The organism is Streptomyces sp. NPDC007917 (assembly GCF_042959105.1).
Classification (GTDB): Bacteria; Actinomycetota; Actinomycetes; order Streptomycetales; family Streptomycetaceae; genus Streptomyces.
Map to the genome: position 1 here is coordinate 1 of NZ_JBIBKK010000032.1, position 57,671 is coordinate 57,671.

General features: G+C 70.9%; 47 protein-coding genes, 1 tRNA gene and 2 pseudogenes (1 of these 50 running past the window's edge). 26 read left to right on the forward strand and 24 right to left on the reverse strand.

What is annotated here, in order from left to right; genetic code table 11:
- Positions 1 to 575: 575 nt before the first annotated feature.
- Positions 576 to 1,412 carry an SDR family NAD(P)-dependent oxidoreductase gene (locus ACFZDL_RS39760; protein WP_353590204.1) on the reverse strand — a complete coding sequence of 279 codons (837 nt, stop codon included), beginning with the start codon at positions 1,410 to 1,412 and terminating at the stop codon, positions 576 to 578.
- 157 nt (positions 1,413 to 1,569) lie between these two features.
- Here ACFZDL_RS39760 and ACFZDL_RS39765 point away from each other — a divergent pair, with 157 nt between their 5' ends.
- Complete coding sequence (locus tag ACFZDL_RS39765; RefSeq protein ID WP_353590203.1) at positions 1,570 to 2,208, forward strand: helix-turn-helix domain-containing protein; 639 nt, start codon at positions 1,570 to 1,572, stop codon at positions 2,206 to 2,208.
- Positions 2,209 to 2,538: 330 nt separating this feature from the next.
- On the opposite strand, the gene ACFZDL_RS39770 is transcribed toward ACFZDL_RS39765, so the two are convergent.
- The 5 genes from ACFZDL_RS39770 to ACFZDL_RS39790 form a co-directional block, all read right to left on the reverse strand.
- Positions 2,539 to 3,051, reverse strand: a complete 513-nt coding sequence (locus tag ACFZDL_RS39770) for a DUF3291 domain-containing protein (protein ID WP_353590202.1) — start codon at positions 3,049 to 3,051, stop codon at positions 2,539 to 2,541.
- 32 nt (positions 3,052 to 3,083) lie between these two features.
- Entirely contained in the window at positions 3,084 to 3,773 is a 690-nt protein-coding gene (locus ACFZDL_RS39775; protein WP_353590201.1) for a helix-turn-helix domain-containing protein, read from the reverse strand.
- Between the two features lie 126 nt (positions 3,774 to 3,899).
- Positions 3,900 to 4,055 (reverse strand): hypothetical protein, encoded by a 156-nt coding sequence (locus ACFZDL_RS39780; protein WP_353590200.1) that lies wholly within the window; start codon positions 4,053 to 4,055, stop codon positions 3,900 to 3,902.
- 486 nt (positions 4,056 to 4,541) lie between these two features.
- Positions 4,542 to 4,628: transfer RNA gene (locus tag ACFZDL_RS39785), tRNA-Ser, on the reverse strand.
- Positions 4,629 to 4,673: 45 nt separating this feature from the next.
- Positions 4,674 to 6,266, reverse strand: a complete 1,593-nt coding sequence (locus tag ACFZDL_RS39790; protein WP_353590199.1) for a trypsin-like peptidase domain-containing protein — start codon at positions 6,264 to 6,266, stop codon at positions 4,674 to 4,676.
- Between the two features lie 217 nt (positions 6,267 to 6,483).
- Here ACFZDL_RS39790 and ACFZDL_RS39795 point away from each other — a divergent pair, with 217 nt between their 5' ends.
- The 3 genes from ACFZDL_RS39795 to ACFZDL_RS39805 all read left to right on the forward strand — a co-directional run bounded on the left by ACFZDL_RS39795 (position 6,484) and on the right by ACFZDL_RS39805 (position 9,163).
- Complete coding sequence (locus tag ACFZDL_RS39795; protein ID WP_353590198.1) at positions 6,484 to 7,317, forward strand: glycerophosphodiester phosphodiesterase; 834 nt, start codon at positions 6,484 to 6,486, stop codon at positions 7,315 to 7,317.
- A gap of 140 nt (positions 7,318 to 7,457) precedes the next feature.
- The gene (locus ACFZDL_RS39800) at positions 7,458 to 8,027 is read left to right on the forward strand and encodes an ATP-binding protein (protein ID WP_353590197.1); all 570 of its coding nucleotides are present in this window, start codon (positions 7,458 to 7,460) and stop codon (positions 8,025 to 8,027) included.
- A gap of 167 nt (positions 8,028 to 8,194) precedes the next feature.
- Entirely contained in the window at positions 8,195 to 9,163 is a 969-nt protein-coding gene (locus tag ACFZDL_RS39805; RefSeq protein WP_353590196.1) for a DUF5926 family protein, read from the forward strand.
- Between the two features lie 630 nt (positions 9,164 to 9,793).
- Here the strand turns inward: ACFZDL_RS39805 and ACFZDL_RS39810 are convergent.
- Entirely contained in the window at positions 9,794 to 10,468 is a 675-nt protein-coding gene (locus ACFZDL_RS39810) for a bifunctional DNA primase/polymerase (RefSeq protein WP_353590195.1), read from the reverse strand.
- Positions 10,469 to 11,052: 584 nt separating this feature from the next.
- Here ACFZDL_RS39810 and ACFZDL_RS39815 point away from each other — a divergent pair.
- The 3 genes from ACFZDL_RS39815 (at position 11,053) to ACFZDL_RS39825 (ending at position 15,887) form a co-directional block, all read left to right on the forward strand.
- On the forward strand, positions 11,053 to 12,552 hold the full coding sequence (locus ACFZDL_RS39815) for a PP2C family protein-serine/threonine phosphatase (protein ID WP_353590194.1): 1,500 nt from the start codon (positions 11,053 to 11,055) through the stop codon (positions 12,550 to 12,552).
- Between the two features lie 142 nt (positions 12,553 to 12,694).
- Positions 12,695 to 14,200, forward strand: coding sequence for an aminopeptidase P family protein (locus ACFZDL_RS39820; protein ID WP_353590193.1), 1,506 nt, complete (start codon positions 12,695 to 12,697; stop codon positions 14,198 to 14,200).
- A gap of 169 nt (positions 14,201 to 14,369) precedes the next feature.
- The gene (locus ACFZDL_RS39825) at positions 14,370 to 15,887 is read left to right on the forward strand and encodes a PLP-dependent aminotransferase family protein (protein WP_353590192.1); all 1,518 of its coding nucleotides are present in this window, start codon (positions 14,370 to 14,372) and stop codon (positions 15,885 to 15,887) included.
- On the opposite strand, the gene ACFZDL_RS39830 is transcribed toward ACFZDL_RS39825, so the two are convergent.
- Positions 15,853 to 16,341, reverse strand: coding sequence for an ATP-binding protein (locus ACFZDL_RS39830; protein ID WP_353590191.1), 489 nt, complete (start codon positions 16,339 to 16,341; stop codon positions 15,853 to 15,855). The two genes, ACFZDL_RS39825 and ACFZDL_RS39830, sit on opposite strands and share 35 nt — an antisense overlap.
- Positions 16,342 to 16,542: 201 nt before the next feature.
- Here ACFZDL_RS39830 and ACFZDL_RS39835 point away from each other — a divergent pair, with 201 nt between their 5' ends.
- The 9 genes from ACFZDL_RS39835 to ACFZDL_RS39875 all read left to right on the forward strand — a co-directional run bounded on the left by ACFZDL_RS39835 (position 16,543) and on the right by ACFZDL_RS39875 (position 26,389).
- A complete protein-coding gene (locus ACFZDL_RS39835) occupies positions 16,543 to 17,355 on the forward strand; it encodes a hypothetical protein (RefSeq protein ID WP_353590190.1) in 813 nt (270 codons plus the stop codon).
- A gap of 100 nt (positions 17,356 to 17,455) precedes the next feature.
- Positions 17,456 to 18,226 carry a YcnI family protein gene (locus ACFZDL_RS39840; RefSeq protein WP_353590189.1) on the forward strand — a complete coding sequence of 257 codons (771 nt, stop codon included), beginning with the start codon at positions 17,456 to 17,458 and terminating at the stop codon, positions 18,224 to 18,226.
- Positions 18,227 to 18,316: 90 nt separating this feature from the next.
- A complete protein-coding gene (locus ACFZDL_RS39845; RefSeq protein WP_353590188.1) occupies positions 18,317 to 18,979 on the forward strand; it encodes an SCO family protein in 663 nt (220 codons plus the stop codon).
- A complete protein-coding gene (locus ACFZDL_RS39850; RefSeq protein WP_353590187.1) occupies positions 18,976 to 19,464 on the forward strand; it encodes a copper chaperone PCu(A)C in 489 nt (162 codons plus the stop codon). Before ACFZDL_RS39845 ends, ACFZDL_RS39850 begins: the two co-directional genes overlap by 4 nt.
- A gap of 6 nt (positions 19,465 to 19,470) precedes the next feature.
- On the forward strand, positions 19,471 to 21,408 hold the full coding sequence (locus ACFZDL_RS39855) for a copper resistance protein CopC (RefSeq protein ID WP_353590186.1): 1,938 nt from the start codon (positions 19,471 to 19,473) through the stop codon (positions 21,406 to 21,408).
- A complete protein-coding gene (efeB, locus tag ACFZDL_RS39860) occupies positions 21,405 to 22,712 on the forward strand; it encodes an iron uptake transporter deferrochelatase/peroxidase subunit (RefSeq protein WP_353590185.1) in 1,308 nt (435 codons plus the stop codon). The genes ACFZDL_RS39855 and efeB overlap by 4 nt, the downstream gene beginning before the upstream one ends.
- Before the next feature lie 68 nt (positions 22,713 to 22,780).
- Positions 22,781 to 23,716, forward strand: coding sequence for a prephenate dehydratase (gene pheA / locus ACFZDL_RS39865; RefSeq protein ID WP_353590184.1), 936 nt, complete (start codon positions 22,781 to 22,783; stop codon positions 23,714 to 23,716).
- Between the two features lie 571 nt (positions 23,717 to 24,287).
- The gene (gene serS, locus ACFZDL_RS39870) at positions 24,288 to 25,565 is read left to right on the forward strand and encodes a serine--tRNA ligase (RefSeq protein ID WP_353590183.1); all 1,278 of its coding nucleotides are present in this window, start codon (positions 24,288 to 24,290) and stop codon (positions 25,563 to 25,565) included.
- Positions 25,562 to 26,389, forward strand: a complete 828-nt coding sequence (locus ACFZDL_RS39875; RefSeq protein ID WP_353590182.1) for an HAD family hydrolase — start codon at positions 25,562 to 25,564, stop codon at positions 26,387 to 26,389. Before serS ends, ACFZDL_RS39875 begins: the two co-directional genes overlap by 4 nt.
- Here ACFZDL_RS39875 and ACFZDL_RS39880 read toward each other — a convergent pair.
- On the reverse strand, positions 26,373 to 26,822 hold the full coding sequence (locus ACFZDL_RS39880; protein ID WP_353590181.1) for a phospholipase: 450 nt from the start codon (positions 26,820 to 26,822) through the stop codon (positions 26,373 to 26,375). The genes ACFZDL_RS39875 and ACFZDL_RS39880 overlap by 17 nt on opposite strands.
- 215 nt (positions 26,823 to 27,037) lie before the next feature.
- Entirely contained in the window at positions 27,038 to 28,036 is a 999-nt protein-coding gene (locus tag ACFZDL_RS39885) for an Lrp/AsnC family transcriptional regulator (protein ID WP_353590180.1), read from the reverse strand.
- Positions 28,037 to 28,175: 139 nt separating this feature from the next.
- On the opposite strand from ACFZDL_RS39885, the gene ACFZDL_RS39890 reads away from it, so the two are divergent.
- Positions 28,176 to 29,726 carry an MFS transporter gene (locus ACFZDL_RS39890; RefSeq protein WP_353590179.1) on the forward strand — a complete coding sequence of 517 codons (1,551 nt, stop codon included), beginning with the start codon at positions 28,176 to 28,178 and terminating at the stop codon, positions 29,724 to 29,726.
- A 157-nt stretch (positions 29,727 to 29,883) separates the two neighbouring features.
- On the opposite strand, the gene ACFZDL_RS39895 is transcribed toward ACFZDL_RS39890, so the two are convergent.
- From ACFZDL_RS39895 to ACFZDL_RS39910, 4 genes are read right to left on the reverse strand one after another with little or no spacing between them, the layout of a single operon-like run.
- On the reverse strand, positions 29,884 to 30,618 hold the full coding sequence (locus tag ACFZDL_RS39895) for an ABC transporter permease subunit (RefSeq protein ID WP_391193748.1): 735 nt from the start codon (positions 30,616 to 30,618) through the stop codon (positions 29,884 to 29,886).
- Between the two features lie 25 nt (positions 30,619 to 30,643).
- Positions 30,644 to 31,570: an ABC transporter ATP-binding protein gene (locus tag ACFZDL_RS39900; RefSeq protein WP_353590178.1), complete on the reverse strand. Its 927-nt coding sequence runs from the start codon at positions 31,568 to 31,570 to the stop codon at positions 30,644 to 30,646.
- Positions 31,567 to 32,466 (reverse strand): ABC transporter permease, encoded by a 900-nt coding sequence (locus ACFZDL_RS39905; RefSeq protein WP_353590177.1) that lies wholly within the window; start codon positions 32,464 to 32,466, stop codon positions 31,567 to 31,569. Before ACFZDL_RS39905 ends, ACFZDL_RS39900 begins: the two co-directional genes overlap by 4 nt.
- A complete protein-coding gene (locus ACFZDL_RS39910) occupies positions 32,456 to 33,505 on the reverse strand; it encodes an ABC transporter ATP-binding protein (protein ID WP_353590176.1) in 1,050 nt (349 codons plus the stop codon). The genes ACFZDL_RS39905 and ACFZDL_RS39910 overlap by 11 nt, the downstream gene beginning before the upstream one ends.
- A 267-nt stretch (positions 33,506 to 33,772) precedes the next feature.
- Between ACFZDL_RS39910 and ACFZDL_RS39915 the strand changes: the two genes are divergently transcribed.
- The 6 genes from ACFZDL_RS39915 to ACFZDL_RS39940 all read left to right on the forward strand — a co-directional run bounded on the left by ACFZDL_RS39915 (position 33,773) and on the right by ACFZDL_RS39940 (position 42,109).
- A complete protein-coding gene (locus ACFZDL_RS39915) occupies positions 33,773 to 34,147 on the forward strand; it encodes an SseB family protein (RefSeq protein ID WP_353590175.1) in 375 nt (124 codons plus the stop codon).
- Positions 34,134 to 34,655 (forward strand): hypothetical protein, encoded by a 522-nt coding sequence (locus tag ACFZDL_RS39920; RefSeq protein ID WP_353590174.1) that lies wholly within the window; start codon positions 34,134 to 34,136, stop codon positions 34,653 to 34,655. The genes ACFZDL_RS39915 and ACFZDL_RS39920 overlap by 14 nt, the downstream gene beginning before the upstream one ends.
- Positions 34,655 to 39,157, forward strand: a complete 4,503-nt coding sequence (locus ACFZDL_RS39925; RefSeq protein WP_353590173.1) for a putative T7SS-secreted protein — start codon at positions 34,655 to 34,657, stop codon at positions 39,155 to 39,157. Before ACFZDL_RS39920 ends, ACFZDL_RS39925 begins: the two co-directional genes overlap by 1 nt.
- A 7-nt stretch (positions 39,158 to 39,164) precedes the next feature.
- The gene (locus tag ACFZDL_RS39930; protein WP_353590172.1) at positions 39,165 to 39,488 is read left to right on the forward strand and encodes a hypothetical protein; all 324 of its coding nucleotides are present in this window, start codon (positions 39,165 to 39,167) and stop codon (positions 39,486 to 39,488) included.
- Between the two features lie 1,581 nt (positions 39,489 to 41,069).
- Entirely contained in the window at positions 41,070 to 41,900 is an 831-nt protein-coding gene (locus ACFZDL_RS39935; RefSeq protein WP_353590171.1) for a helix-turn-helix transcriptional regulator, read from the forward strand.
- The gene (locus ACFZDL_RS39940) at positions 41,897 to 42,109 is read left to right on the forward strand and encodes a DUF397 domain-containing protein (protein ID WP_353590170.1); all 213 of its coding nucleotides are present in this window, start codon (positions 41,897 to 41,899) and stop codon (positions 42,107 to 42,109) included. Before ACFZDL_RS39935 ends, ACFZDL_RS39940 begins: the two co-directional genes overlap by 4 nt.
- A 27-nt stretch (positions 42,110 to 42,136) precedes the next feature.
- On the opposite strand, the pseudogene ACFZDL_RS39945 reads toward ACFZDL_RS39940, so the two are convergent.
- Together ACFZDL_RS39945 and ACFZDL_RS39950 are read right to left on the reverse strand one after the other, a co-directional pair.
- Positions 42,137 to 42,546 (reverse strand): annotated as a pseudogene (locus ACFZDL_RS39945) (hypothetical protein); the annotation flags it as partial.
- A gap of 299 nt (positions 42,547 to 42,845) precedes the next feature.
- Positions 42,846 to 43,463 (reverse strand): hypothetical protein, encoded by a 618-nt coding sequence (locus ACFZDL_RS39950; RefSeq protein WP_353590169.1) that lies wholly within the window; start codon positions 43,461 to 43,463, stop codon positions 42,846 to 42,848.
- A 403-nt stretch (positions 43,464 to 43,866) separates the two neighbouring features.
- Between ACFZDL_RS39950 and ACFZDL_RS39955 the strand changes: the two are divergent.
- Positions 43,867 to 44,108, forward strand: a pseudogene (locus ACFZDL_RS39955) (transposase); the annotation flags it as partial.
- A 61-nt stretch (positions 44,109 to 44,169) separates the two neighbouring features.
- On the opposite strand, the gene ACFZDL_RS39960 reads toward ACFZDL_RS39955, so the two are convergent.
- From ACFZDL_RS39960 to ACFZDL_RS39970, 3 genes are all read right to left on the reverse strand, one after another.
- Positions 44,170 to 44,760 (reverse strand): hypothetical protein, encoded by a 591-nt coding sequence (locus ACFZDL_RS39960; RefSeq protein ID WP_353590168.1) that lies wholly within the window; start codon positions 44,758 to 44,760, stop codon positions 44,170 to 44,172.
- A 6-nt stretch (positions 44,761 to 44,766) separates the two neighbouring features.
- Positions 44,767 to 45,678, reverse strand: a complete 912-nt coding sequence (htpX, locus tag ACFZDL_RS39965; RefSeq protein ID WP_353590167.1) for a zinc metalloprotease HtpX — start codon at positions 45,676 to 45,678, stop codon at positions 44,767 to 44,769.
- Between the two features lie 174 nt (positions 45,679 to 45,852).
- On the reverse strand, positions 45,853 to 46,761 hold the full coding sequence (locus ACFZDL_RS39970) for an LLM class flavin-dependent oxidoreductase (RefSeq protein ID WP_353590166.1): 909 nt from the start codon (positions 46,759 to 46,761) through the stop codon (positions 45,853 to 45,855).
- Between the two features lie 53 nt (positions 46,762 to 46,814).
- Here ACFZDL_RS39970 and ACFZDL_RS39975 point away from each other — a divergent pair, with 53 nt between their 5' ends.
- Positions 46,815 to 47,708: a Cof-type HAD-IIB family hydrolase gene (locus ACFZDL_RS39975; RefSeq protein ID WP_353590165.1), complete on the forward strand. Its 894-nt coding sequence runs from the start codon at positions 46,815 to 46,817 to the stop codon at positions 47,706 to 47,708.
- A gap of 94 nt (positions 47,709 to 47,802) precedes the next feature.
- On the opposite strand, the gene ACFZDL_RS39980 is transcribed toward ACFZDL_RS39975, so the two are convergent.
- The 5 genes from ACFZDL_RS39980 to hisC form a co-directional block, all read right to left on the reverse strand.
- The gene (locus tag ACFZDL_RS39980) at positions 47,803 to 48,558 is read right to left on the reverse strand and encodes a hypothetical protein (RefSeq protein ID WP_353590164.1); all 756 of its coding nucleotides are present in this window, start codon (positions 48,556 to 48,558) and stop codon (positions 47,803 to 47,805) included.
- A 313-nt stretch (positions 48,559 to 48,871) separates the two neighbouring features.
- A complete protein-coding gene (gene cydD, locus ACFZDL_RS39985) occupies positions 48,872 to 52,519 on the reverse strand; it encodes a thiol reductant ABC exporter subunit CydD (RefSeq protein WP_391193759.1) in 3,648 nt (1,215 codons plus the stop codon).
- Between the two features lie 22 nt (positions 52,520 to 52,541).
- Positions 52,542 to 53,549, reverse strand: a complete 1,008-nt coding sequence (cydB, locus tag ACFZDL_RS39990) for a cytochrome d ubiquinol oxidase subunit II (protein WP_353590458.1) — start codon at positions 53,547 to 53,549, stop codon at positions 52,542 to 52,544.
- A 19-nt stretch (positions 53,550 to 53,568) separates the two neighbouring features.
- A complete protein-coding gene (locus ACFZDL_RS39995) occupies positions 53,569 to 55,173 on the reverse strand; it encodes a cytochrome ubiquinol oxidase subunit I (RefSeq protein WP_353590162.1) in 1,605 nt (534 codons plus the stop codon).
- Positions 55,174 to 55,385: 212 nt separating this feature from the next.
- Positions 55,386 to 56,465 (reverse strand): histidinol-phosphate transaminase, encoded by a 1,080-nt coding sequence (gene hisC / locus ACFZDL_RS40000; protein WP_353590161.1) that lies wholly within the window; start codon positions 56,463 to 56,465, stop codon positions 55,386 to 55,388.
- Positions 56,466 to 56,980: 515 nt separating this feature from the next.
- On the opposite strand from hisC, the gene ACFZDL_RS40005 reads away from it, so the two are divergent.
- Positions 56,981 to 57,671, forward strand: partial view of a LacI family DNA-binding transcriptional regulator gene (locus ACFZDL_RS40005; protein WP_353590160.1) — the 5' portion only. Its footprint extends 410 nt past the window's final position; the window shows 691 of its 1,101 coding nt (coding positions 1–691); the start codon lies at positions 56,981 to 56,983; its stop codon lies off the right edge, out of view.

The following is a 57,671-nucleotide window of genomic DNA, read 5'->3' on the forward strand; positions in this document are numbered from 1 at the left end:
CTCCCACACGCCTGCCCCTAGTATTGCTTCCTCCCCACACTATAACGCGCGGCTTCCAGGGGGGGGGCGCGGCCCCCGCCGCGGCGGCCCCCAAAGCCCGCCCCCCCCCACGACGCATGACCTCAACCGTCCCCTGAAATCAATGAATCACTTCCTCCGTGATCGCCGGGAGTTGGAGACACCCGCAATCAGAGTTGCCCAGCCGATCACCGGCGAACCGCACAACCCGGCTCATTACCACGCAAGCATGATTGAGGCGCGCGGGCGCGGTGTGCGAAGTGAGGGCGCACGGAGCGTTTGAAAGGGCTCGCCCGTCCTGCGCTCAGGCGACAGCGCTGACCGAGCGCGACTGCGAGCTCCTTGAACCAAGGCTGGCGTAGATCTTGGTGGAGGTCGACCGGCGGGCGGGGCACAGCATCGCGGTGCTCTGGAAGTTCCGCGCCAAGCCGCTGCATGGGCAGCGGCAACCCGCCATCAAGCCCCAACCATCAGTCTCCGCAGCAGCCCGGAGCAGCCTTGGACGCCCCCCGGCGGCGGGCCGGCGGCAGCCTTCGAGCTTCCGTGAGCCCGCGTCCTCACACCGCGTCAATCAGGTCGTGCGTGAGGTGGTGCAGGCGCAACGCGTTGGCCTGGTCAAACTCCGGGCCCTTCAAGGGCAGCTGGCGCGTGGCGCGGTAGGCGGTGAAGCGTTCGCCTGGTGGTTCGTCCAGGAGACAGGCCATCGGCTTGACAGCCTTCGTCACCGAAGCGGCGAACAGGGTGAAGGACGCCTTGGTGAGGGCGCGGAGCGGTTGTGGCAGGTGGCCGGGCATGCCGGTCGACACCACGCCCGGGTTGTAGCCGACATAGCGAATCGGGGTCTCGGCATACAGGGCGGCAAAGGCCACGCCGAGCAGGTCGTTGGCACGGAAGGACTGCAGCGTGGCCTTGAAGCCGCTGTAGCGGCGCGCTAGTTGCAGATCGTCCCAGTGGATCCGGCCCAAGGGGACACCGGGAGTTGCCACGTTCATAATGACAGGCTGTGGCGCGGACTCCAGCACCTTGCGCAGGCCGTGACTGAGGGCGTAGCGGCTCAGATAGGCGAGGGCGAAACTGTGTTCGAAGCCCTCGGGGGTAACAGTGCGGGAGCCGAAGAGCCGGTACCGCTGGGCGCACAGGATGAGTTTGTCCACCGAGGAATAGGTGCTCTCGACCGTGGCGACCAGGTCCTTGGCCGCCGCGACCGACGTCAGATCGGCTTGCAGGAAGATCGCGCGGCCAACGGATGAGACCGTCGCCGCCTGGGCCAACAGGGCCTCACCCTTGGCGGGTGTGCTCCCCACGGCGATCACGCGCGCTCCTTGGCGCAGGTAGTGCAGTGCGAGCCCCTTTCCAAGCCCGTCGGTTCCTCCGGTGATGACCACAGTCTGCATCCCTGGCTCTCCTTCCCTCCGAGCAGTGCGACGACGGGCGGCGAGTCGCCCCCAACCACTATCCGGATACCCGATATCCGGTTCTGTCAGGACCGTAGCATGAAGCGGATATGATGTATCCAGTTACGGATCGTTCGCGTCACCGGAGGGGCAGTCCATGGACAGACAGAGGGGGGACGAGGAGCCTGCTGCGGCAGGGGCACGTCCGCTGAGGCGGGATGCCGAACTCAATCGCCAACGCATCCTCCAAGCCGGACGCGAGGTCTTCGCCGCACGCGGACTGCAGGCCACGCTCAACGACGTCGCACACCACGCCGGGCTCGGAGTGGGCACCGTCTACCGGAAATTCCCCGACAAGCAGGCGCTCGCGGAGGCCGTCTTCACCGAAGAGCTCGACGAGATCGCGGCAATGGCGCAAAAAGCCCGGGCCGAGGGCGACGCCTTCACCGCTCTTGCCGGCTTCCTTGAGGAAGCCCTGGGGCGGGCCGCGCACAACCGCGGGCTGCGCGAGTTGATGCGTCACGGCGCTGTCGAGGGTACTGGCCTCGCCCGAGCGCGGCGGGAGATCACATCGCACTGCGAGGCTCTCGTGGCACGGGCCCGCACTCAAGGTGTGCTGCGCGACGGGGTCACCGAGACCGACATCGCACCGATCGCCGCAATGATCGACGCCGTCATGGCCCTGCCCGGGGAACGTACCTCCGAGCTGTGGCGACGCTATCTGGCGATCATTCTCGACGGGCTTCGCGCCCAGCCGCGCCAGACATCGCTGCCCAGCCCTGGCAGCCTCGGCTGACTTGGCGTTCACGAGATCGCTGACAGAACCAGTTTCAAAGAGCGCCAACACCGCCGGCGAGGGGCAGGCCGCATTGCCGCTACAACGGCGCCGCCTCTGCTGACGTCGGGCGAGGTGGCGAACTGCACGCGTCGCGCGGCAAAGCGGGATACCCCCTCAGCCCGAAAGCTCTACCTGGCCGCAGGGAAAGCCCACCAGCCATACGAACATCCATCACGCTTTCGTGAGGCCCACTCTGCCGTCGCGGGGGCGTCGTCGAAGTGGTTGTGGAGCAGCTAGCCCAGTCAGCCAGGCCCCGTCTTGTGGCGAGTAATCGTCAAGACCTGTGGATCAGTTAATTGCTTCAGCTTGCGTTGGCGGCGCGGCCTGAAGGTGCTGGAGGGCCTCGGCCGCGGTGTAGGAGGAGGCGAAGGTGAACGCGCGGGGGGACGGCCCGTGCGCCCGCAGGTCCGCCAGCCGCTCCAGGGCCTCGTCGACGGTCGGGAGGTGGCCGACGGGGACCCACCAAAGCACCAGGTGCGCCTCGACGTGCCGTTCAAACCACTCGCGGCGCCGCTGCATGGCCTCCAGGTGCCCGCTGCGGTAGGTGAAGTCCCACAGGGCTTCCTGCGTCTCCCACACCGACAGGGTGACGATGACGTCGTCGCCCGCCGGGCGCAGGCCGGTGGCGTCGGCCGCCCCCTCCTCCACGAGCCGCCACACGAAGCCGGGCGCGGCGTCGGCGGAGGCGTTGACCGGGTCGAGCAGTTCGACGAACGGCGCCGTGCGCGGGTCGTCAAGGGGGTGTCGGAGCGTGGCGACGTTGAGGTGGGCGAGGTGGGCGGCATGCACGGATGCGGTCATGGCCTCATCCCAGCATGGCCCCCATTTCTATGTCAATCAATGTTGTTTTTAGAATTCTCGACCACCACACAGCACTCCCCCGGCCGGGGGTCCATGCGGGCGCGGACGGGGCCGTCCGTGCCGAACAGCCCCTCCAGCAGCGCGAGATTCATGCCGCAGACCAAGGGCGGGAAGCGTTCGGCGACGGCATGGAAGGGGCAGTTGCGCATCCGCACGACACTCGCGGCCGCCCCCGACACCCCTTCGGCGTCCTCGACGTCTTCCAGGTGTGGTTCGTAGCCGCGGGCGGCCAGCATCTCCATGGCCTCTTCAAGACCGCCGCAGGGCGCAGCCGAGCCACGCAGGACCTCACCCCGGCGGCGCGCCACCGCACACAGCCCGGCATCCAGCCCGGCCTGCTCGGCCGCCTCAGCGAGCAGCGCGGCGGCAGTGCGGTAGTCGCGGGCGGGCAGCGACACCGACAGCTCTGCCCGCGCCCGCGTGTACACCTTGGCGGGACGGCCCGCCCCCGGCCCCGAGCGGCCCGACAGGCGGCGGCTGCCGCTCTCCAGCAGCCCGACCTCGGCCAGCCTGTCCAGATGGTGTGCAGCGAGCGTGCGCGCAACCCCGGCCGCCTCGGCGGCCTCGTTGCGCCCGACCTCGCGGCCCTGCGCCACCACGTACTCGTACAGGCGACGCCGCACCGGATCCTGCAACGCCGCGATCGCGTCAATGTCCTCCACCCGGCCATTCTAGAAACAACACAGGTTGGAGATAGAAGGGCGGACGCGACCCCGGCCAGTGTGCCCGACTCACGTGGCCTGTCTGACATGCAGGTGGCGTGCCCGTTTGATCATTCCCGGCGAGTGTCAGTGCCTCAGTGCTTTCCGGATGAGCAAATAAATCCCGATGGCGACCAAGGCTCCCCCCATAAGGATCAGGAGCGCCCCGAGGACAGTCAAGATCATCCCGATAAGGATCAAGATCGTCCCGATGGTGAGAAGAAAGATCGCAAGGACGATCATGGTGCACTCCTCCTTTCCCTCCCGACTGTGGTCCCTTCCCGTCTCCCTTGCAAACGCTTCCGGATGGGACTGTGAGGTGAAGGGTGAATCGCCAACGCCGGTAGTTCGGAACGAAGAGGCCGCCTGACGCCAGCCGTGACGCCAACGGCCCCGTACGCCGACGTCAGCGGACCGCCGAGCCAGGCGAAACGGCCCCCAGGAAGCACCCCGCTGGGCCTGAAAAGCGAAAGGTCGCCGGTTCGACCCAGGCCCCGTCCCAGCTCAGGGCAGTTGTCCGGCTCGTACGGCATCCCGATCCGGGACGGAAAACTGATCATGCTCGACCCCAAACCGGGCAGGACACCGGCCAAAGCCGCTCCACCGACTCGGGCACGCGCCCCCGCGTGCCCGGTCCAGCGGGAAACCACGGGGAACAGCGGCCAACGGCGGGCAGTGGACAAGGCGAAGGCCCCCGACCTCGATCGCAGGTCAGGGGCCATTTAGCGGCGGAGGCTGAGGGATTTGAACCCTCGGTGACATCGCTGCCACGACGGTTTTCAAGACCGTTCCCTTAGGCCGCTCGGGCAAGCCTCCTCGCGCCGGGCCCGCCTGGGGCGGCGCGGGGATCAGCCTAGCGCGTCAGCTGTCACCCTTGCGCTGTCCCAGGGTGACCTGGGTCGTGGACTGTTTGCCGTCGCGCTTGTAGGTGATGGTGACCTTGTCGCCCGGCTTGTGGGTCCAGATCTCGCTGATCAGGGTCGGGCCGCTGTCGATCACCGTGTCGTTCAGCTTGACGATGACATCGCCGGCCTTCAGGCCCGCCTTGTCGGCCGGGCCGCCGGGGACGACCGCCTGGCTGCCGCCGGCGCCGTTGCTCGCGATGGTGGCGCCGCTGCCGGTGTCCTTCATGTTGACCGTGGCCTCGATCACCGGGTAGACCGGCTCACCGGTTTTGATCAGCTGCTGGGCGACGTGCTTGGCCTGGTTGATGGGGATGGCGAAGCCGAGGCCGATGCTGCCGGACTGCTGGGTCTCGCCACCGAGGCCACCGCCGTTGCCCGCGGACTGGATGGCGGAGTTGATGCCGATGACGCCGCCGTCCCCGTTCAGCAGCGGGCCGCCGGAGTTGCCGGGGTTGATGGAGGCGTCGGTCTGCAGGGCGCTCATGTACGAGGCGTTGCCACCGCCGCCGTCGCTGGAGGCGACCGGGCGGTTCTTGGCGCTCACGATGCCGGTGGTGACGGTGCCGGAGAGGCCGAAGGGCGCGCCGATGGCGACGGTGGCGTCGCCGACCTGGACCTTGTCGGAGTTGCCGAGCGGGAGCGGGCTGAGCTTGGCGCCCGAGGCGTTCTTCAGCTTGACGACGGCGACGTCGTAGCCCTGGGCGCGGCCGACGACCTCGGCGGTGTACCGCTTGCCGTTGGAGAAGGTGGCGGTGAGCTTGCCGTTGTCGGCGGCGGAGGCGACGACGTGGTTGTTGGTGAGGATGTGGCCCTGTGTGTCATAGACGAAGCCGGTGCCGGTGCCGCCCTCGCCGTTGCTGCCCTGGGCCTCGATGGTGACCACGCTCGGCAGGGCCTTGCCCGCGATGTCGGACACCGAGCCCGGCGCGCGGCTCTCCGACTTCGGGTTGCCGAGGGCCGAGATCGTGGTCGAGTCGCCGCTGTCCCCCTGGTCGGCGGCCCAGTAGCCGATGCCGCCGCCGATGCCTCCGGCGACGAGGACGGCGGCCAGGAGGGCGGCGACAAGCCCGCCGGAGCGCTTGCGCGCCGGGGGCTGGGAGGGCGGGGCGGGAACGGCCCCCCACGGGCTGTCCGGGCCGCCGGGGGAGCCGAGTGAGCCTTGGGAGCCCTGAGAGCCTTGCGAGCCGTCCTGGGCGGGCCCGCCTTCCGACCACCACGCCGCCGTACCGCCGGAGCCCGCGGCCGCCGGGACGCCGTCGGCCGTGGCAGCCGGAGACGCGACGGCCGGAGGCGCGACGGCGGGCGGGGTCGCGGGCGGGGCCGGCGGCGCGGCCGGGGTGGGGGCCGGGGGCGCGGGCTCGGGCAAGCGGGACCCCGCCGCCGACTCCCCCGACGGGCCTATGGGCCCGGACGGGGCGTCCGGGGCCGCGCCGACCGCCGGCTTGAAGTCGGGCGCCGGGGGCGCGGCGGGGTCGGGGTGCGGCGTCGGAGGGGCCTGACGCGACCCGGCCTCAGGCGGAACGGCAGCGCCCTCGTTCTCGGTGCTCACAGCTCACTCCTCATGTGCACGACAGTTTCCTTCGGGCGACCCATGCTTACGGATGTCCGACGTAAGCTTTTCCCACCGCGCGTCAGACCGCTGTAAGGAGCGGCGACCTCATGGGCTACCACCCTTTATCCCGGACAAAACGGACCGCCGCCAATCCGCGCGACGGTGGACGGGACCTCCCGCACCGCCCCGCGCCGGGCGGTGGCACCATAACGCGGTGACCTATGCGCGCCCGGACCGGGACATCCGCCCCGGTCCGCACACCCCCTCCGTCGTGGCCCACCGCGGCGCGTCCGAGGACGCCCCGGAACACACCCTGGCCGCGTACCGCCGGGCCATCGAGGACGGCGCCGACGCGCTCGAATGCGACATCCGGATGACCGCGGACGGGCACCTGGTCTGCGTCCACGACCGCCGCGTCAACCGCACCTCCAACGGCCGGGGCGCCGTCTCCGCGCTGGAGCTGGCCGATCTCGCCGCCCTGGACTTCGGCTCCTGGAAGGGACAGGCGAGCGACAAGGAGGAGCCGGACCGCGACAGCCGCGACAACACCGCGGTCCTCACCCTCGAACGGCTCCTGGAACTCGTCGCCGACGCGGGGCGCCGCGTCGAGCTGGCCATCGAGACCAAGCACCCCACCCGCTGGGCCGGCCAGGTCGAACAGCGGCTGATCGAACTGCTCCGCCGCTACGGCCTCGACTCCCCGCCGCCCGGCGAGCCCTCGCGGGTGCGCGTGATGAGCTTTTCGGCGCGCTCGCTGTACCGGGTGCACGCGGCGGCGCCCGCGGTCCCCACGGTCTATCTGATGCAGTTCGTCCTGCCGCGCCACCGGGACGGCGCGCTGCCGCGCGGGGTGCGCATCGCGGGGCCGAGCATCCGGATCGTACGCAATCACCCCGGCTATGTGGCGCGTCTGCACCGTGCGGGGCACCGAGTGCACGTATGGACCGTCGACGACCCGACCGACGTCGAACTCTGCGCTCACCTGGGCGTCGACGCGGTGATTACGAACCGCCCCAAACAGGTACTGTCACAACTCGGACGCTCATAATGGGCATTACAAGGCGTGCACCGGCGCGTTCGGTACGTATTTGACCGTGACGAGTGCGTCACCAGATGCCACATGGCCTGTTTCTGCTTCAGCCCGGCGGGGCATCCATCCCGTGGCGTGGGGCTAAGGAGGTCTCGGGGGTGGCGTTGGTGGTGGCACGGCAGGTGCCGACGTCTTCGACCATGGCCGTACCCCATGGTCCTGCGGGCGTAGGTGCGGCACGGCACCGGATGCGTGACGATTTGAGCAGGACTGGGGTATCGGATTCGGTCATAGACGATGCGGTACTGATCCTTTCGGAATTGCTCAGCAACGCATGGCGGCACGGTCGGCCACTGGGCTCCGATCCTGGCGACGGGACCGTCCGGGCGGCCTGGCGTGTCGACGAGTACGCCCGGCTGACCGTCGAAGTGACCGACGGCGGCGGGCCGACAAGGCCGGTTCCGGCCAATCCCTCGATCACTGCGCGTGGCGGCCGCGGGCTCAACATCATCACGTCGCTCGCCGAGGACTGGGGGGTGCGCGACGGCACCGGGGAAGTGACGGTCTGGGCGTCGCTTCCCGCCCATGACGGCTTCCGTGACGGGTTCAGCAGGCCCGTCACCCTTCTCCCGAGGCTCGCCCCCGATCTCGACCCCGATCTTGATCCCGGCCTCGGCCCGGACCTCGGCCCCGATCTCGATTTCGCCGATCTGGACGAGCTCGCCTAGGGCACGCGGCCGGCCTCGCCGACGGGGTTCGCCGACTGGGTTCGGCCAAAGGGCTAGGCTCCCGCCCGTACCAGTCGTACGGGCCGTGCGGAGCGACCGTGGCCGTACGAGACGCACGCGGCCGTACGAGGACGCCACGAGCCGCACGATCGGGAGACAGCCACGCCATGGGCAAGAAGCGCCGCCCCCAGACGACGAAGGCCGGACCGCGGGTCACGAGCGCGGAGATCCCCGTGGTGGGGGCGCGCGAGCCCTGCCCGTGCGGCTCCGGTCGCCGCTACAAGGCCTGCCACGGCCGGGAGGCCGCGCACGCCGTCACCGAACTGGTGCAGCGCCCCTTCGAGGGGCTGCCCGGCGAATGCGACTGGGTCGCGCTGCGCGAGCTCGTCCCCGCCGCCACCGTCGAGCTGAACCTCGTCGAGGGCCTGCCCGAGGACGTCCCGTCCGTGACCCTCGCGACCGTGCTGCCCATGGCCTGGCCGGCGCTGCGCCGCGACAACGGCGCGGTGCTGCTCGGCCTGCAGAACGACACCGCCTCCGGCGACATCAGCCGCGACCTGGCCGACACCCTGCAGCGCGCCCTGACCGCCGAGCCGGGGACGCCGGTCGCCGCCGAGCGGGTCTCCGGAGAGGGCCCGCGGCTGCAGGATCTGCTCGATCCGAAGGGCGGTTTTTCGCCGACCCTGCACGAGGGGTTCGAGTTCTGGCTCGAGGACGCCACGAACGCCACCGGTGAGGTCGCCGCATCCCTCGAACGGGCGAACGCGGCCGCCATCCCGACCGCCCGGCTCACCAGTGTCGAGGCCGCCTACTGGTGCCGGACGCCGGAGAAGAACCACCTGCGCTGGGTGATGTCCCACCCGGAGGAGAAGCTGCTCGACGCCCTCGCGCGGCTGCACGCCGCGGGCGCTTCCTCGCTCGGCGAAGGCACCCGGCTGGTCGGCTCCTTCCGGGCGCACGGCCTGACCGTGCCGGTGTGGGACCTGCCCGGCGCGATGGGCGCGGAGGAGACGGAGAAGCCCGCCGAGGCGTTCGCGGAGCGGCTTGCCGAGGCGCTGACCTCGGACGCCCCGCTGACCGCCGAACAGCGTCGGGCGCGCGGCGGACTCACCAACCGTCAGGTGACGCTCAGCTGACGGTCATACCGGGCTCAAGCGCAGGGAAACCGTACGCGTGACACTGCTCACAACTCCCGCTACACCCTGCAATTACGCGTCCGGAAATCCGCGATCGAATTTGCGAACCGCCGATCTCTTGTTACGGTTTTAAAAGCCCGGTCGCTGGTGCATCCCCCGTCGCCAGCGACCGGGCGCTTCCATGTCCGCGCCCCGCGCATGCGCGGAGGGCGCCCAACCTCCCCCGCCATGCCGCGAGTTGAGTCCCGTACCGCGCGGTCCCGGCGAACCGCTCCCGCCTCCGCGCCGGCCCGTTCTCCTCGCGGCCGCGGACCGCTCCCGTCGCAGCCGCAACCACAGCCGCAACCACAGCCGCGAGGGCACACACGGCCGTCTCCGCGCCGCGGACGGCCTCGTGGCCCCCGTGGCCCCGGGACGGCGCCCCCGGCGCCGCTCGCCGCCTCTCCGGCGCCCCGTGGGCCATTCGCGAGCCGCGCCGTGCCCCCGCGCTCACGCGTACGGCGGGGCGGCGCGGGGTCAACAGGCGCGCCCGAAAGGCGGCGGTGCAGGAGGCCACCCACCGGGAGGCGGCGGTGCAGCGGCGGTACAGGAGGCCACCGGGAGGCGGCGGTGCAGGAGGCGCGGCAGACGTCAGTAGGCGAGTCGGCTGCCGCCGTCGGGGGCGCTGCTGCTCGCCTCGACCAGCGCGTCCACCACCGTGGCCACCTCGGGCAGCCACGGTCGCCCGCCGCGGCGCAGCGGGGCCCGCTCCCAGCGCGCCCCGCCCGCGCCGATCTGCGAGGGGGGCAGCACCAGATAGCCGCCCTCGCCGTGGAACCGCAGCGAGCTGGGCACCCAGTCCTGGCGGTACAGCAGGTCGCCGAGCTCTTCGAGGGAGTACGGGGCCACCAGGAGCGCCCAGCGGGTGGGCGTGGCGATCACGGGGCCGAGCCGCACACCGGACCGCTCGAAGGCGTCCAGGGCCCGCATCCCGGCGACCGCGGGCAGGCTCACCGCGCACGGGCCGCGCCCTCCGGTGGCGAGGAGTACGGGCGCGGTCGGGCGGTTCGTCCACCACCAGCGCACCATGCGCGGGTCGGTGGTCGCCGCGAGGAGGACCGGGTCGAAGGGGTGGCCGCCGGGCACCGCGCAGTCCGGCTGGGGGCATCCGCACGCGCGCGGCCGTCCGCCGCCGCGCGCCAGGCCCACGCCGGGGAGTACGGGCCACTGCCACTCGGTGGCGCAGGTGAGCGCCGCACGGAGCAGCGGCGATCGCGCACCGCGCCGCAGCGAGAACTTGCGTCGCCTTCCGAGGATCTCGCGCATGAGCGCTCGTTCCTTTCCGTTAACGCCGAGGGCTGTTCCGTCGCACTACATGGCACTTCACATGGCACTACGTGGCGCTGTCCGGAGGTGTTCGACCCGTTACACCACGTGGATCACAAGTCACTGCGCGTACAAGGCAGCGCATCACGCCGCGGGCCGGGCGTGGAACGTGGCGAAGGGTGGCGCGCGCATGGCGCTTGCCGTCTTCAGTGGTGCGTTCCCTCGCCACTCGGGGATGGGCGCCGGCCGTTGCCGTCTATGACGCCTGGACCGGCCACGGGGTTCCGGGGCGGTCCCAACTGCCCCTGCCCTTCTCCGAATGCGTACCCGATGTGTACCCGCCGCGGCGGAGACGACGCGCTGTCGAATGACGCCAGTCGACCCTAAATAGGCAACGTAACGACCTCTTTTCGGCCAAGTTCAATTCAGCACAGACACCAACAAGACCACCGGGACAATGCTGGACATCGCCTCTCGGGTGCGTGTACATCTGGAGACAGTAGCGGCACAGTAGCGGCGCAGCACGACAGGGGGTTTGCGATGCTGTTGAGCAAGCCGGCGGCCGCATGCGAAGGCAGCGGGCCATGAGCTCGCCGCATCCGCCGAAAGTGGCCGGAATCGATCCTTCCCTCCCCACCCCCACGCACACTTCCGACCCCGTCACGCCGCCCCCCGCCCCCAACCCCGCCGCCGATCCCGCTGTCCAGGACCATCTGGCAAGGTGGGTCTCGGACCTGACCACCCTCCACGAACTCACCGAGCGACTCGCCCTTACGGGCACGCTGGACGACGCGCTGCACGAACTCCTGCGCGCCGGAGCCTCGCTCGTCGGCGCCCGGCGCGGGCTGGTCGCGCTGGAACCGGCCGACGGGCTCGGCCCGGTCACCACCGTCGGCCTGGGCCTCGGGCGCGCCGACCTCGGCCATATCGAGACGATCCCGCGCGGCTCCGCGTCCGCCGCCGGCCACCTCCTGGACGGGCTGCCCGAGCCGGACGGCGAGCCGCGGCCCGGCGTCGCCCACCCCGACATCCCGGGCGAAGCCGAACTCGACCCGCGCCACCGCGAAGTCGCCGCCCGCCTCGGCTACTCCGCGAGCTACGCCGTGGCCCTGGACCCGCTCGCCGACCCCGGTACGGGCACGGGCAGCGGCCCCGAAGGCCCCGGGGGCAGCCCCGAAGGCACCCGGGGCGGCCCCGGCGGAGCCACAGGACCCGCCGGGCGGCTCGGCGCGGCGGCGTGGCTGTACGACGAACCGGCCGAGCCCGCGGAGCGCCAGCGCCACCTGGTGGGCCTGTACTGCCGCTACGCCGCCGCGCACCTCGCCCGGCTGGTCGAACTCGCCCGCGCCCGCGCCACCGCCGCGACCGTCCAGGAGGAGCTGCTGCCCACGCGGCTGCCCCGGATCCCCGGAGTCCGCCTCGCCGTACGCCACCGCGCCGCTCCCCGCGGGGGCGGCGACTGGTACGACGCGCTGCCCCTGCCCGACGGCGCGCTCGGCCTGTCCGTCGGCGGGGTGACCGGTTCCGGACCCAGCGCGGTCGCCGCGATGGGTCGGCTGCGGGCGTCCCTGCGCGCGTACGCCGTGATGGAGGGCGAGGACCCGGTGGCCGTGCTCTCCGATCTCGAACTGCTGCTGCGGCTGACCGAGCCCGCCCGCTCCGCGACCGCGCTCTTCGCCTACTACGAGCCCCTGCCGCGCAGGTTGGTGCTGGCCGGGGCCGGGCACTGCCCGCCCCTGATCACCGGCGAGCGGCGCACCCAGTTCGTGGAGACGGCCCTGTCCGCGCCGCTCGGCATGCTCTCCTGCTGGGAAGCGCCCAGCGTGGAGCTCGAGCCGGGCCGTGGAGAAACGCTCCTCTTCTACAGCGACGGGCTGCTCCACCGCACGGGAGAGCCCATGGACCGGGCCTTCGCGCGGCTGCACACGGCCGCCGCGAGCGCCCCCAGGGCCGTACGGGGCGATCCGGACCGCTTCGCGGACCATCTGCTGCGCACGGTCCTCCCGGGGGGCGGGACGGGTCAGGGCGGGAGCGCGGACGACGGCGCGGAGGACGTCGTCCTGCTCGTCGCCCACTTCGACTGACCACGCCCGCCGGCCACGCCAGCCGATCCCACCCGCCTACCCCACCAGCCGACCACAAAGCCGTCCAATCACACGAAACCAGCCGCAGCCCGCGATCACCGGCAGATCTCACACATCCCGGCTGTCATACCCCCCACCTACCATGGACACGGTCCAGCTCGAGGAGGATGACGTGACCGAGGAGCCCACTTCCGAGGCCCTGGAGACCCCAGAGGCCGGGGAGCAGCCCATCAAGCAGCGGAAGAACAGCCTTTACGCAGGCGTTTCCGACGAGCTCGCCGAAAACATGAAGTCAGGGTGGGCCGACACCGAGCTCCGCGGCCTGGAGCCCATCGAGCAGGCGCCGCACACGGCCCGCCGCCGGGCCGCGCTCTCCGCGCGATTCCCCGGGGAGCGCCTGGTCATTCCCGCGGGCAATCTGCGCACCCGCTCCAACGACACCGAGTACGACTTCCGCGCCGCCACGGAGTACGCGTACCTGACCGGCGACCAGACCCACGACGGCGTCCTCGTCCTGGAGCCGGACGGCGCCGAGGGCCACACCTCGACCGTGTACCTGCTGCCCCGCTCCAACCGTGAGAACGGCGAGTTCTGGCTGGACGGCCAGGGCGAGCTGTGGGTCGGCCGCCGCCACAGCCTCGCCGAGGCCGAGCAGCTGCTGGGCCTGCCGGCCAAGGACGTGCGCGAGCTCGCCGGCGAGCTGCGGGCCGCGACCGGCCCGGTGCGCATCGTGCGCGGCCACGACGCCGGTCTCGAGGCGGCGCTGACGGACAAGGTCACCGGCGAGCGCGACGCGGAGCTGCGGACGTTCCTCAGCGAGCAGCGCCTGGTCAAGGACGAGTTCGAGATCGGCCAGCTGCAGGCGGCCGTCGACTCGACCGTGCGCGGCTTCGAGGACGTGGTGAAGGTCCTCGACAAGGCCGAGGCCACCTCCGAGCGCTATATCGAGGGCACGTTCTTCCTGCGCGCCCGCGTCGAGGGCAACCACGTCGGCTATGCCTCCATCTGCGCCGCGGGCCCGCACGCCACCACGCTCCACTGGGTGCGCAACGACGGCCCGGTCCGCTCCGGGGAGCTGCTGCTCCTGGACGCGGGCGTGGAGACGCCCACGCTCTACACCGCCGATGTGACCCGCACGATTCCCATCGGCGGTCGCTTCACCCCGCTGCAGCGCAAGATCTACGACGCGGTGTACGAGGCGCAGGAGGCGGGCATCGCCGCGGTCAAGCCGGGCGCGAAGTACCTCGACTTCCACGACGCCGCCCAGCGGGTCCTCGCCACGAAGCTGGTCGAGTGGGGCCTGATCGAGGGCCCGGTCGAGCGCGTCCTTGAGCTGGGCCTGCAGCGCCGCTGGACGCTGCACGGCACCGGCCACATGCTCGGCATGGACGTCCATGACTGCGCCGTGGCCCGCCGGGAGGCGTACGCGGAGGGCACCCTGGAGCCCGGCATGTGCCTCACGGTCGAGCCCGGCCTGTACTTCCAGGCCGACGATCTGACCGTGCCCGAGGAGTACCGGGGCATCGGTGTCCGTATCGAGGACGACATCCTGGTCACGGAGGACGGCAACCGAAACCTTTCGGCCGCCCTGCCGCGCACCTCGGACGACGTCGAGGCCTGGATGGCCGCCCTGGCGCAGGGCTCATAGGGCTCCACCGAGGCTCGCAGGGCTCGGTCAGCGGTCGCTCGGCGGCCGGTCAGCAGTCACTCGGCGACCGGTCAGCAGTCACTCGGCGACCGGTCAGCGGTCGCTCGGCGGCCCATCGGCGGTCGGTCAGCGCCCGCAAGGGTGGTGACCAGCGGTATCGTCCGGCTCCATGGCGGAATCCCGGGTCAATTCGGCAGACGGCCTCGGCAGTGACCTCCACCTGGAGCTGTCCGCGACGGGCAGTCGGCGTGCGGCCCTGATGGGGGCGCTGCGCGAGGCCATCCGGAGCGGTCGGCTCGCCCCCGGCACCCGGCTGCCGCCCTACCGCTCCCTCGCCGTCGACCTCGGCCTGGCCCGGAACACGGTCGCCGACGCCTACGCCGAGCTGGTCGCCGAGGGCTGGCTGACCGCCCGCCAGGGCTCCGGCACCCGGGTCGCGCCCCGCGCCGCCCCGCCCCCGCCCCGGCGAGTGAGCCGAAGGGGCGCGCCGCGCGCCGCCGCGGGGGCCAAAGACGTGCCCGTACGGCGTGCCCGCAGGGCGCCCGCGCGTCCTCCCGGGCCGGTCCACAATCTGCTGCAGGGCCAGCCCGATGCCGCCTCCTTCCCCCGCGCGGCGTGGCTGGCCTCCGCCCGCCGCGCCCTGACCGCCGCGCCCAACGAGGCGTTCGGCCCCGGCGACCCGCAGGGGCGCCCGGAGCTGCGCCGCGCGCTGGCCGAGTACCTGGCCCGGGTCCGCGGGGTGCGCACCGACGCCGACCGGATCGTCATCTGCTCCGGGTATGCCCACGCGCTGCGGCTGCTGACCCAGACGGCGGCGCTGCGCGGCACGGCGGCCGTGGAGGCGTACGGCCTCGGCTTCCACCGCTCGCTGCTCACCGCGGCCGGTATCCGTACCGTGCCGCTGTCCCTGGACGCGGACGGCGCCCGCACCGAGGAGCTGGCCTCGCTCCAGGGCGTACGCACGGTGCTGCTCACCCCCGCCCACCAGTTCCCCACCGGCGGTCCGCTGCACCCGCGGCGCCGGGCAGCTGCCGTCGACTGGGCCCGGGCCCATGGCGGGCTGGTCCTGGAGGACGACTACGACGGCGAGTTCCGCTACGACCGCAAGCCGGTGGGCGCCGTCCAGGGCCTGGGCCCCGACCATGTCCTGTACGTCGGATCGGTCAGCAAGAGCCTGTCCCCGGCCCTGCGTCTTGGCTGGATGGTGCTGCCCGACCACCTCGTGGACGAGGCCCTGGCCGCGAAGGGGGACCGGGAGGCGTGGGTGAGCGCGCTCGATCAGCTGACCCTCGCCGATTTCATCGAATCGGGCGGATACGACCGGCACATCCGCCGGATGCGCCAGCGCTACCGCCGCCGCCGCGACCAGCTGGTCGCCGCTCTCGCCGAACGCGCCCCGCACATCCGCGTCAGCGGCGTGGCGGCGGGGCTGCACGCGGTGCTCGAGCTGCCGCCGGGCAGCGAGCGGTCCGTCGTCCAGGCCGCCGCCTGGCAGGGCCTCGCCATCGAGGGCCTGGCCGACTATCGCCACCCGGACGCCGCGGGGCCGCCGCGCGAAGGCCTGGTCGTGGGCTACGCCACCCCGCCCGACCACTCCTTCGCCGGCGCGCTGGACGCGCTGTGCCACGGGCTCCCGCCCGACCTCGGCGGCGCTACACCCCCGTCAGGGAGTCCTCGCGCCACTTGAGGACCTTGTCGAAGCTGACCACCACGCCCCCGTGTCCCGGACGGTCGCGGTAGCGGACCCGGTCGGTCAGCGCCTCGATCAAAAAAAGCCCTCGCCCGTGCTCTGCCTGGGCGGGGGCCGGTTGTCTGGCGGTGGGGTGCGCCTGGGGGGTCTTGGCCCAGTCGCCCCGGTCGGGGCGGGAGGGGCGGCGGGGGAATCCGGGACCGGAGTCGGTGACCTCGATGCGGCAGGTGTCGCCGTCGATGAAGGCCGTGACTCTGTAGTCCCCGCCCGCGCCGTCCGAACCACCGCCGTGCTCGACCGCGTTGGCACAGGCCTCGGAGAGGGCGACCGACAAGTCGTACGAGATTTCCGGATCGACCCCGGCTGTCTCCATGGTGCCGATGAGCAGGCGCCGGGCGAGCGGGACGCTCGCCGCCTCACGCGGCAGATGGAGTGACCACCAAATGCTCATACTCCAGCCTCCCGGCCACGGCTCGACATACCGTTACGTATTGCCTGTGTCCATGGTCCGTAAGCGTCCGATTGACGTGACTCCCCTCATTCGGCGGAAGCGCATATTCCGTATCGCGGTGTATGGGGCTGTCCAGGTGTGCGGCGGTACGCCCCACCCGCCGTAGGGGAAATCCGGGCCCAGTGGGATGATGGCGCGGCCATGTCTGCCCCCCACGGCCATGCCGGAGCCGATCTGCGGATACTGCGGGCCGCGGTCTTCACCGCGGTCTGCGTTGTGCTGTCCGCGGGCGGGCACGTACTCGCCTCCTGCACGACCGTGCCGCTGTGGACGGTGGGCGCGGGGTGCGCGGCGCTGTTCGCCGTGGTGGCGCCGCTGGCCGGGCGGGAGCGCTCGCTGCCGGGCATCGCGGCGGTCCTCGGCGTCGGCCAGCTCGCGCTGCACGCGCTCTTCGCGCTCGGGCAGCGCACCGCCCAGCAGACGCCCATGGCCCCGGGGACGGGCGGCTCCGAGGGCGGGGCGACCGCCATGGCCGGAAGGCTGCTGTGCGGCGCGGGCCACGTCCGGCTGGACGCCGCCACGGCACACCGGATCGTCAGCCACGCCGGGCTCGACCCCGCCGCGGCGCGCCCGGCGCCGTCCGGGCCGGCCATCGGGGCCGCGCACCCGGCGACCCTGCTGCCGTCACTGCCGATGGTGGTGGGGCATCTGCTCGCCGCCCTCGCCGTCGGCTGGCTGCTGCGGCGCGGCGAGGTGGCCGTGTGGCGGGCGGTGCGGCTGTCGGCGGACGGGGCGCGCGGGGTCGCGGAGGCCGCGCTCGTACGGGCGCTGCGCGCCGCGCTGCGGCTGGTACGCGCGCTGCGCGCCGCTCAGCACGAGCCGTACGGTGCTTCCGTGCGCCGGCCGCGCAGGCCCGGGCAAGACGATGACGGCGCCGGCGCCGGGGCCAAGACGTTCGTACTCCAGCACAGTGTGATCAGGCGGGGCCCGCCGCGCTTCGCCCTCGCGGCTTGACCGACGCGGCGCACTCCGGCGGGACCGGGGCGTTCGCGCTGTCGCCGCACGCGCGCTACACACCCACCCTGATTCATTCCTGTCCATGGAGTGTCTTGTCATGAACGCCATGCGTCTTCGCCGTCTTCGCCGTCTTCCGATGATGGGCGGCCTCGCAGCGGGAGCCCTGGTGCTGCTCGCCGCCACACCCGCCTTCGCGCACGTGAGCGTGCAGCCCGGCCAGGCCGAGCAGGGCAGCTACAGCACCATCGCCTTCAAGGTGCCCAACGAGAAGGACAACGCCTCGACCGTCAAGCTCGAGGTGACCCTGCCCGCCGACCACCCGCTGGTCTCGGTGATGGCGCAGCCGGTGCCCGGCTGGGACGTGAAGCTCACCAAGAGCAAGCTCGCCAAGCCGGTCGAGGTGCACGGCGAGAAGATCAGCGAGGCGGTCACCAAGGTCACTTGGAGCGGCGGCAAGATCGAGCCGGGCACCTTCCAGCAGTTCCCGCTGTCGGTGGGCCAGCTCCCCGAGGACGCCGACCAGCTCGTCTTCAAGGCCCTGCAGACGTACGACGACAAGGAGGTCGTGCGCTGGATCGAGGCGCCCAAGGACGGCGAGCCGGAGCCGGAGAACCCGGCGCCGGTGCTCAAGCTCGTCAAGCCGGCCGAGGGCTCCGACGGTCACGGCGCCGCCGCCTCGGGCGACACGGGCAGCGGCGCCGAGAGCAGCGCGGAGGCTGAGAAGACCGAGAAGGCCGAGAAGACCGCCTCCGGCTCCAGCGGTGACAGCAGCGACACCACCGCCCGTGTGCTGGGCGTCGTGGGCATCGTCGTCGGCGCCGCCGGCGTCGCCTTCGGCGTGCTCGCCGGCCGCCGCCGCAACGCCTGAGCCTGACCGCCCTTGGCCAAAAGGGGTGGCGGGCGACAAGCCCGTCACCCCTGCACCACCGATCCAACTTTCTTCCCGGAGAACAACTCCATGCGCACCACATACCTGGGCGCGGCCCTCGTCACCGCCGCCGCGCTCACCCTCACCGCCTGCGGCAGCTCGGGCGGCGACAACGACGACACGACAGAGAAGGCCGCCGAGGTCTCCGGCGGCAGCAAGCCCGGTCAGGCGATCGTCCTCGACCACCCCAAGGCCAAGCCCGATCTGGTCCTGACCGACACCGACGGAAAGAAGTACGACCTGGTCAAGGAGACCAAGGGCAAGCCCACCCTGATCTACTTCGGCTACACCTACTGCCCGGACGTCTGCTCCCTGGTCATGAGCAACATCGGCATCGCGGAGAAGAAGCTCCCCAAGGCCGAGCGCGACAAGCTGCAGGTCGTCTTCGTCACCACCGACCCCGAGCGGGACACCCCCAAGAGGATGCGTTCCTGGCTGAACGGCCAGGGCGGTCAGGACTTCGTCGCCCTGACCGGCGACATCGAGACCATCCAGGCCGCCGCGCGGCCGCTGGGCATCCTCGTCGAGAAGCCGAAGAAGGAGAAGGACGGCAGCATCACCGTCAACCACGGTGCCGAGGTGCTCGCCTTCTCCCCCAAGGACGACAAGAACCACTGGCTCTACACCACGGAGACCACGGCCGACCAGTACGTCAAGGATCTGCCCGAGATCATCAAGGGGCAGAACCCGTGACGCGGACCAGCACGGGGTCGGCGACCGGCGCACGGCGGACGGCCGCCGCCGCGCTGGTCCTCGGCCTGTCCGCCGCCCTCACCGCCTGTGGCGGCCAGGGCAGCGGCGCCGGCGACGACCCGAAGCTGTCCGTCAGCGGCGCCTACGTACCGCAGCCCCCGACCCCGGACATGGCCGCGGGCTATGTGACCGTCACCAACAAGGGTGGTGCCGACGACGAGCTGACCTCCGTCACCACCCCGCTGGCCGCCGAGGTCACCATGCACACCACCACCGGCACCCGGATGAAGCAGGTGCGATCGCTGAAGGTCCCCGCGGACGGCGAGCTCAGGCTGGCCACCGGCGGAGATCATCTGATGCTGACAAACCTGACCCGCAAGCCAAAGGTCGGTGACAAGGTCAGTTTCACCCTGCACTTCGCCTCCTCCGACCCCATCGAGATCAAGGTCCCGGTCGAGCCGACGACGTACCGCCCCAAGGACTGACACCCGATGACCTCGCTCACCCCCTCCTTGACCAGGCTGGCCACCAGGCGACTGCTGTCGGTCTGCGGTGCCCTGCTCGCCGCGCTGCTGTGCGCGCTGAGCTTCGGCGCGTCCCCCGCGGCCGCGCACGCCGCGCTCACGGCGACCGACCCCGCCGACGGCGCGGTGGTCAAGACCGCGCCCGAACAGGTGCGGCTCACCTTCTCGGAGGGGGTGCTGCTGTCCCGCGACTCGGTGCGCGTCCTCGACCCGAAGAGCAACCGGGTGGACGCCGGCAGCCCCGCCCATGTGGGCGGCAAGTCGTCGACGGCCGCCGTCGCACTGCGCCCCGGGCTGCCCGACGGGACGTACACGGTGGCCTGGAAGGTGGTCTCGGAGGACAGCCACCCGGTGGCCGGGGCGTTCACCTTCTCCATCGGCGCGCCGTCCAAGACGAAGGCGAAGGTCCCCTCGGACGCGGGCGCCGACAGCACCGTCGAGACGCTGTACGACATCGGGCGGTACGCCGCCTACGGCGGCTTCGCGGCGCTCGTCGGCGGCTGCGTCTTCGCCGGGCTGTGCCGCTCCTCGCGCCCCGTCCAGAAGCTCGCCGTCGGCGGCTGGGTCACCCTCTTCTCCGCGACCCTGCTGCTGTTGCTGCTGCGCGGCCCGTACACGGACGGCGAGGGCATCGGCGGGGTCCTCGACCTCGGCGGCCTGGGCGATGTGCTGTCCAGCAAAGCGGGCGCGGCGCTGCTGTCGCGGCTGCTGCTGCTCGGCGCGGCGGCGCTCTTCCTGGCCGTGCTCTTCGGCTCGTACGCGCGCCGCGCCGCGGACGAGGACCAGGGGCGGCGCCAGGACCTGGCCTTCGGGCTCGCCTTCGGCGGCACCGTCCTGTCGGTGGGCATCGCCGCGACCTGGGCGATGGCCGAGCACGCCTCGGTCGGCATCCAGTCCACGGTCGCGATGCCGGTCGACGTGGTCCACCTGCTGGCCGTTGGGGTGTGGCTGGGCGGCCTGGGGGCGCTCGTGGCCACGCTGCGCGCGGGGGAGCCGATCGGGCGGTCGGCCGTACGCCGCTTCTCGCGGCTGGCCTTCGGCTCGGTCGTCGTGCTCGTCCTCACCGGCGTCTACCAGTCGTGGCGGCAGGTCGGCTCCTGGGACGCGCTGACCGGCACCGAATACGGGCGCTGGCTGCTGGTCAAGGTCGGCCTTGTGGCGGTGCTCGTCGCCATCGCCTCCTTCTCGCGCCGCTGGACGGGCCGCCTCGTGGACGCGCCGGCGGACGGGCAGGCTTTCTCGGTGGCTGCGAAAGCCACCGACGAGGAAGAGGGAGAAAAGGACAAGGGCGAGACGGCGGACGAGACCGCCGCCGACCCCGTGCGCACCGCCCAGCTCGCCCGCCAGAAGGCCGCCGTCACCAAGGCCGCCACCCTGCGCGCGCGCTACGGCGACCTCGCGCGCGGCTCGCTCTACCGCTCCGTGCTGGCCGAGACGGTCGTGGCCGTCGTGCTGCTCGCCGTCGCCACGGTGCTCAGCACGACCCAGCCCGGCCGGGCCGCGAGCGCCGTCGCGAGCGCGAAGGAGAGCGGCACGGCCGCGGACACCAGCCCCACCGTCGACCCGGTCAGCGTCGAGATCCCGTACAGCACCGGCCCCAAGAGCGGCCGCGGCAAGGCGATCTTCATGCTGGACCCGGCCCTCCCCGGCGACAACCTGATCCATGTCTTCACCTTCGACCTGGCCGACCGGCCCGTGGACGCCCCCGAGGTGAAGGCGACCCTGACGCTCCCGAAGAAGAAGATCGGCCCGCTGTCCGTGCCGCTGGAGCACGTCGCCACCGGCCACTGGAGCGCGAAGAGTTTCCAGCTGCCCATGGGCGGCACCTGGCGGCTCGCCCTGACCGTACGGACCTCCGACATCGACCAGGTGACGGAGACCAGGACCCTGAAGATCGGCCAATGAGCAAGACCCCGAACCCCCAGCGCACCCCGGACGCCCAGCGCACCGCGAACACCCAACACACCCCGGACACCCGGCCAGAGCCCCCTGCCCCCGTCTCCCGGCGCCGTCTGCTGGGCACGGCCGGCGCCGTCGGCGCGGCCGGGCTCGTCGCGGGCGGCGCGGCCGGGGCGTACGCCGCCGAGACGGTGCGCTCCGACCCCGACCCGCTCAGCTCCGTCGGCTCGACCACCGTGCCCTTCCACGGCGAGCGCCAGGCGGGCATCACCACCCCGCTCCAGGCGCGCGGCCACCTCGTCGCCCTCGACCTGGTGCCCGGCGCGGACCGCAAGGCGGCCGCCGCGCTGCTGCGCCGCTGGTCGAAGACGGCCGAGGAGCTGACCGCGGGCAAGGTCCCGGCCGACGACACCGGTATCGCGCTGGACGCGGGCCCGGCGTCGCTGACCGTCACCTTCGGCTTCGGCCGCACCTTCTTCGGCACGGTGGGGCTGAAGGACCGGCTCCCCGAGGCGCTGGCCCCGCTGCCCGACTTCTCGGCGGACGTGCTCGACCCGAAGCGCAGCAACGGCGACCTGTGGCTGCAGATCGGCGCCGACGACGGGCTGGTCGCCTTCCACGCGCTGCGGGCGCTGCAGCGCGAGGCCCGGGGGGTGGCCCGGGTGCGCTGGCAGATGAACGGCTTCAACCGGACGCCCGGCGCGACCTCCCGTCCCATGACCGCGCGCAACCTCATGGGGCAGATCGACGGCACCAACAACCCCAAGCCCACGGACGCCGACTTCGACGAGCGGATCTTCGTCCCGGCGAAGGGGGAGCCGGACTGGATGGCGGGCGGCTCGTACGCGGTGGTGCGGCGCATCCGGATGCTCCTGGACTCCTGGGACCACCTCTCCCTGGAGCGGCAGGAGCGGGTGATAGGCCGCCGCAAGTCGGACGGCGCCCCGCTGTCCGGCGGCACCGAGACCACCCCCGTCGAGCTGGCCAAGGTGAACGCGGACGGCTCGCTGGCCATCGCGGGCGACGCGCACGTACGGGTCGCCGCACCGGCCTCGAACCAGGGCGCGGCGATGCTGCGCCGGCCCTTCTCGTACCACGACGGCTTCCGCGAGGACGGCGCGCCTGACGCCGGGCTGCTGTTCATCGCCTGGCAGGCGGATCCGATGAAGGGCTTCGTCCCGGTGCAGCGGAAGCTGGACCGGGGGGACGGGCTGTCGCGGTTCCTGCGCCACGAGGCGAGCGCGCTCTTCGCGGTGCCGGGCGGCTGCGCCCCGGGGGAGTACGTCGGTCAGGCACTCTTGGAAGGGTGAACCGCGGGCGTCAGGATCCGGACGCTGGGTATCGTGACGGTTCTCGTCCGTTCCAGGGAGTCATCGTGATGTCGGCCAGTGTTTATACCTACCTCGGTCCCGAAGGCACCTTCACGGAGGCCGCGCTGCGGTCGCTGCCCGAGGCCGCCACGCGTGAGCTGACCCCGATGGTCTCCGTGCCGACGACGCTGGACGCCGTACGGTCGGGCGCGGCGGCCGCCGCGCTGGTCCCCATCGAGAACTCGGTGGAGGGCGGTGTGACCATCACGCTCGACGAGCTGGCCACCGGCGAACCGCTGATGATCTACCGCGAGGTGCTGCTGCCGATCGCCTTCGCGCTGCTGGTGCGGCCCGGCACCACCCTCGCCGATGTGAAGACGGTGACCGGCCACCCGGTGTCCCAGCCACAGGTCAGGAAGTGGCTGGCGACGAATCTGCCGGACGCCGTGTGGGAGTCGGCCGCCTCCAACGGGGACGGGGCTCGGCTGGTGCAGGAGGGTCGCTACGACGCGGCGTTCGCCGGTGAGTTCGCGGCGGCGACGTACGGGCTCACGCCCCTGGTGAGCGGCATCCACGACGCGGAGAACGCGACGACCCGCTTTGTGCTGGTCGGCCGCCCGGCGCGGCCCGCGGCCCGTACCGGCGCGGACAAGACGTCCGTGGCGATCTGGCTCGGCGACGACCACCCGGGTGCGCTGCTGGAGCTGCTGCAGGAGTTCGCGGCGCGCGGCGTCAACCTGGTGCGTATCGAGTCGCGCCCGACGGGTCAGCGCATCGGCCACTACTTCTTCTCGGTGGACCTCGAGGGGCACATCACGGACCGGCGGGTCGCCTCCGCCCTGATGGGGCTGAAGCGGATCTGCCCGAACGTGCGGTTCCTGGGCTCCTATCCGCGGGCGGGGTTCGAGCCGGCGCAGATGTCCCCGCTGCGGCACGGCACCTCGGACGAGGACTTCGCGGCGGCGGAGGACTGGCTGGCCCGCTGCCAGGATGGCCGGGCCTGACAGGACGGCACGGCCCGCCAGGACGGCCGGGCCTGACAGGGTGGCCGGGCCTGACGGAGTTATCCACAGGTGTGGGGCGCGGGCTGGGGACAAGTCGACACATCAACCCGACGTAATCGCCATATCACCCAGCTCGCCTCAACCCACCTACCATCACACCTATCACTCACGTCAGCACTTTTCTCTTGACCGACGCCGCGGTGTGAGCAAAACCCACCCGAAAGAGTGTGTGAACGAGGTTTGAGTGGGGAATCCATCGCCGAGCACTTCGCGTACCAGATGATCAGCCCTACATCCACAGAACTCACACACAGCCTGTGGATAACCTGCGTCGGAACCACCCCTCCTGTGGACAACGCGACGGCCAACTCCCCCTTCACACAAGGGAAGCCATTCGCCCTCGCCCACCCCTTTGCCCCTTTTGGGGAATGCGCCCGCCATCATTGGCAAGGCATGCGGATGCACAGACAGGCGAATTCCCAAGAATCCATACCATCCCACATGGGGGCGAAGTGCGATGAAGGGGAATATCGGGTCGAGCACCGGATCTGCACACCGGTAACCTGGTGGGGTGATTGACCTTCGTCTGCTCCGTGAGGACCCCGACCGTGTGCGCGCCTCCCAGCGCGCCCGTGGAGAGGACGTCGCCATCGTCGACGCCCTGCTCTCCGCCGATGAGCGGCGCAGGTCGTCCAGCGTCCGCTTCGACGAGCTGCGCACCGAGCAGAAGGCGCTCGGCAAGCTCATCCCCAAGGCCTCCGGCGACGAGAAGGCGGAGCTGCTGAAGAAGGCGGGCGAGCTGTCCGCCGCGGTGAAGGCCGCCGACGCCGAGCAGGTCCAGGCCGCGGAGGAGACCCAGCGGCTGCTGCTCCAGCTCGGCAATCTGGTCCACCCGGACGTGCCCGTCGGCGGCGAGGACGACTTCGTCGTCCTGGAGACGGTCGGCACCCCGCGCGACTTCGCGGCCGAGGGCATCACCCCCAAGGACCACCTGGAGCTCGGCGAGCTGCTCGGCGCCATCGACACCGAGCGCGGCGCCAAGGTGTCCGGCTCGCGCTTCTACTATCTGACGGGCGTCGGCGCGCTGCTTGAGTTCGCGCTGGTCAACGCGGCGATCGCACAGGCCACCGCGGCGGGCTTCACCCCCGTCCTCACCCCTGCCCTGGTCAAGCCCAAGGCCATGGAGGGCACCGGCTTCCTCGGCCAGGCCGCGGACGACGTCTACCACCTCGACAAGGACGACCTCTTCCTGGTCGGCACCTCCGAGGTGCCGCTGGCCGCGTACCACATGGACGAGATCCTGGACGCGTCCCAGCTGCCCCGCCGCTACGCCGGGTTCTCCTCCTGCTTCCGCCGCGAGGCCGGCTCGTACGGCAAGGACACCCGCGGCATCTTCCGGGTGCACCAGTTCGACAAGGTCGAGATGTTCGTCTACACCACGCCGGAGGACGCGGAGGCCGAGCACCAGCGGCTGCTGGAGTGGGAGAAGCAGTGGCTGGCCTCGCTCGAGCTGCCGTTCCGGGTGGTCGACCTGGCCTCGGGCGACCTGGGCGCCTCGGCGACGCGGAAGTTCGACTGCGAGGCGTGGATCCCGACCCAGGGCAAGTACCGCGAGCTGACCTCGACCTCCAACACGACCGAGTTCCAGTCGCGCCGGCTGTCGATCCGGATGCGCGAGGACAAGCGGGTCCGGCCCCTGGCGACGCTGAACGGCACGCTGTGCGCGGTCACCCGGACCATCGTCGCCCTCCTGGAGAACCACCAGCAGGCCGACGGCTCGGTGCGGGTGCCCGAAGTACTGCGCCCCTACCTGGGCGGGCGTGAGGTCCTGGAGCCGGTCGCCCGATGAGCGACAGACCGTCGGAGCCCCTGCCGTACCGCCTCATCGCCACCGACCTCGACGGCACCCTGCTGCGCGCGGACCACACGGTCTCCGCGCGCACCAGGGCGGCGCTCGCCGCGGCCACCGCGGCGGGCGCGGCGCATATCGTGGTCACCGGTCGGACGGTGCCGGTGGCCCGGGGCATCCTCGACGACCTCGACTACCAGGGGCTCGCGGTGTGCGGGCAGGGCGCGCAGGTCTACCACGCGGGCGAGCACCGGCTGCTGACCTCCGTGACGCTGGACCGGCAGCTGGGCGCGCTGGCGCTCGAGAAGATCGAATCGGAGACCGGCCCGCTGTTCCTGGCCGTGGCCCGCGACGGGCTCGAGGGCAAGGTGCTCTTCGGGGCCGGCTATGGGGTGCATCCGGCGGAGCGGGCGGCCCGGCCACTGGAGGACCGGGCCGACCTGTGGTCCGCCCCCGTCAGCAAGATCTACATCCAGCACGCGCGGCTGGGCGACGACGAGCTGGCCGAGGCGGCGCGTACGGCCGCGGGCGGTCTGGTGGGGGTGACCGTGGCGGGCGAAGGCCTGGTGGAGCTGTTGCCGCTGGGGCTGACCAAGGCGACGGGCCTGTCGCTGGCCGCCCGCCGCCTCGGGCTCACCGCCGAGGACACCATCGCCTTCGGCGACATGCCCAATGACATCGCGATGCTGCGCTGGGCGGCCCACGGCGTGGCGATGGCGGGCGCCCATGAGGAGCTCAAGGCCGTCGCCGACGAAATCACCGCGTCCAACGAGGAGGACGGTATCGCCCTCGTCCTGGAGCGGCTGTTCAGCCCAGCGCCTTGACCGCCTGGTAGTACGTCCAGGCGGTGCTGTTGCAGGCGGTCTTCGACGCCCCGCTGTAGCCGTTGCACACCCGCTTGAGGTCCTCGTAGAAGGCGCTGTCCAGGCGGGCCTTGTTCGCGCTGAAGGTGCCGATGGCCTTGTAGTTGCGGTAGCCGAAGTCATGCCGGGCGCAGGCGGTCTTGAACGGGAAGCCGAAGGGGTTGTCGGGGGACTTGCTGCAGTAGTCGGTCGACCAGTCGAACTGGTACGCGGACCAGGCGCCCTGGTTGTTGCGTGCCGCGAGCCAGATGTTGTAGCTGCTGGCGCTCGTCTGGGTCCAGCTCGAGAGCACCTGCGGCTTGTCCGCGGGGGCGGCGTGGGCGGGCCCGGAGAGGGCCACGGTGGCGGCCGCGGCGACCGCGGTGGCGGCGAGGCTCGTGGCAAGACGACGCATCGGTTCCTCCGATGTCTCTGACGGGTCTTCAACAAGCCCGTGAGGAAGGGGAGATGGAACGAGTACGAGGAGTTGCGCTGGTGCACGCCAAGGGTTCGACAGGTCCCTGACAATCGTCAAGATTTATTGAGTCGTCTGCTTGAACAGAGTTCAACCAGCCGGAGTTGGGATCTTCCTCCAAGTGGCCCTGATGACCAGGGGTTTCAGCGGTCAGGTCAGGGCATGCGCCGCGCCGCTCCCCGCGGGGACAGCAGCAGCGGTCCCGGGCCCTTGATCCGGCGGATCGTCGGGGAGGTCTCCATGGCCCGCACGCCCGGCAGCGCCGCGACCCGCGTGGTCAGGTACTGGTACAGAGCTCCGACGTCCCGGCACACCACGACCGCCAGCAGGTTGTGCGGACCGGTCGTCGCGCAGACGAAAGCGGCCTCCAGGTGCTCCGCCACCGCCCGCCCGGCGGCGGCGAGGTCGACCGGCAGCACCGACAGCCACAGCACGGCCGTGGAGCCATGGCCGAACATCCGGTGGTGGTAGTCGACGTCGAAGTACAGGGTGCCGTCGGCCCGCAGCTCCGCCAGCCGACGGCGTACCGTCGACTGCGACCAGCCCGTGGCGGCCGCCAACTCGGCAAGACCCGCCCGCCCGTCGCGCGCCAGCACGGCCAGAAGCTGACGGTCGCCGTCGTCCAGCCGGGCGCGGCCGTCCCGCGGGCGTACGGGGACGGCCAGCCGCTCGATCTGCCGGGGCGTCAGCGTGCCCGACTTGCTGACCAGGCCCTGCGGCCCGCCGAAGTACTCATGGAGCACACAGTGCGCGGACACACCCACCACCCGCGGGGTGCTCGGCAGCTTGCGCAGCAGCAGCGCGTCACTGTCCTCGCCGGACGCCGCACGGGTGATGGCGACGATCTCGGTGCCGCCGGACATCAGGCTCACCCATGAGGTGTCGGGGCGGCGGGCCAGCGCCTCGGCCACCGACACGGCCGCGTCCGGGGCGCACTGCACCCGCAGCAGCCAGACGACTTCGCCGAGCGCGGCCGGGTCGGTGAGCCCCAGCACCCGGATGGCCCCGGCCGTGCGCAGCCGGGTGTAGCGGCGCGCCACGGTCTGGTCGGAGACGCCGAGCACATCGGCGATCCTGCTGAACGGGGCCCGGCCGTCGAGCTGGAGGGCCTGGACCAGTTGTCGGTCCAGCTCGTCGAACGCGTCGGAATTCACCGCAGAAGGCTAGCCGTTGTCGGATAACGCCACAGACGCGGCGCCGGCTGGAGGGCACGGGGTCGGCTGACGGACTTTGGGATCACGGGGGGTACGGCGTCGGGCCGGGCCCCACTCTCTGTGGAACTCGGAGTTCGTCATGCGGAGCAAATGGTGGCCGCTCGCGGCCATCACCCTCGGCAATTTCATGCTGTTGATCGACGTCACGATCGTGAACACGGCGCTGCCGGAGGTGGCGCAGGGCCTGGACGCCTCCTTCACCTCCCTGCAGTGGGTGATGGACATCTACGCGCTGGCGCTCGCCGCGCTGCTCATGGCCGCCGGGTCGGCGGCCGATGTCTTCGGCCGGCGGCGGCTGTATGTGCTGGGACTCACCGTCTTCGCGCTCTCCTCGCTGGCCTGCGGGCTGGCCCCGGACAGCGGGGTGCTGATCGCCGCCCGCGCGGTGCAGGGCGTCGGGGCGGCGGCGATGTTCGCCACCAACACCCCGCTGCTGATGGCCACCTACAGCGGGCGTGACCGCGGCGTCGCCTTCGGCGTGTGGGGCGGCACCAGCGGGGCGGCCGCGGCGGTCGGCCCGATCCTGGGCGGACTGCTCACCGAGTACGCCGACTGGCGGGCGATCTTCCTGGTCAATCTGCCGCTGACGGCCGTCGCGGTGTGGATCACGGTCCGTACGGTCGGCGAGTCGCGCGGCGCGGCAGGGGCGCGGATCGACTGGCCGGGCGCCGCCCTCTTCACGCTGTGCGCCGGTGCGCTGACGTATGGACTGATGCGGGGCGGTGAGGAGGGATGGTCCGAGGGCGGCACGCTCGCCTCGCTGGTGGTCGCCGCCGTCGCGCTGGTCGTCTTCGTCCTGGCGGAGCGCGGGTTGCGGCAGCCGCTGCTGGATCTGGCGCTGATGCGCCGTCCGGCCTTCGTGGTGCTGATGGCGGCGGCCCTGCTGCTCCAGGCGGCGGCCTTCCCGTACCTCACCTACGCGGGGATGTGGCTGCAGTCGGTGCTCGGGCTCAGCCCGGTGCAGGCCGGGCTCGCGGTGACCCCGATGGCCGGGGTCGCGCTGGTCGTCGGCGCGGCCGGCGGACGGGTGCTGGAGCGGGTCGCCCCTGGGCGCGCGCTCGGTGGCGGACTGCTGCTGGTGGGCGCGGGTGCGCTGGTCACCGCTGTGCGGCTGACGCCCGGCTCGGACTGGACGGCCTTTGTCCCCGGGCTGATGCTGGGCGGCCTCGGCATCGGTCTGGCCATGCCCGTCCTGGTCTCGGCGGCGCTCGGCGCGGCGCCGCCGGAGCGCTCCGGGATGGCCAGCGGCGCGGTGAACACCTTCCGGCAGCTGGGCTACGCCCTCGGGATCGCGATCCTGGGCACGGTGTTCGCCGCGCGCGTGCGGGACGTCGTCGAGGACAGCGGGACCGTCCCGGCGCGCGCCGCCGGACAGGCGGCCGAGGCGATCAGCGGCGGCCACGCCGACGCGGTGATCGCGGCGGCTCCGGCGGGACAGGGACCGGCGGCGCGGGCGCTGGTGCACGAGTCGTTCGTCGCGGGGCTCGACCGCATCTGCGTGATCTCCGGGATCACCGCGCTGGCGGCGGGCCTGCTGGTGCTGGCCGTCGTCCGCGGCGGCCCCGGCACGGCGGCGAGGTCCGGCGCCCCCGCGAAGACCGCGCCCCCGGCGGAACCGGCCCGTACCTGAGCCCCCGGTTCACAGTCACCCCGTAGGTGACGCGGGGCCGATCGGCCACTCCGCCCCCGGGCACAAGACGGCGGCGGTGGCCGCGCCGAGTGCGGCGGCCACCGCCGAGGCGGGTGGCCGCTTCACCTCCGTCCCGGCCCGGTGGCGTCCGTAGAAGTCACTCCTCGCCCGCGAGGGTCAGGGTGCGCAGCTTGCGGCCCGCGTACCAGGTCGCGGCCACGGTCACCGCCAGCATCAGCACCACGGCCGCGGGCAGGCCGACCTCCGAGGTGACCGCCCCGCTGTCGGCGACCTTCTGGGCGAGCGCGAGCGACCACTGCTGGACGCTGAGGTCACGGGCCCCGGGCACCAGGCTGCCGAACAGGGACTCCCACACCAGGGCGTAGACCAGACCCACGATCACCGCGTGCCGGGTGACGGTGCCCAGCAGCAGGAACATCGCGCCGTAGGTGATCGACGCGACGGTGGCGGCGAGGGCGTAGGCGACCGCGAGCTGCCGGCCGTTCCCGTTGAGGACGTAGCCCGCCAGCAGGGTGGGCAGCGCCGAGAAGACGACCGTGACGCCGGTCGCGACGAGGAACTTGGTGAAGATGATCGTCGGCCGCTTGACGGGCTTGGCCAGCAGATAGACGACCGAGCCGTCGTCGATCTCCGGGCCGATCGCGCCCGTACCGGCGATCACCCCGATCAGCGGGACCATCGTGGCGAGCGCGAAGCCGCCGAGGACGGCGTCGGTGGTGCTGTCGTCGGCGCCGGACAGCGCCCGTACGGCCACCGCGATGACCAGCAGCAGCCCGGGCAGGGTGAACATGATCAGCGCGCGGCGGCGGCCGAGCAGGGCCCGGTAGGTGAGCCGGGCGACGGTGGGGTGGTAGAGCGACATCGCTTTCATCGCTTTCGAGGCTCCTTCCGGCCGCTCAGGCCGCGACGAGGTAGGAGAAGACGCTCTCCAGGGACTCGTCGGAGGGCGAGACCGTGAGGAGCCGGATGCCCAGGTCGCGGGCGACTCGGGGCAGCAGTTCGGTGAAGCGGCCGAAGTCGACCGCCTGGATGTGCAGCCCGGCTTCGGGGCCGCCGCTCGCGTCCACCTCGATGCCCGCGGTGGAGTGGTCGGCGATGAGGGCGGCCGCCAGCGCGCGGTCGTCGCTGGAGCGCACCAGATAGCGGTGCGGACGGTCGGTCATCAGACGGCGGATCTTGCGGAAGTCCCCGGAGGCCGCGTGCCGCCCGGCGACGATCACCTCGATGTGCGCGGCGAGCTGCTCGACCTCCTCCAGGATGTGCGAGGAGAACAGGACGGTACGGCCCTCGTCCCCCATGCGCCGCAGCAGGTCCATGAGTTGCATCCGCTGGCGCGGGTCCATGCCGTTGAACGGCTCGTCGAGCAGCAGCACCGACGGCTCGTGGACGAGCGCTGAGGCCATCTTCACCCGCTGGCGCATGCCCTTGCTGTACGTGGCGATGCGGCGGGAGCCCGCGAAGTCCATCTCGACCGTCTCCAGCGCCTTGCGGGCGGCGGCGCGCGGGTCGGGCAGGCCGTGCAGTTCGGCGTTGGCGATGACGAACTCGCGGCCGGTGAGGAAGTCGTACATCCCCTCCCGCTCGGGGACGATGCCGATCTGGCGGTAGGCCTGTTCATTGCGCCAGATCGTGGCCCCGTCCAGGGTGACGGCGCCGGTGGAGGGCGCCAGGAAGCCGCCCATCATGCCGATGAGGGTGGACTTGCCCGCGCCGTTGGGGCCGAGAAGGCCGGTGACGCCGGGGCCGATGCTCATGGTCACGTCGTTGACGGCGACGACGTTCCCGAACCAGCGGGAGACATTGTCGATGGCGATCGTGGTCACAGCCCGACCTTTCGGTAGCGGCGCACGAGCAGGCCGTAGGAGCCGGCGATCAGGCCGAGGAGGACGAGGAGGAAGACGACTCCGGCCCCGGCGCCCGGCCCGAATCCGCCGGGGTAGGCGGAGGATGCGTTGAGGAAGGCCGTCTGAACGCCGTCGATGATGGTGATCGGCGAGAACAGGCCGATCCAGCTGACCGCGTCGGTGTTGTTCTGGTCCCATGCGATGGCCTGCAGGGTGGACACCGCGCCGTAGGAGATGGTCAGTACGGCGATGACGGCCGCCACACCGAAGCCCCGGCGCGGGGTGAGCGCGGCGATGACCAGGCTGATGCCGGCGAAGAGGAGCGAGAGCAGTAGCACGGAGACCAGTCCTTGTGCGAAGGCCGTCGTCTGGTCGGCGAAGTCCAGCTTGGCGAGCAGGGCACCCACGTACAGGATCACCAGCGGGACGCCGGTGAAGGCGAAGAGCGCGGAGACCATGGCGGCGAACTTGGCCGCCACATAGTCCGCCGCTTCGATGGGGCGGGAGAAGTAGAGCGGGATCGTCTTGAAGCGCAGGTCCCGGGAGACGGACTGGGGGGCCTGGGCCGCGGTGTACAGGCCGATGACGGCCTGCATGATGATCGCGTACCGCGTGTACTCGACGGGGAGTTCGTTCGCCTTGGTCGTCACGGCCACCGCGACCAGGATGAGCGCGGGCACGCACATCACGGCGGCCAGCAGCATCGGCGCGACCTTGGACCTGGCGGAGCGGCCGAGGCCGTAGGCGCCGCGCAGGCTCTGGGAGAACAGCGAACGGCGGGCGTAGGCGCGGCCCAGGCGCGGGCCGTCGTAATGGCGGTAGCCGATGTTGTGGATGACATCGGCGCGCTGCGAGGTCGCGGTCTCAGGCGGCATCGGCGGCACCTCCGTTCCCCTTTCCGCCGGACGTTTGCTCTTTTGTGTCGTGTTCGTCTGTGTCGTGTTCGTCGTCACGGAAGATCTCGGCGATGCGGTGGCGACGCTGCTCCATACGGATCAGGCCAAGGCCCAGCCCCGCGATGGCGTCCCGCACCGCGTCGTACGTCTCGTCACCCGCGACGTCCACCAGCAGCACATGGTCCGAGGCCGGCGCGCCGTCGCCGGAGCGGCCCGCGGCCTGGACCGTGAGCCCGGCCTCGGCGAGACGGGCGCGCAGCGCGGCCGTGCCGTCCGGGTGGGCGGCGGTGTCGGTCACCTCGACCGCGAGCGAGGCCGTGGCCTGGGTGAAGTCACGGGTGGAGCTGGAGCGCAGCAGCTTGCCGCCGTCGATGACCACGACGTGGTCGCAGGTCCGCTCCAACTCGCCGAGCAGATGCGAGGTGACCAGGACCGAGATGCCGAAGTCGGTGTGGATCCGGCGGATCAGGGCGAGCATCTCGTCGCGGCCCGCCGGGTCAAGGCCGTTGGTGGGCTCGTCGAGCAGGACCAGCCGCGGGTCGTGGACCAGCGCCTGGGCGAGCTTGACGCGCTGCTTCATACCGGTGGAGTAGCCGCCCATGGGGCGGTACCGCTCCTCGTAGAGGTGGACATGGCGCAGAGTGTCGGCGGTCCGCTCGCGGGCGGCGGTGGGCGACAGCCCTGACATGCGCGCCATATGGACGACGAACTCGGTCGCCGAGACATCGGGCGGCAGGCAGTCGTGCTCGGGCATATAGCCCACCCGCTCACGGATGGCGCTGCCTTCCTTGGCCACATCGAGGCCCAGGACGGTGGCGCGCCCCTCGCTGGCGGGGGACAGCCCCAGCAGGATCTTGATCAGGGTGGACTTGCCGGCCCCGTTGGCACCTACCAGGCCGGTGACGCCCGGCGTGATGTCGACGGAGAGCCGGTCAAGCGCGGTGACCCGGGGGAACCGCTTGCTCAGGCTTTCGGTGGCGATCACAGTCACGTATTCGACCGTAGTGGCGTGCGCCACAGCGGGCGTCAGTCCAGACGGCTGGTTTTCCCTAGTTCTCCGGTCTGACGGTCCCGTAAGGGACGGCACTTTCGGCAGGGGTCGGTCCTCGCGGACGAGCGCCGCTGGGCGGCATTCGGCTCCGAGCGTGCCGTTCGCATATCGTCGCGAAGAGGTTCGTGTCAGTCACCCAAAGTGTCGGTCACCTGTGTGAAGATAGCCCTCATGTTTGGGGGAGGGACCAACAGACCGCCTGGTCAAGGCGGCAAAACAAGCCTGGCTGACCTGGTGCGCCAGGAGACCGCCGCGCAGATGTCGGAGCGGGAGAAGTGGGCGGCGCTGCGCAAGGCGCGGCTGTACTTCCAGCGCCCGGAGAACCCGGGCTTCCTGGTCTCGGAGACGGCGGAGGCCGGCCCGCTGGTGCCGGTGTTCACCTCGATCGAGGGCCTCGCGCGCTTCGCGGGGGCGTGCGGATGGGCCTCCACGACGGCCGAGGATCTGGTGGAGCTGTTGCCCGAGGGCGTACGGGCGTTGGTGGACCCGCTGGGTGAGCGCCCATTCCTGCTGGACGCGCAGACCTTGCGCGAGGCGGAGGGCCAGGAGGCGGACGAGGTCGCGGACGAGGTCGCGGACGAGGAGGGGGCTGGCGATGGCGGATCCTGACGCGAGGAATGTGAACCGGGCCCCCAGCGAGCGCGGCCCGGACGGCAAGTACGGCGGCGACGAAGGCGCCGACGGCTACAAGATCGAGATCGCTGCGGTGAAGGCGCAGATCGTCCCGCTGGAGGAGTCGGTGGTCGCGGCCCGGGCGGTCAAGAACAGCCAGGAGAAGCTGACCGCCTATCTCCAGCACTGCGGCTCGCCCGAACTCCTGGAGTCGGGCAAGGGGTTCATCAAGGAGTGGGGCTTCGGCATGGGCGAGCTCGCGGACCACGCGGATGTGGTGGTGGAGCGGCTGTACGAGGCGGTGGCCGGATACATGCTGGCGGATCTGATGCGGGTGAAGGACTTCTGGCCCTCGGACGCGAACATGGCCAAGCTCCCGTCGGGCGCGGCGGGCAAGTGGTCCTGGGAGCACGTGGGCGCGCCGGAGATGGAGAAGCGCCCGGAGGACACGGCGTTGGCGAAGCTCGCGCGCAAGGCGCTGGCCGGATACGAGGATGAGTCCTGATGGCTGACCCGGATGCGGTGCGACCCCCGCAGATACGGATCCCGGCGGGTGCGAAGCCCAAGGACCTGATCCCCGGCAACCCCGATGACGTGGACGACCTGGTGCTGGAGTTACGCGCGTACGCGGGCGCCTTCCAGGACGGCAAGGACAAGCTGCGGCCGATGGACCTGGAGGACTGGCAGGGCAAGGGCGCGGGCGAGTTCCGGAAGGCCGTCGACCGGCTCCCCAAGGAACTGACGTCAGGACATGACCAGTTCACGCATGCCGCGAGCGCGTTGGCGGCGTACGCGACGAAGCTGCGGTCGGTGCAGAAGCGCTGCGAGCCGATCATCGAGGACGCGGATGCGGCGCGGGCGGCGTCCAAGGCGCACAACAAGAAGGTCGAGGCCTACAACGACGCGGTAACGCGCGGCGATGAGCAGCTGCCGGAGAAGCCCGCGGAGACCGACCCGGGTATCGGCGCGATGGAGGACTGTGTCGGTCGGCTGGACAAGCTGATCGCCGAGTTGCAGCTGGTCGTCGACGCGTCGAAGAAGAAGATCGACAAGGCGGCGGAGAAGGCCCCGAACAAGCCGAGCAATTGGCAGAAGGTTGGGGAGGGCCTCAAGGACGGGCTGTGGAAAGCCCACTACACCATCCTCGGCATGGCCGAGCTCCCTGCCTCGCTGGTCAAAGGTGACCTCGGCGGCTTCAGCATGCAATTGGCCGGCGTGGTGGACGGCGCGGCGTACGCGGCGGCGCACCCGAAGGAGTTCGCGAAGGCGGCCCTCAACTGGGAGATGTGGTCCAAGGACCCGCTGCGCGCGGCAGGCGAGATCACCCCGGAGCTGCTGCTCGCCCTGACCACGGGCGGCGCGAGCGTGCTGCGCAAGAAGCTGGACACGGGCGCGGGCGCGGCCGAGCGTCTGGCGGCTCGTAAGGAGGCGCTGGGCCGGGATGGCGAGGCGCACCGACGCGCGGACAGTGAGGGCACGCACGACAAGCACACCCACGACAAGAACTGCGAGGACGACCCGGTCGACGTCGCGACCGGCGAGATGCTGATGTCGGCCACGGACGTGTCCCTGCCCGGGGCGCTGCCGCTGGTCCTGGAGCGCACTTTCGTCTCCGGTCACACCTGCGGCGGCTGGTTCGGCCGCACCTGGTCCGCCACCCTCGACCAGCGGCTGGAGCTGGACGCCGACGGGATCGTGTTCGTCGCCACCGAGGGCATGGTGCTGCGCTACGGAGTCCCTCATCCCGAGGAGGACACCTATCCGGTGCGGGGCCCGCGCTGGCCGCTGCGCTGGGACGGCACGGCGGGCGGCACGATGCGGATCGAGATCCCCGAGCAGGGCCGCACCCTGCACTTCACGCCCCTGGCCGCCGACGGCAACGAACTCCCCCTCCAGATGATCGAGGACCGCAACGGCCGTTCCATCATCTTCACCTACGACGCAGACGGCACCCCGGTCGGGGTGGTGCACTCCGGCGGCTACCGGATCGCGATCGACACCGACCCGGAGTTGCTGCGCATCACCGCGCTGCGCCTGCTGGGCGTCGGCGACGCCGAGGCGGGCACCACGCTCGTCTCCTTCGGCTACAACGGCGCCGGCGACCTGACCGAGGTATTCAACTCCGCCGAAGAACCACTGCGGTTCACCTACGACGACCAGCACCGCATCACGTCCTGGACCGACCGCAACGGCACCAGCTTCGGATACGTCTACGACCACCGGGGCCGCGTGCTGCGCACCATCGGCTCGGACGACATGATGACCGGCCGCTTCCACTACGACGAGGCGTCCCGCACCACCGTCTACACCGACTCGCTCGGCCACCGCATCACCTACGTCTTCAACGAGTCATACCGGGCGACAGCGCGCACCGACGCCCTGGGCCACACCACCCGCACCGCATGGGACCCGCAGACCGGCCGCCTGCCGCTGTCGGTGACCGACCCGCTGGGCCACACCACGCGCTACGCGTACGACGACTCCCACAACCTCATACGCGTCGAACGCCCGGACGGCACGGCGGCCACAGCGACATACAACGCATACGGCCAGCCACTGGAAGTCCGAGAACCCGACGGCGCGACCTGGCTCCACACCTACGACGACCGGGGCAACCGAATCCGGACGACTGACCCGACCGGCGCGGAGACCCACTACACGTACGACGCCTCGGGCAACCTCACCTCGATTACCGACCCGCTCGGGCACACCACGAGCGTCGTGTGCAACGCGGCAGGCCTGCCGGTCGAGGTCACCGACGCCCTGGGCAACACCACCACCGTCCGCCGGGGCACCCACGGCCGTATCACCCGTATCACCGACCCCCTGGGCCACATCACCCGCCAGGGCTGGACCATCGAGGGCAAGCCTTCCTGGCGCACCCGGCCGGATGGCTCCCGCGAAACCTGGATCTGGGACCCCGAGGGCAACCTCGTCGAACACACCGACCCGGCGGGCAACACCACCCGCCACACCCACACCCACTTCGACCTCCCCGCGACCCGGACCGACCCGGACGGGGCGACGTACGCCTTCGCCTACGACACCCAGCTGCGCCTGACCACGGTCACCAACCCCCAGGGCCGGACGTGGACCTACACCTATGACGGGGCGGGCCGGGTCACGGCCGAGACGGACTTCAACGGCCGCACGCTCAGGTACGAGCACGACGCGGCGGGCCGACTGATATCCCGGGAGAACGGCGCAGGCGAAACCCTTGCTTACACGCGCGACGCGCTGGGACGCGCGGTCGCGTCGCGCACGGCGGACGGCGCGGAGACGACGTACGCGTACGACGCGGCGGGCCGCCTGATACGGGCGGAGAACCCGGACACGGACCTGCGCCGCACGTATGACGCGCGGGGCGGGGTCCTCACCGAGACGGTGGGCGGCAAGACCACGACCTACACCTACGACCGGGCGGGCAACCGCACCACACGCATTACGCCCACGGGACTTCGGTCAAAGTGGGCCTACGACGCCACTGGCCGCACCACGTCCCTCACTACTGCGGACAACTCGCTGCTCTTCGCCTATGACGCCGCGGGTCGCGAGACATCACGCACCTTCGGCGACGACGTCAGCCTGACCCAGACCTGGGACACCCTGGATCGCCTGACGACCCAGGCCCTCACCCACGGCAACGCTTCCACGCTGCTCCAGCACCGGGAGTACGCCTACCGCCAGGACGACCACCTCACCGAAATCCGAGAGCTGACCTCAGGCACCCGCCGCTTCGACCTCGACCCGGTCGGCCGCGTCACGGCGGTCCACGCGCATGGATGGACGGAGACGTACGCCTACGACGCAACGGGCAACTTGACTCGGGCCACAGCCCCCGATCACGAGGCGTCGGGCGACCGCCAGTTCACCGGCACGATCCTCCACCGCGCCGGCCGCACCACCTACGAACACGACGCCCAAGGCCGCCTCGTCCGCCGTACCCGCAAGTTGTTGAACGGCCAGACACGCACCTGGACCTACACCTGGAACGCGGAAGACCGCCTCACCAAGGCCACCACCCCCAACGGCGAGGAGTGGACCTACACATACGACCCCCTGGGCCGTCGCATAACCAAAGAACGCCTGGCCAAGGACGGCACAGCCGCCGACCAAATGCACTTCACCTGGGACGGCACCCGCCTGGCCGAACAAACCACAACGGACGGCACCGCAACAACCTGGGACTACGCCCCAGGAACCCACCGCCCCATATCCCAAACCGAGCGCCGAACCCCGCAGGATCCAATGGCGGAGGAAGCGTCATCCATCCTCCCCCTGGCAGACACCGCCCCTCAGTCGGAGTACGACGCCCGCTTCCATGCCATCGTCACCGACCTCGTCGGCACCCCCACTGAACTGGTCACCCCCGACGGCACCCTCGCCTGGCAACACCGCACCACCCTCTGGGGCACCCCTCTCCCCGCCCCTCCCGGCTCGGTCGACTGCCCCCTCCGCTTCCCCGGCCAATACGCTGACCTCGAAACCGGCCTCCACTACAACTACTTCCGCCACTACGACCCCGAAACCGCCCGCTACACCTCGCCCGACCCATTAGGCCTCCACCCCGCGCCCAACCACCATGTCTATGCCGGGAATCCCTTTGCCCAGCTCGATCCGCTAGGGCTACAGAATTGCAAGATCGACGCCGATTCCGTTAAACAACTCGAGGACGATGGGGTCAAGTTCACTCCAGACAAGCTCGTAGCCGCACAACGCGACCAGAACGGGAAAGTCGTATTCCTTGAAGAAGGGAATAGTAAAGCTGGCCTACAGCACATTCTTGAGGAACACGGCAGCCAATTCGAGCAAAAAGGTATCTCTCGCAGCGACATACCTGACCTCGTCATGTCCGCAGCTACACGGGGCGAGATAGTAGGCTATCAAGGAAAGGGAGCAGGAAGGCCGATTTATGAAGTGGAATTCCAAGGTGAAACACGGCGGGTTGCAGTCACCGTGGGAAGCAACGGATTCATAGTCGGAGCAAATCTGAAGAGCGTGGGATAATACCGTTATGAAACGCACCGTGCGTCTTGCCGCAGATTACGAGTGCTATCCCGTGTGGGTAGTTACTGAACGGGAAGTGGATAACGTAGCACCCGAATCGCTTCCGCTCAGCGGGAAACTCGCTCAGGATCTTGATCGTTGGGGGGACGAGTACGACGCAACGTACAACCGAGATGATCCCGCAGCCTCCGGCTTCACTTCCGAAGAGGCAGAGAAGAGCTTCGCTGAACAGGGACAGAGATTGGCTCGCCGCCTACGCGACGAACTCGACGAGACCTGGATCGTCTCCTACTTCAATCCATCAACAGCATCAGATGTCGAGATTGAATGACCGCATGCTCGACAATCACGAATCTGATCGCGCACGGCGGACTCGCGTCGCTGGTGCGCCTACCGATCGGAGCCGACTGCCAGATCTGACCGCGGTGGTGCGGCCCGATCTGGTAGGGATATCTGCGCGCCAACAGTCGCGGGCACGTCGCTGCGCGTGCTCGCCACTGCGGCTCTCGCGCGCCCGCACGCTCGGGGCCGATCACGCCGACTTCCGATTCGAGCGGGTGCGCAGCGCGGCTTGGCGACGGCGGGATGGAAAGTCCGCGGGGTCTACGGACACCACCGACCTGAGGTAGGTGGTGCGGATGGCGCACGGCGAAACCTGGGGTTCGCGTCGGAGCAGAACTCTTACTTTGTGGTGAGTATCGGACAGTGACACTCCGTGGTGATCGGCGTGTCACTGTCCGATACTCACCACAACTCAGGGCTCGGACGCGCCAAAGCGCCTTCGGGCCGCCACCTGTCCGCCTGGCCTCTACGGCAGGACGAGACAGGGGGCCATACGCCAGACGTCACTCCCGCTATGGCTCGTCGCAAACCTCGGGATGCTGCTTCGCCTCCTGCGGAAACTTGACGTTTCCGGCGTCGGTCATCCACTCCCGCCCGCCTTCAGCGGGACGCAGGAACGCGACGCGGGGCCCAGGCATCCTGTGGTCGAAAAGGAGATCGTCAACGTGACAGACGTCCTGGAGGACGCCGACCCGCCCCGTTGCGGCGTCGTACGCTTCCTCGCCCACCCTCGGGCCCCGGTACGGCGTCGGCCGGCTCATGCGGGCAACCCCCAACGGGCCGTACGGCCTGGCGTTTCGTGGGACGGGTGGCGGCGGCGCAAGATCTCGTATGCGGTCGCCTGGCCGTAATCCCCGTTCTGCTTGGCCTTCTCGCGCAACGCGGTGTACTCCTGGCACTTCGCGCAGATCAACGACCTCACCGTCGCTTCCCCCGCTCCAGGTGCTTGCGGATCGCCTTGGCCAGAGCCTCCGCGCGCTGCTCCAACTCCTGGGGAGTGGGGCGAGGACTGGAACCCCCCTGCGTCTCCTGTGAAGGTGTCTCCGCGCTCACCTCGCCACTCCCAACGCGCGCTCCCGCTCGTACTGGACGACGTACAGCCCCACAGGGTCGAAGTCCCAGAGAATCGGGAAGCGCTCAGCCGCGGGGATGCGCGGGAGGCGGAGCGTTGGCGGGTCCTCGTACGAGGCAGGGGAGGGCGCGGAGGGGGCGGACGACTCGACGGCAACGGGCATCGGAGGCGATACAGGAGTGCGGGCGGGGCGAGCCGCCGCGTACACCGCGCTATGCCGACCCCGGCCACCGATCGCGATGGCGTGCCGCACGCGCCGCAGCAGCTCTCTGGTTGCGTTCAGCGTGCGGCGCAGCCGGTGAGCTATGCGGACGGACACAACGTCCGGCACGGATTCGCTGATCTGTTCGGGGGGAACCACCATCAGGGGGCCTTCTTTCATCTGGCGCTCCTGCTCGTGACCAGTGGTCACCTTGCGTGGTTACAGCCTGTCGCCCCGCGCGTACGATCTGAAGTCATTGATGTCCCAACCGGCCCATCGGGAAATGAGGCTGCTCCATGCCAGCTCGGCCACGCGCACTGACGCCAGATCGTTCCGCCCGGCACCTGTTCGGTTCGGAGATGCGGCGGTTACGTGAAGCGGCAGGGATGTCCCTTGAGGCTTTGGCCCGGGTCACCAGCTTCAGCAAGAGCTCTCTGGCGCGGTTCGAGACGGCAGAATCCATGATTCCGCCCGAGCTGCCTTCCATTCTGGATGCCGCGTTCGGCACTGACGGCATCTTCGAGAAGCTGTATGCCCTCGCTCGCAAGGAGATCCACCCCGACCAGTTCCGTCGTCGCATGGAGCTTGAGGCACGGGCACGGATCATCCGGGAGTACGCCTGTCAGATCGTGCCGGGCCTGGTGCAGACCGAGGGCTATGCCCGTGCACAGTTCGAGAAGCACAACCCAAAGGCAACGCCGAACGAGATCGATGAGCTGTGGTCGGCTCGCGCGAGTCGGCAAGTACTGCTGCAAGCCGACCCCGCCCCGGACCTGTTCTACATCCTCGATGAGGCGGTGATTCGCCGCCACTTCGGCGGCCCGGCGGTCATGCGGGCGCAACTGGCCCGCCTCATTGACCTGACGGAAACCCCCACCACCGTGGTACAGGTTCTGCCGTTCGAGCACGGCGGGCACGCCTTGGTAGGCGGAACGTTGACACTGATGACTCTGGACTCCGGCAGTCAGGTCGCCTACGAAGAAAGCATCACAACTGGAACGCTGCTGGAAGGCAATGAGGCTGTCGCCTTCCTCCAGCGGTCCTACGATCTACTCACAGCGCATGCCCTCTCGCCGGGCGATTCAGCCGCGCTCATCCAGTCCACGATGGAGGCCTTACCAACATGAGCAGCACTCCCGACCTTTTCCGCGCGAAGTGGGTCAAGTCCAGCTACAGCGGCAACGGAGGCGGCAGCTGCGTTGAGTGGGCGCCGAACATCGCCACCTCCGGCATGGTCCCGGTCCGGGACTCCAAGTCCCCCGAGGGCCCGGCGCTCATATTCGAGGCCGCCGCCTGGGCGTCATTCGTGGCCTTCGCCAAGACGCGCGACATCTGAAACCCGTAGCGGGAAGCCCCGGGGCGCTCAGCCGGCCATGCCGGGCGCGCCCCACACCGGGAACCAGCGGCTCAGGTCCTCCTCGACCCGCAGATCGTCGCCGAGCAGCCCCCGCACCTGGATCTCGAGCGCGTTGTCGCGCTTCTCGCCGCGGCCGGGGAGCGGTGCGAAGGGGTAGAACATGCCGCGCTTGTAGAGGTACACCAGCGCCAGCGGCCGACCCCCCGGGTCCCGGAAGCCGACCAGGGAGCACAGCAGCTGCGGGCCGAAACCGGCGTCCTGCAACAGCGTGTTGCCCACGTGCAGATCGCTCACCAGGCCGCCAGGTCGTCCCGCGGCTGCCGCGACACCAGCCAGGTGTAGCCGTACTCGTCCCGGCTGAACTCCACGGGCACCCCGCCGCGTTCGGTGTCAGCGTCCAGCAGGGCCCGCACCTCCTACACCTACGACTAGGCAGGCAACCGCACCGAACAGATCACCCCGGGCGGCCTGCGCTCGGAATGGGCCGCCCTGCAACGCTCACCACGGCGGACAACTCCCTGGACTTCGCCTACGACGCGGCGGGCCGCGAGACCTTGCGCACACTCGGCGACGACGTGAGCCTGACCCAGACCTGGGACGTCCTGGACCGCCTGACGACCCATACCCTCACCCACGCCACCGCCCCCAACCACGAAACCCCCGGCGACAGCCACGTCACCGGCACGATCCGAAGCTCACCTGTGTCGGCCGCTGGTTACTTGATCTCTACTCGGATCTCGTTCCGCAGGTCAGCCGCGATCCTGGCGCCCTCTCCCAAGGACAACTTCTTCTTCGTGGCATCGACCACGGTCACCAAGCCGACCGTGCTGTGGTCGCCCCAGATACACAAGGGCGTGGTATCCGGCTGGCCGGGCTCAGCGTCGGACTTCTGGTACTGACACTTCATGATCCCGTTCTTGAACCCTATTGGTGTCTGCTTCTCCATGCTGCCGATGAATTCGGAGAACCGCGATCCTCGCCGTATGGTGTCGAAATACGCGTCCACGGACTTCGCCGGATCGTCCACCTTGCCGTAGAAGCCGACGAAGACAATGCTCTTGTTGTTGTCGAAGTCCGAGTTGAGGTCGGTTGTATCAATAGTTGACCAGTTGTTGTTGATGCGTTTCCCGTCACTGATACCGAGCAGGGTCGCCTCGTCGCTCGCCGCGCCCTGCTCCTGGGCTGAGTCACCCCAGACCTTGTACTGGCGCAGTACGGTGTCCGGCGCGGTGAGCTTGTAGCGCTTTCCGTCGTCGGGCACGGTCTCGGCGCTATCACCATCCCCGCCGAACAGCGCGAAGCCGCCGATGATCGCGCCAACAACGATCAGCACGCCGACCGCGATGCCGATGGTCTTCCGCTTGCTGCTACCTCCTTGCGGAGGGTGCGGCGGCGTGGGTGGGGCTGAGTTCGGCAGGTAGTCGAGCTGCGGTGGGTGGCTCTGATGCGGTGGGAAGGGGGGATACCCCGGCTGACTGGACGGTCTGAGGGCTTGCGGGTAGTCATGGCCCTGCTGTCCTGGACCGGCACCGTTGCTCTGGCTATATGGTCCCGACGGGGGCTGACTGTGACTCAAGGTGTTACGTCCCATCTGAACCTAGGTCCGATACCGGTGACTTTGCGTCCGAGGCCCGAGTTGTAGTGAGTATGGGACAGCGACACGCCATGGTGTCGGCGTGTCGCTGTCCCATACTCACTACAAAGAGGTTGAGCCGATAGGCCGTGTGGGGAGACTTGTGCCCATCTTTCCATCATGGCTGACCGATCCGCTCTGGGACCAATTCGCGACGCTGCTGCCTGCGCGCCCTACTGCCGATCCTGCCCAGCCCTTGCCACCGCCGCCGCGTCAGCAACCGGATCGTGTGCGACAAGCTGCGGCTGCTCCTACCAGGAGATCTCCGATACGACCTGCTCGGCGAGCACGATCCGCAACTGTCGCGACGAGTGGATCCGGCTCGGGGTCTTCGCCATGCTCAAGCTTCGTGGCCTTCGCCAAGACGCGCGCCATCTGACACCCGTAGCGGGAAGCCCCGGGGCGCTCAGCCGCCCATACCCGGCGCGCCCCACACCGGGAACCAGCGGCTCAGGTCCTCCTCGACCCGTAGGTCGTCGCCGAGCAGCCCCCGCACCTGGATCTCGAGCGCGTTGTCACGCTTCTCGCCGCGGCCGGGGAGCGGGGCGAAGGGGTAGAACGTGCCGCGCTTGTAGAGGTACACCAGCGCGAGCGGCCGACCCCCCGGGTCCCGGAAGCCGACCAGGGAGCACAGCAGCTGCGGGCCGAAACCGGCGTCCTGGAGCAGCGTGTTGACCGCGTGCAGATCGCTCACCAGGGCCGCCAGGTCGTCCTGCGGCTGTCGGGCCAGCAGCCAGGTGTAGCCGTACTCGTCCCGGCTGAACTCGACGGGCACCCCGCCGCGTTCGGTGTCGGCGTCCAGCAGGGCCCGCACCTCTTCCTGGAGCCGGTCGAAGGCGCCGCCCTCGACGCTCGCGAAGCACACCGAGCCAAGACCCGTGGGGGTGAACCCCGCCCCCGCCTGCAGTGTCACCGCGGCCGAGGGCAGCGCGAAGAGCTGGTCGAGGTCGGGCCGTGCGGGCTTGCTGCGGCCGAGGACGGCGTCCCAGAACCCCATGGCACCTCAGCTCCTCTCCGCCCGGTCGAGCTGCGCGGCGACCCGAGCCAGCTGGTCGAGTCGCTGCTCCAGCGTGGGGTGCGAGGACAGCAGCCGGCTCAGGCTCTCACCGCTGAGCGCCGGGGCGAAGAAGAAGGCGTTGAACGGCTCCGCCCGGCGCAGGTCGCGGGTGGGTATTCGGGCTATCTGCCCGGTGACCTTGGTGAGCGCGGCGGCCAGCGCCGAGGGGCGGCCGGTCAGCAGCGCGCCGGCGCGGTCGGCGCTGAGCTCGCGGTAGCGGGACAGCAGCCGGGTGAGCAGGAAGCTGATCGCGTAGACCACGGCGCTCACCAGCGGGATGACCAGCACCGCTATGGCGGTGCCGGGGTCCCGGCTGTTGCGGCTGCTCAGGCCGCCCCACAGGGCGACACGGGTCATGATGCCCGCCAGGACGCCCAGGAACGAGGCGATGGTCATGACCGCCACATCGCGGTGGGCGACATGCGACAGCTCGTGCGCGAGCACGCCCTCCAGCTCCTCCGGTTCCAGCCTCCGCAGCAGCCCCGTCGTCGCGCAGACCATCGAGTTCCGCTGGTTGCGGCCGGTCGCGAAGGCGTTGGGTACATCGGTGTCGGCGATGGCCACCTTCGGCTTGGGCATGTCGGCGAGCGCGCACAGCCGGTCGACCGCGCCGTGCAGCTCGGGCGCCTGCTCGGGGGTGACCTCCCGGGCGCCCATGGAGAACGCCGCGATCCGGTCGCTGAACCAGAACTGCGCCACGAAGAGCCCGCCCGCGATCAGCAGGATCAGCGGCCAGGCCCCGCGCAGCAGGGCCAGCAGCACGCCGACGAAGACCACATAGAGCAGACCGATGAAGAACATCGTGGTCACCATGCGGGCGGTCAGTCCCCGGTCGGGGGCGTATCGGGTGCGTGGCATGGATGCCTCCCAGCAACGGTGGTGGCCGGAATCTCTACACCCGATTCTGCTCCCTATAGCCGTCTTGTCAGAGTAAACCCGCCTTGCCCCGTCAAAACCTGTCACATAGGAGTGAAGGCTTTTGAGCTATTTGCCGTATTTGAAGTTGCGGAATCAGGGCTGCGACGGCCCCGGCTACCCGCCGAGCTGCGCCAGACCGTCCGTGGCGATCTTCTCGAAGACGGCGAGGTCCGCCGCGAAGACCGAGTCGGGAATCGGCCAGTGCAGCACGATCTCGTCGATGCCCAGCCGCGCGTGCTCCCCCGCGAAGTCCACGAACGCGTCGAGGGAGGACAGCGGCCGCCCCGGGTCCGGGGTGAAGCCGGTGAGCAGGACCTTGCCCAGCTCCGCCACGTCCCGCCCGGCCTCGGCGCAGGCCTCGCCCAGCCGGTCGATCTGGCGCCCGATGGCGGCCACCGACTCGGCCGGCGTCCCCGTCTCGTAGATCTTCGGGTCGCCCGTGGTCACCCACGCCTGCCCGTACCGCGCCGCGAGCCGCAGCCCGCGCGGGCCGGTGGCGGCGACGGCGAAGGGCAGCCGGGGCCGCTGGACGCAGCCGGGGATGTTGCGCACCTCACGGGCGCTGTAGTGCCGGCCCTCATAGGTCACCGCGTCCTCGGTCAGCAGCCGGTCCAGCATCGGCACGAACTCACCGAAACGGTCGGCCCGCTCACGCGGCGTCCACGCCTCCTCCGCCCCGGACAGCAGCGCCGTCGCGTCGAAGCCGGAGCCGCCCGCCCCGATGCCCAGGGTGATCCGGCCGCCGGAGATGTCGTCCAGGGAGATCAGCTCCTTGGCCAGCGTGACGGGGTGGCGGAAGTTGGGCGAGGTGACCAGGGTGCCAAGACGCAGCCGGGACGTCGCCGCGGCCGCCGCGGTGAGGGTCGGGATCGCCCCGAACCAGGGTCCGTCGCGGAAGCTGCGCCACGACAGGTGGTCATAGGTGTACGCGGCGTGGAAACCCAGCTCCTCGGCGCGCTGCCACACCTCGCGGCCGCCTTCGGACCAGCGGCGTACGGGAAGGATCACGGTGCTCAGTCGCATGCCACCGAGCCTAGGCCAGCCTGAAGGCACTCGTGCGCGGCATATGCGGGAGGATGGGTGCCGTGACTCCAGCAACCGAGCAGTCCGAGACCCCGGCCGCAGGCAGATCCCACTCCACCACCCCCCGGCCCCGGCTGGTCGCCACCGACCTCGACGGCACCCTGTTGCGCAATGACAAAACGGTCTCGGACCGCACCGTCGCCGCCCTTGCCGCGGCGGAGCGTGCGGGTATCGAGGTGTTCTTCGTCACCGGCCGGCCGGCCCGCTGGATGGGCGTGGTCAGCCAACATGTACACGGCCACGGCCTGGCCATCTGCGCCAACGGCGCGGCCGTCGTCGATCTGCACGACGGCGGCCGGCTGCTCGAGGCGCGCCCGCTGCCCGTGGACCGGGCGCTGGCCGTCGTGGAGGCGCTGCGCGGCGCGGCCCCCGGCACCTCCTTCGCGGTCGAGCGCACCGAGGGCATCGCGTACGAGCCGGACTACCCGCCCTTCAGCCGAGACCCGAGCGCGGTGATCGCCGCCGCCGAGAAGCTGCTGGACGAGGACGGCGAATGCGGCGGTACGCCGGTCCTCAAGCTGCTCGCCCACCACCCCGCCATGGCGCCCGACGCCTTTCTGGAGCTGGGCCGGGCGGTGGCGGGGGCACACGGCGACTTCACCCGCTCCAGCCCGACCGCCCTGCTGGAGATCAGCGGACTCGGGGTGAGCAAGGCCAGCACCCTGGCCCGGTGCTGCGCCCGGCGGGGCATCGCCCCCGAGGAGGTCGTGGCGTTCGGCGACATGCCCAACGACCTGGACATGCTGGCCTGGGCGGGCACCTCGTACGCGATGGCCAACGCCCACCCGCACGTGCTGTCGTCGACCACCAGCCACACCGCGAGCAACGAGGAGGACGGCGTCGCGGCCGTCATCGAACGGATCCTGGAGGAGATCCAGGAAGGCTGAGGCCCGGGCCGGGGCGGATCGCCCCCCGGCCATGCGGCCGGAGGGCGGTTCCACGAGCCCGAATGCGGTACGACCCGAATCGATCCGAATCGGTTTACCAGAAGAAGACGGCGTATCCGGCGCCCCCGGGGTTGCCCGCCGTGCCGGGCGCATTGGCCGCGCCACCCACGCCGCCGTCGCCGCCCTCGCCCCTGATCCCGGGCGGGTCGACGATGCCGTCGACCTCTTCGCCGCCCCCGTCTCCGGTCTGGCCGCTGTCGCCGGTCCGGTTCACACCGCCCGTGGAGCAGAAGCCCGTGCCGCCGGCGCCGCCCGCACCGTCGGCGCCATTGGTGGCGCCCACCCCGGCGTTACCGTGGAGGCCACCGGCGCCGCCGGTGGCGCTGAGGAGAGTGGTGCTGCTGGGAGCGATCACGCTCGTGGTGCCACCGGTGCCGCCGTTGCCACCGTTGACACCGATGGGCCCGGCGGTACCGACGGTACCGGCGGTACCCAGGTTCACCGTGTAGCTCTGCAGGGCCTGGACCGGGATGACGCACCAGGTGAAGCCACCGGCGCCGCCGCCACCGCCGTTGCCGCCGACACCGGTACCGGTCGGGGTGGCGCCGCCACCGCCACCGCCGCCGCCACCGCCGGCGCCCCAGGCCTGGACGTGTACCGAGGTCACGCCCGGGGGAGGCGTGAAGGTCCCGTTCGCGGTGAACTCCCGCACGCCGTGCAGGACGGTGGGGTACTGCGGCGGTCTGGGCGGATTGGGGCGACCGTCCAGGGGGCTCTCGTCCGCGATGGCGGCGGGGGCCGCGGTCAGCAATTGGCTGCCCAGGGCCACTGCGCTCACTGCGGCGGCCAAGACGGCCCGGTAGCGCGTCCGGGATCGTTTGGAGGTTGCGCTCTGGCTGTTCACGTGATGACTTCCTTCCCCGCGTCGGGCCAACAACTGTCGCGGAGTGCGATGGGACGGTAAGAGGACAAGCTGCCAAGCTGACAAGCTGACCAAACGGCCCGCGAAGCTCATCCCACTGCCCGATAGCGGGGTTCGCATGCTGACGCAGCGATAGTTGGCCCGCCCAGGTGAGGAGTTGCCCTGACCGGCCTAACTCCCGGTCGGCGCAGGCCTCACCCGGGCCGTCGAGGCCGCCGCGTAAACCGTCCTTCGTGAAAAGTCATCTGGTCCGCGCCGCGGCCCCGACCGGGGGAGCAGCGGCCACCAGGGCCCGGCCCTCCGCGGCCTCGCGCTCCAGCATCCTCCGGAACGGCCCGTCCGCCTCGGCGAGTTGGGTGTAAGCCCCGCGCTGCACGGCCCGGCCCGCGTCGAGCGCGATCACCTCGTCGACCGCCTCCAGACCGGCCAGCCGATGGGTGATCAGCACGGTCGTACGGCCCCGTGTGGCGGACAGCAGATCGGCCGTCAGCGCGTCGGCCGTCGGCAGGTCCAGGTGCTCGGCGGGCTCGTCGAGCACCAGCACCGGGAAGTCCGCGAGCAGCGCGCGGGCCAGGGCGAGCCGCTGCCGCTGCCCGCCCGACAGCCGCGCGCCCGACTCGCCGACCAGCGTGTCCAGGCCGTCGGGCAGCCCGTCCACCCACTCCAGCAGCCGGGCCGCGGCCAGCGCCTCGCGCAGCTCGCCGTCGCTCGCGTCGGTGCGGGCCAGGCGGAGGTTCTCGCGCAGCGAGCTGTCGAAGATATGCGCGTCCTGGGCGCACAGCCCCACCGATCGCCGTACCGCGTCGGGGTCCATGGCCGCGGTGTCGCGGCCCGCGAGGGTGTACGTGCCCGACCTCGGGTCCAGGAAGCGGAGCAGCACATGGGCGAGGGTGGTCTTGCCCGAGCCGGACGGGCCGACGACGGCGACCCGGCGGCCCGGGCGCAGCTCCAGGTCGAACCCGTCCAGGGCGGGTTCGGACCGCCCCGGATACCGCGCCGAGATCCCGCTCAGCACCAGGGGGTACGTCCCCTGCGGGGCCTCCGTGGCCGCCGGGGCCGGGCCCTGCTCGGGTGCCTCGTCCACCACGTCGTACACCCGCCGCGCGGCCCGCCGCACCCGCTGGCGGTGCTGCACCGCCAGCGGCAGCCCCGCGACCGCCTCGAACGCGGCGAGTGGCATGAGCACCACGACGGCCAGCCACACCCCGTCGAGCCGGCCGTCGGCCACCGCCCGCACACCGACGAACGCCGAGGCGGCCACGGTCAGCCCGCAGACCAGCGCGGACAGTCCGGCGCCCACGCCGGTGGCGGCCGCGGCCCGCCGGGCGATCCCGGTGAGCCGGCCGTCGGCGCGGCGCACCTCGTCCAGCCTGCGCGGCAGCGCACCGGCGACGGTCAACTCGGCGGTTCCGGTGAGCAGATCGACGACCTGCGCCGACAGCGCGCCGCGCGCCGGGGCCAGCCGGCGCTCCGCGTGGCGGGCCAACGCCCCGGAGACGAGGGGCGCCACGATCCCCGCCACCAGAAGGCCGGCCGCCAGCACGGCGCCCGCCTCCGGCAGCAGCAGTCCGGTGACGCCGACGGAGGCCACGCCCACGGCCAGCGCGGCGCCGACGGGCAGCAGCCAGCGCAGGAAGTAGTCCTGCAGCGCGTCCACATCGGCGACCAGCCGGGAGAGCAGATCGCCACGCCGGGCGTCCTTCAGCCCGACCGGCGCCAGCCGCTCCAGCCTGCGGTACACCGCGACCCGCAGCTCGGCCAGCACCCGCAGCACGGCGTCGTGCGAGACCAGGCGCTCGGCGTAGCGGAAGACCGCCCGGCCGATCCCGAACGCCCGGGTCGCGGTGACCGCGACCATCAGATAGAGCACGGGAGGCTGCTGCGAAGCGCGCGAGATCAGCCACCCGGAGACGGCCATCAGCCCGACGGCGCTGCCCAGGGCGAGGGTCGCGAGCAGCAGCGCGAGCGCGAACCGCCCCCGCCAGGCGCGCGCCGACGTCCGCACCCACGCGAGCGGCGAGCGGCGCTCCCGGTCCGCTTCCGGCGTCGGCGGGGCGTCGGGGGCCGCCACCTCACGGTCGGCGCCTTGGTGGGAGCCGTCCACCGGAACGGCGCGCGGGGCCGGGACCCTGGGCCCGGCGGTGGGGCCGGACAGCCGCACCACGCGGTCGGCGAGGGGCAGCAGCGCCGGGCGGTGGACGACCAGGAGGACCGTACGGCCCTCGGCCAGCCGCCGTACCGCCTCGACGACGGCCGCCTCCGTCTCCCCGTCCAGGCCGGCGGTCGGCTCGTCCAGCAGCAGCACCGGACGGTCGGCCAGGAACGCGCGCGCCAGCGCGATCCGCTGCCGCTGTCCCGCGGACAGGCCCGCGCCCATCTCGCCGAGGCGGGTGTCGGCCCCGTGCGGCAGCGCGTCGACGAAGCCGAGCGCGCCCGCGTCCCGCAGCGCGGCCCGCACGGCGGCGTCATCGGCGTCCGGCCGCGCCAGCCGTACGTTCTCGGCGACCGTGCCGGCGAAGAGATACGGCCGCTGGGGCACCCAGGCGACCTGGCCGCGCCAGCTGTCGAGGTCGAACGAGGCCAGGTCCCGCCCCGCGACCAGCACCCGGCCCGCGGTCGGCTCGGCGAATCCCAGCAGGGCGCTCAGCAGCGTGGTCTTGCCCGCCCCGCTGGGGCCGACGAGGGCCACCGTCTCGCCCGGCAGGATCTCGAACGAGGTCTCGGCCAGGGACGGTTCGGCGCGGCCCGGGTGGCGGACCACCAGCCCCTCCACGCTCAGCGCCGCGCCCCGGGCGTCCGGGGCGGGCTCGGCGCCGGTGGCCCTGGGCTCGCGTTCGAGGACGGTGAAGACCTCGTCCGCGGCGGCGAGCCCTTCCGCCGCCGCGTGGTACTGCGCGCCCACCTGCCGCAGCGGCAGATACGCCTCGGGGGCGAGGACGAGCACCATCAGCCCCGTGTAGAGGTCCAGCTCGCCGTGGACCAGCCGCATCCCGATGCCGACCGCGACGAGGGCGACCGAGACGGTGGAGAGCAGTTCCAGCGCGAAGGAGGACAGAAAGGCCAGCCGCAGGGTGCGCAGCGTCGCCCGCCGGTAGTCGGCGGTGATGGCACGGATCGACGCGGCCTGGGCCTTGGCGCGGCCGAAGACCTTGAGGGTGGGCAGCCCGGCGACGACGTCGAGGAAGTGTCCGGACAGCCGGGACAGCAGCCGCCACTGACGGTCCATCCGGGACTGGGTGGCCCAGCCGATGAGGATCATGAAGAGCGGGATCAGCGGCAGCGTGGCGGCGATGATCAGGGCCGAGAGCCAGTCGGCGGTGACGATACGGGCGAGCACCGCCACCGGCACCACCACGGCCAGGCCCAGCTGGGGCAGATAGCGGGCGAAGTAGTCGTCCAGGGCGTCGATGCCCCGGGTGGCCAGGGTGGTGAGCTCCCCCGTACCGGCCGGACCCGCGCCCGGCTCGGACCCCGGCTGTTCGGACCCCGGTCGCTCGGGCCCCGGCCGGTCGGACCCCGGCCGGTCGTTTCCCGGCCGGTCGTTTCCCGGTCGGCCGGAGCCCATCCGCTCGGGCCCCAGCCGCACCGCATGCGCGAGCAGCCGCAGCCGCAGCTCGGACTTGACGGCCGCCCCGGCCCGGTGGGCGGCCAGTTCGGTCAGCCAGGCGACCACGGCGCGGCCGACGGCGACGGCCGCCAGCAGCGCCAGCGGACGCCCGAGCTCTCCGGGCGCCGCCCCGTGGACGAAGGCGGCGACCACCACCTCGGCGATCAGCATGGCCTGTGCCACCACCAGCCCCGCCGACACCAGCCCCAACGCCACGGACGCGGCGAGGAACAGACGGGTCGCCCGGGCGTGACGCAGCAGCCGGGGATCGACTGGTTTCACGTGAAACACACCACCCGCGGGGTCAGTGACCGGTCGGCTCGGGGATGTGCTGGGTGCCGATCCGCTTGCGGAAGACCCAGTACGTCCACGCCTGGTAGGCCATCACCAGCGGAGTCATCACGGCCGCGATCCAGGTCATGATCTTCAGCGTGTACGGGCTGGACGCCGCGTTCGCCGCGGTCAGGCTCCACCTCGGGTCCAGCGAGGACGGCATGACGTCCGGGAAGAGGGCGAGGAAGAGCATCGCGACCGCCGCGGCGATGGTCACCCCGGACAGTGCGAACGCCCAGCCCTCCCGCCCGCGCCGGTTCATCACCAGCGCCGCGAGCAGCGCGACCGCCGAGACCAGCAGCGCGCCCAGCGACCGTCCGTTGCCGCTGTCGTGCTGCGTCCAGCCGAGGAAGGCCACCGCGAGCACGGCGGCGGCCGGGCCGAGACCCGCCGCGAACCGCCGCGCCCGGGTCCGGATGTCCCCCACCGTCTTGAGCGAGGCGAACACGGCGCCGTGGAAGGTGAACAGCACCAGGGTGAGCGCCCCGCCGAGCAGGGCGTACGGGTTGGCCAGGTCGAGAAGGCCGCCGGTGTAGTTCTTGTCCGGCCCGATCGGCACCCCGCGCACCATGTTGGCGAAGATCGCGCCCCAGAGGAACGCGGGCAGCAGCGAGCACCAGAAGATCACGTTCTCCCAGTTGCGCTGCCAGCGCTCCTCGGGGCGCTTGTGCCGGTACTCGAAGGCGACGCCGCGCAGGATCAGGCAGACCAGGATGGTCAGCAGCGGCAGATAGAAGCCGCTGAAGAGGGTGGCGTACCAGTCGGGGAAGGCGGCGAAGGTCGCCCCGGCCGCCGTGATCAGCCAGACCTCGTTGCCGTCCCAGACCGGGCCGATGGTGTTGATGAGCACCCGGCGTTCCGTACGGTTCCGGGCCAGCGGCTTGGTCAGCACGCCGATGCCGAAGTCGAAGCCCTCGAGGAAGAAGTACCCGGTCCACAGGACGGCGATCAGAACGAACCAGACGTCGTGAAGATGCAGTGACATGGCTCTCTCCGGTTCAGTACGCGAAGGTCAGCGGCTTGTCGGCGTCGGCGGCGTCGGCGGCGTCCTGCTCCCCCGCCGCCCCGGCGCCCGGTCCGCCGGAGGGCAGCCGCAGCCGGGGATCCTTGGCCGGCGGCTTCTCGTCGATGTCCGGACCGGCCTTGGCGTACTTGGTCAGCAGCCGCACCTCCACGACCGCGAGCACGCCGTACAGCAGCGTGAAGACGCCCAGGGAGATGAGGACCTCGGTGCGGCTGACGCCGGGGGAGACCGCGTCGGCGGTCTTCATCAGCCCGTACACCACCCACGGCTGACGTCCCATCTCGGTGAAGATCCAGCCGAAGGAGTTGGCGATCAGCGGGAAGCCCATGGTCAGGATGCCGATCCGCCAGGACCACTTGGTCAGCAGGGGGCTCATCTCGCGCTCCTTGGTGAGCATGAGCCGCGGCACCTCGTCCTCCCCGGTGCGGAAGGCGGGGGACAGCCACTTCTTGCGCCGGGTCGTCCACAGCCCGATCAGCGCGGCGACGAACGAGGTCATCCCGAAGCCGATCATCAGCCGGAAGCCCCAGTAGGTCATGAAGATGCTGGGGATGTAGTCCTCGGGCTGCCCGCCGTAGGCCGCAGCCTCCCGCTCGGCCACGTCATTGATGCCGGGGACGGAGTCGGTGAAGTTGCTGTGCGCGAGGAACGAGAGCATGCCGGGGACCTCCAGCTCGACGCTGTTGTGTCCCTTGCTGACATCACCGACGGCGAAGACCGAGAAGGGCGCGGGCGCCTGGGTGTCCCACAGCGCCTCGGCCGCGGCCATCTTCATCGGCTGCTGCTCGAACATCACCTTGCCGAGCTGGTCGCCGCTGATCGCGGTGCCCATACCCGCGATCACGGCGACGACCAGACCGACGCGCAGCGAGGCGCGCATCGCCGGGATCTGCTTCCTCTGCTTCTCGCCGAGTTCCTCGCCGCGGTCCTGGCGGCGCTTGGCCCGCCACAGGTGGAAGGAGGCGATGCCCACCATGAAGGCGGCGCCGGTGAGGAAGGCGGCGGCGAGGGTGTGGAAGACCACGACCAGGGTGGTGTTCTGGGTCAGCACCGCCCAGATGTCGGTGAGCCGCGCCTTGCCGGTGGCCTTGTCGATGGCGTAGCCGACCGGGTGCTGCATCCACGAGTTGGCGGCGAGGATGAAGTACGAGGACAGGATGGTGCCCAGCGAGACGAGCCAGATGCAGGCACAGTGGATCTTCTTCGGCAGCTTGTCCCAGCCGAAGATCCACAGTCCGATGAAGGTGGACTCGAAGAAGAAGGCGAGCAGCGCCTCCATGGCGAGCGGGGCGCCGAAGACATCACCGACGAAGCGCGAGTAGTCCGACCAGTTCATGCCGAACTGGAACTCCTGGACGAGGCCGGTGACCACACCCATCGCGATGTTGATCAGGAAGAGCTTGCCCCAGAACTTGGTCGCGTGGAAGTACTTCTCCTTGCCGGTGCGGACCCAGGCCGTCTCCAGACCGGCGGTGATGGCCGCGAGAGAAATCGTGAGCGGGACGAAGAGGAAGTGGTAGACGGTGGTGATGCCGAACTGCCATCGCGCCAGCGTCTCCGGCGCCAGAGCCAGATCCACGGGAATCTCTCCTTACGGTCTTGCCTGCAGGGCTCGCCTGCGCCCCTCAAGGGAGCTTGTGAAAGTATTCACATTCACAAGCTATGATACGCACACGCTTGCGCCCCTTCTCACCGGGGGGTGGAAGGGGCGCAAGCGGAACGTATCGGTAAGATCCGCGCGGCATCCCGGCCGGTCGCGGGCGGTGGCCCGGCGCCGACGGCCGTGGCGCGTCACAACTCCTTGCGGAACTCCTCGGCGGCGCGCAGGAAGATGTCGTTCGCCTCGCCCTCGCCTATCGTCACCCGCACCCCCTCGCCCGGGAACGGGCGCACCACCACACCCGCCGCCTCGCACGCCGCCGCGAAGTCCACCGTGCGCTCCCCCAGCCGCAGCCATACGAAGTTCGCCTGCGAGGTGGGCACCGTCCAGCCCTGCCCGACCAGCGCCTCGCTCACCCGCGCCCGCTCCGCGACCAGCGCGTCCACGCGCTCGCGCAGCGCGTCCTCGCTGCGCAGCGAGGCCACCGCCGCGTCCTGCGCCAGCTGGCTGACCCCGAAGGGCACCGCCGTCTTGCGCAGTGCGGCCGCGACCGGCTCATGCGCGATCGCGAAACCGACGCGCAGCCCCGCCAGGCCGTACGCCTTGGAGAAGGTGCGCAGCACGCACACATTGGGCCGCTCCCGGTACAGCTCGATACCGTTCGGCACCCGCTCGTCCCGGATGAACTCGATGTACGCCTCGTCCAGCACCACCAGCACATCGGACGGCACCCGGTCGAGGAAGCGGGTCAGACCGTCCCGGCCCACCACCGTGCCCGTCGGATTGTTGGGGTTGCAGACGAAAATCAGCCGCGTGCGCTCGGTGACCGCTTCCGCCATCGCGTCAAGGTCGTGCACCTCGCCGTCGGTCAGCGGCACCCGCACCGACGCCGCCCCGGAGACCTGCGTGATGATCGGATATGCCTCGAAGGACCGCCAGGCGTACATCACCTCGTCGCCGGGCCCGGCCGTCGACTGCACCAGCTGCTGGGCCACGCCGACCGAGCCGGTGCCGGTGGCCAGGTGCTCGGGCGGCACATCGAAGCGCTCGGCGAGCTCGGCCATCAGGGCGGTGCAGGCCATGTCGGGATAGCGGTTGAACGAGGCGGCGGCGGCCGTCGCGGTCTCCAGCACCCCCGGGAGCGGCGGATAGGGGTTCTCGTTCGAGGACAGCTTGAAGGCCGCCGGGCCGCCCGCCGCGCTCGGCTTGCCGGGCTTGTACGTCGGAATGCCGTCCAGCGCTCCACGCAGCTTGGGGCTCTTCTCAGTCACCGCGGCTCCTCCTCGACCGTCCCGTCCGTGCGCCGCCCGCGCACGTCGATACCTCACACTGTATGAGGCATCCTGGGCCCGGCCTATCGACGGGCGAGCCCCGGGCACGCGGTACCAGGACCCCGCGCCCGGGGGGCGCGAGAAACCCGGCGCGCGGGGCGCGAGGACCGGCGCACAGGCCGGCCGACCGGGGTGCGGGATGGCGTACGGCTGGGCACGGGATGGCTCATAGCTCGGGATGGCTCATTAGCTGAGGGGGAGCGGTTCCGCTTCTGCCGCGCGCCGGTGGCGAGCGCCCTGGCGCGCATCACCCGTGCAGGTGAGTTGAGACCTCATCGAGACAACGACCAATCGGCAGGCATGGATATGCCAGAGGCGACTACTGCCGCACCCAGGCCATCAACTGGCTTGATTTCCAAGGGGATTGGCCATAGCGCTCATGCAGAAACGTGCCTTCGGCGGGCCGAGCGTACCCCAGCGCGAAGGGGCCACCCTCGCCCTACTATCGGCTCGCCATGACAGCAGCAGGGAAGCACCAGGTGAGCCGGTCGACCGGCCGCCGGCTGGGACGGGCGGGCATCCGGGACGTGGCCGCCGCAGCCGGGGTCTCGATCACGACCGTCTCCGACGCGCTCAACGGCAAGGGCCGGCTCCCGGACGCCACCCGCCGCCATGTCCGCGAGGTCGCCGACCGGCTGGGCTACCGCCCCTCCGCCGCGGCCCGCACCCTCCGTACCGGCAAGTCCGGCCTCATCGGCCTGACCGTGACCACCTACGGGGATGAACCTTTCACCTTCACCGAATTCGCGTACTTCGCCGAGATGGCGCGCGCCGCCACCTCCGCCGCGCTGGCCCGCGGCTACGCCCTCGTCATCCTGCCCGCCACCTCCCGCCACGACGTGTGGTCCAACGTCGCCCTCGACGGCACCGTCGTCATCGACCCCTCCGACCACGACCCCGTCGTCACCGAGCTGCTGCGCCAGGGCATCCCCGTGGTCAGCGACGGCCGCCCGGCCGGCACCCTCCCCGTCACCGCCTGGGTGGACAACGACCACGAGGCCGCCGTCCTCGGCCTGCTCGACCACCTCGCCGACTCCGGCGCCCGCCGCGTCGGACTGCTCACCGGCACCACCACCGACACCTACACCCGGCTGTCCACCACCGCCTATCTGCACTGGTGCGACAGGGTCGGGCAGGACCCGGTGT

Bases quoted from the DNA above. Each gene is read 5' to 3' on its own strand.
- ACFZDL_RS39760 (WP_353590204.1), bottom strand. From the start codon at position 1,412: ATGCAGACTGTGGTCATCACCGGAGGAACCGACGGGCTTGGAAAGGGG.
- ACFZDL_RS39765 (WP_353590203.1), top strand. From the start codon at position 1,570: ATGGACAGACAGAGGGGGGACGAGGAGCCTGCTGCGGCAGGGGCACGT.
- ACFZDL_RS39770 (WP_353590202.1), bottom strand. From the start codon at position 3,051: ATGACCGCATCCGTGCATGCCGCCCACCTCGCCCACCTCAACGTCGCC.
- ACFZDL_RS39780 (WP_353590200.1), bottom strand. From the start codon at position 4,055: ATGATCGTCCTTGCGATCTTTCTTCTCACCATCGGGACGATCTTGATC.
- ACFZDL_RS39805 (WP_353590196.1), top strand. From the start codon at position 8,195: ATGGGCAAGAAGCGCCGCCCCCAGACGACGAAGGCCGGACCGCGGGTC.
- ACFZDL_RS39810 (WP_353590195.1), bottom strand. From the start codon at position 10,468: ATGCGCGAGATCCTCGGAAGGCGACGCAAGTTCTCGCTGCGGCGCGGT.
- ACFZDL_RS39815 (WP_353590194.1), top strand. From the start codon at position 11,053: ATGAGCTCGCCGCATCCGCCGAAAGTGGCCGGAATCGATCCTTCCCTC.
- ACFZDL_RS39820 (WP_353590193.1), top strand. From the start codon at position 12,695: ATGGACACGGTCCAGCTCGAGGAGGATGACGTGACCGAGGAGCCCACT.
- ACFZDL_RS39825 (WP_353590192.1), top strand. From the start codon at position 14,370: ATGGCGGAATCCCGGGTCAATTCGGCAGACGGCCTCGGCAGTGACCTC.
- ACFZDL_RS39830 (WP_353590191.1), bottom strand. From the start codon at position 16,341: ATGAGCATTTGGTGGTCACTCCATCTGCCGCGTGAGGCGGCGAGCGTC.
- ACFZDL_RS39835 (WP_353590190.1), top strand. From the start codon at position 16,543: ATGTCTGCCCCCCACGGCCATGCCGGAGCCGATCTGCGGATACTGCGG.
- ACFZDL_RS39840 (WP_353590189.1), top strand. From the start codon at position 17,456: ATGAACGCCATGCGTCTTCGCCGTCTTCGCCGTCTTCCGATGATGGGC.
- ACFZDL_RS39845 (WP_353590188.1), top strand. From the start codon at position 18,317: ATGCGCACCACATACCTGGGCGCGGCCCTCGTCACCGCCGCCGCGCTC.
- ACFZDL_RS39855 (WP_353590186.1), top strand. From the start codon at position 19,471: ATGACCTCGCTCACCCCCTCCTTGACCAGGCTGGCCACCAGGCGACTG.
- efeB (WP_353590185.1), top strand. From the start codon at position 21,405: ATGAGCAAGACCCCGAACCCCCAGCGCACCCCGGACGCCCAGCGCACC.
- pheA (WP_353590184.1), top strand. From the start codon at position 22,781: ATGTCGGCCAGTGTTTATACCTACCTCGGTCCCGAAGGCACCTTCACG.
- ACFZDL_RS39875 (WP_353590182.1), top strand. From the start codon at position 25,562: ATGAGCGACAGACCGTCGGAGCCCCTGCCGTACCGCCTCATCGCCACC.
- ACFZDL_RS39880 (WP_353590181.1), bottom strand. From the start codon at position 26,822: ATGCGTCGTCTTGCCACGAGCCTCGCCGCCACCGCGGTCGCCGCGGCC.
- ACFZDL_RS39890 (WP_353590179.1), top strand. From the start codon at position 28,176: ATGCGGAGCAAATGGTGGCCGCTCGCGGCCATCACCCTCGGCAATTTC.
- ACFZDL_RS39895 (WP_391193748.1), bottom strand. From the start codon at position 30,618: ATGAAAGCGATGTCGCTCTACCACCCCACCGTCGCCCGGCTCACCTAC.
- ACFZDL_RS39905 (WP_353590177.1), bottom strand. From the start codon at position 32,466: ATGCCGCCTGAGACCGCGACCTCGCAGCGCGCCGATGTCATCCACAAC.
- ACFZDL_RS39920 (WP_353590174.1), top strand. From the start codon at position 34,134: ATGGCGGATCCTGACGCGAGGAATGTGAACCGGGCCCCCAGCGAGCGC.
- ACFZDL_RS39925 (WP_353590173.1), top strand. From the start codon at position 34,655: ATGGCTGACCCGGATGCGGTGCGACCCCCGCAGATACGGATCCCGGCG.
- ACFZDL_RS39930 (WP_353590172.1), top strand. From the start codon at position 39,165: ATGAAACGCACCGTGCGTCTTGCCGCAGATTACGAGTGCTATCCCGTG.
- ACFZDL_RS39935 (WP_353590171.1), top strand. From the start codon at position 41,070: ATGCCAGCTCGGCCACGCGCACTGACGCCAGATCGTTCCGCCCGGCAC.
- ACFZDL_RS39940 (WP_353590170.1), top strand. From the start codon at position 41,897: ATGAGCAGCACTCCCGACCTTTTCCGCGCGAAGTGGGTCAAGTCCAGC.
- ACFZDL_RS39960 (WP_353590168.1), bottom strand. From the start codon at position 44,760: ATGGGGTTCTGGGACGCCGTCCTCGGCCGCAGCAAGCCCGCACGGCCC.
- htpX (WP_353590167.1), bottom strand. From the start codon at position 45,678: ATGCCACGCACCCGATACGCCCCCGACCGGGGACTGACCGCCCGCATG.
- ACFZDL_RS39970 (WP_353590166.1), bottom strand. From the start codon at position 46,761: ATGCGACTGAGCACCGTGATCCTTCCCGTACGCCGCTGGTCCGAAGGC.
- ACFZDL_RS39975 (WP_353590165.1), top strand. From the start codon at position 46,815: ATGGGTGCCGTGACTCCAGCAACCGAGCAGTCCGAGACCCCGGCCGCA.